The sequence below is a fragment of the Parasediminibacterium paludis genome (genome assembly GCF_042651445.1).
GTDB classification, from domain to species: Bacteria; Bacteroidota; Bacteroidia; order Chitinophagales; family Chitinophagaceae; genus Parasediminibacterium; species Parasediminibacterium paludis.
Map to the genome: position 1 here is coordinate 57,672 of NZ_JBHSDC010000001.1, position 57,671 is coordinate 115,342.

The window sequence follows — 57,671 nt, forward strand, 5'->3', positions numbered from 1 at the left end:
TTATACGTAGGTTCTTATGGCTTTTTAGTACAAGTACCCAATCCGCCGGGCGTGCCCTTGCAGCAAAGTATTCGCAACTTATTTTTTCACGTACCTATGTGGATAGGCATGATGGTACTACTTGGTACTTCGCTTGTTTATGCCATTTTATATTTAAGAACCCCATCTGTAAAATACGATATTTATTCTACTGCTTACGCCACTACAGGCATTACGTTTGGATTGCTTGGCATTACTACAGGGGCAGTTTGGGCCAATTATCAGTGGGGGCAACCTTGGAGTGGCGACCCAAAACAAAACGGTGCTGCCATCGCTTTACTTATTTACCTTGCTTATTTTGTATTACGTGGTAGCATGACAGACGATGAAAAACGTGCAAGAATAAGTGCCGTATACAATATTTTCGCCTTTTTTATGCTGTTTCCTACACTTTGGATTTTGCCTAGACTTACGCAATCTCTACATCCAGGTGGGCAAGGCAGCGAGGGCAACCCTGGCTTAAACCCTAAAGATTCTACCATGGCTATGCGCAGCGTAATGTATCCTGCCTTTATCGGTTGGACGCTATTAGGTGTTTGGATAACCACTCTAAAAATTAGAACCCAATTATTAATTGAGAAAAATGTATCCCATGAATAAATTACAACGTATATGTGCCACTTTAGTACTCGCTTTTATCACTGTTTTTGCAAATGCACAAACACCAAATAACAACGATGTGATGCGTAGCAATGGCAAAATTTATGTGGTAATGGCAGTGGTAATTATCATAATGGTTGGCCTTTTTATATACCTCATTAGTGTAGATAGAAAACTGCGTAAGCTGGAAAACAAGTCCTAGTTCTAAAATCTTTTTATCATGAGACCAGCTTAACTACTTCTATGTAGCTTCTGTTGCGTCGCACACTGCATCTGTTAGTTCTTTGTTTAGCTATTTACCATTTCATTGTGGTAAATATATATTATTGCGCCTTCGGCGGCTTTACAACAATGGCTTTCTAAGTAGCAACAGTGCCGTTAGAAATAACAAGAAAGCTGTTAGAAATGGTAACAAAGCTGTTAGAAATAGTAACAATGCTGTTAGAAATGGCGACAAAGCCGTTAGAAATAGCAACAAAGCCATTAGAAATAGCAACAAAGCTGTTAGAAATAGCAACAAAGCTGTTAGAAATAGCAACAAAGCCATTAGAAATAGCAACAAAGCTGTTAGAAATAGCAACAAAGCTGTTAGAAATAGCAACAAAGCCGTTAGAAATAGCGACAAAGCTGTTAGAAATAGTATTTATGATTGTATATGTAGAGTTGTTGCTACCCGTATTAGGCGAGCAAAGCTGAAAAGCGACGAGAACGTACATACCGATAGCTATCGGTAAAGTGAAACAACCACAGCTTGGCTATGGCTAACCGTTGGTAATATTATATCACTACTTTTTTTATAACGATTGCTATATTTAATTATTAAAATTTAAAAAGTCATGTTAGAAGCAAATTATAGCTTTTTCCACAGCGTGGAACAAAGTTTTGACAAGGCAGCAAAATTTACCAAGTGGGAAAAAGGCTTGCTAGAACAAATAAAAGCCTGTAACAGTATTTACAGCATGAAGTTTCCTGTAAAAATGGACGATGGCAGAATAGAGGTAATAGAGGCTTACCGTGTACAACACAGTCAGCATAAAACCCCGTGTAAAGGTGGTATTCGTTTTAGCATGGCCGTAAATCAAGATGAGGTAATGGCCTTAGCTAGTTTAATGACCTACAAATGTGCGATTGTAAATGTACCATTTGGTGGCGGTAAGGGGGGGATTAAAATAAATCCTAAAGCGCATAGTGCTTACGAACTTGAAAAAATTACCCGCCGTTATACGAGCGAATTGGTTAAGAAAAACTTTATTGGCCCAGGTATTGATGTGCCCGCACCAGATTACGGTACTGGCGAACGAGAAATGGCATGGATTGTAGATACTTACCAATCGTTAAAGCCAGGCGAAATTGACAGTGCAGGTTGTGTTACTGGTAAGCCTGTATCGCAGGGTGGTGTGCGTGGTAGAAAAGAAGCCACTGGTTTGGGGGTATTTTTTGGTATTCGTGAAGTATGCAATATGCCTGATGTAATGGCGAAACTTGGTTTAACGACAGGTATCGAAGGTAAAAAAGTAGTGGTACAAGGTTTGGGCAATGTGGGTTATCACAGTGCGAAGTTCTTCCGTGAACATGGTGCTATTGTGGTATCAATAGCAGAATTTGAAGGGGCGATATACAAGGAAGATGGTATTAACGAAGAAGCATTGTTTCAACATAGAAAAGCAACAGGTTCTATTTTAAATTTCCCTGGTGCTACTAACTTGGCAAAAAATACAGATGCGTTAGAACTAGCTTGCGATATTTTAATTCCTGCTGCGTTGGAAAACGTAATTAATGGCGACAATGCACCACGTGTTCAGGCAAAAATTATTGGCGAAGCCGCAAATGGCCCTTTAACACCAGAAGCCGATGAAGTATTTGCCCAAAAAGGCACTTTGGTAGTGCCAGATATGTACTTGAATGCGGGTGGTGTTACAGTAAGTTATTTTGAGTGGTTGAAAAACTTAAGCCATGTACGTTATGGTAGAATGGAGAAACGCTTTACTGAAAATATGAATCACCATATTTTATCGCAATTAGAAGGGTTAACTGGTAAAAAAGTAAGCGATGCTGAGCGTAGATTTATAGAACATGGCGCAGATGAAGTAGACTTGGTACATAGCGGCCTAGAAGAAACCATGATTACGGCTACAAGAGAAATTATGGACATTTGGAAAGCCAACCCTGCTATACCAGATATGCGCACTGCTGCTTATGTATGTGCAATAGACAAAGTAGGTACAAGTTATACAGAGCTTGGTATTTTTCCTTAATAGACTTATCGCAACATACACCCATAAAAAAGCCTCCAATTTGGAGGCTTTTTTATAATCTACCAAGCAGCTTATAAATGTGCTTGAATTTTTTTGTCTAACACGCTTTTAGGTACAGCGCCAATTTGTTTATCTACCACTTTACCACCTTTTACAAAAAGGATAGCAGGAATAGAAGTAATACCATAATTGGTACTAGTTTGTGGGTTTACGTCTACGTTTACTTTACCAATTTTTACTTTGCCATGATACTCTTTGCTAAGTTCTTCAATAACTGGTCCAATAGCACGACAAGGGCCACACCACTCTGCCCAAAAGTCAATAACACTTAATTGATCGCTTTCTAAAACTTCAGCTTGGAAGTTTGCGTCTGTAAATTCTAAAGCCATGATTGTAAATTTTTGTTTATGATTGAGATGATTCTCCGTTTTAACCTTGTAATAAATATCAAATATACCTCCAAATATGAAAGATGCTTATTTGACTTTTCCACGAGTGTTTATAGAGACGCAGACTGTCATAAAAACTGACAGAGGGGCGTAAATAATTTTGCCTAAGGATAACTAGCATTTGTTGCTTGTCTTAAAGGCATGTATATTCGTACCATATTTAAGCGCTGTATGTACCAAGAAATATATAAGTATTTTGTTTTAAATAGAAAAATTAGCATTCCTGGTATTGGTAATTTTTCAGTGAATACCGATTCTGCTAAACTCGATTTTGTAACAGGTGTATTACATGCACCGCAGCCCAAAGTAGCGTTTGAAAAAGGACAACCAGCTATTGATAGACAGTTTTTCCAGTATTTATCTAAAGCGCTAAATATTGATGAAAAACAAGCTGTACAATCCTTCCAGGCATTTAGCCAATCAATAAAAGAAAATATTGATAGCAATAAACCTGTAGAATTACCAGGAATTGGTAAGCTACAAAAAGGCTATAGCGATGATGACATTCTGTTTACAGAAGAACATGCTGTTACACCTGCTTACCTAAATGATATTAAATTAAGTTCGGCTACAGATAGTAAAGCTAATTTGGTAGAATTATATAAAACGGGTGATAATTTAATTATTACTGAAGAAACCGAAGATGACCGTTTGGAGATGATTGTTAAAGAAAAGGATGAAGATTATTGGTGGGTATATGCGTTAATATTGGCACTAATGGGTGTAGGCGCTTTGTTGTATTATTATATTTAATGTTTCATTTTTATTTTAATGGCTGAAAGAATCCAACACCAACATTGCCCAAGTTGCGGTAGTGTAGCTATACAAAATTGTTTATCTGCGAAAGATTACACCGTAAGCAATGAGGTATTTGATATTTGGCATTGTGAGAGTTGCTCGTTAAGATTTACACAAGCCATTCCTAGTGCAGAAGAAATAGGCCCTTATTACCAATCTACAAGCTATGTGTCGCATAGTGATACCAATGAAGGTTTGATCAACCGCTTGTACCACTTAGTAAGAAATTTTACATTAAAAAGTAAATTGGCTTTATTGAGAAAAGTGACAGGATTACAAACAGGCACTTTGCTTGATGTAGGCGCTGGCACTGGTGCATTTTCTAATATGATGGCTACCAATGGCTGGCAAGTAACATCGTTAGAACCTGATGATACGGCGAGAAAAGTAGCTAAGGAAAAGTATAATTTAACCTTACAAGGTCCTTCCGATTTATATTATTTAGACAATAACCAGTTTGATGCCATAGCGATGTGGCATGTGCTAGAACATGTGCATGACTTGCAAGGTTATTTGAATCAATTTCATGACATTTTAAAACCCAATGGTAAGCTAGTTATTGCTGTGCCAAACTATACTAGCTACGATGCTACTTATTATGGTAGTACTTGGGCAGCTTATGATGTGCCAAGACATTTGTACCATTTTTCACCACAAAGTATAGATACTTTGGCCAATCTAAAAGGCTTTGCAGTAAAGGCATACAAGCCTATGTGGTTTGATAGTTTTTATGTAAGTATGCTAAGCGAACAATATAAAAATGGGCAAGGCAATTTGGTGGCAGCTTTCTTTCGGGGGTTAATTTCAAACATAAAAACCATCGGTAATCCTAAAAAATGCAGTTCGGTTATCTATGTTTTAGGCAAGAAATAATTTTTCTCGCAGAACTTCGCGGAAAACGCAAAAAATATAAATACATCAAAAATTAACGTACTTCTTCGTCATCTGTGCATTTCTGCATTATCTGCGAGAAAATATCCTAGAATTTTACTTCAAAAAGTTTTGGCCAGTTTTTGCCAGTAATAAAAAAACGTTTTGCAGTGCTATCATAGGCAATACCATTAAGTACATCAGTGTTTGCAGCTAGTTCAGGGAAATATTTTTCCTTCATGCCACTGAAATCTGCAATTCCAATTACTTTACCTGTTTCAGGATTGATTTTTACAATAATATCTTTTTGCCAAATATTAGAATATATCTCACCATTTACCCACTCAAGTTCATTAATCATTGGTACGGGGCCACTATTGTCTGTAACACTTACTATATTTTTTACAGCAAATGTTTCTGGGTCTCTAAAGTAAAGTTTATCACCACCATTGTTCATGATTAGTTGCTTGCCATTATTTGTTAAGCCCCAACCTTCACCATCGTAGTCAAACTCTTTTTGCTTTGCGAACGTTTTTGCATCGTACACAAAGCATTTTTGTTCCTTGTAGGTTAGTTGGTAAATTTTACCATTTAACAAGGTTGTTCCTTCACCAAAATACTTCTTATCAAGATTAATTTTCTTGATGTCGTTGCCAGTTTTTAAATCTACATAAGCTAGTTTGCTACTACCGCTATAATCAGGGCTACCAGTGCTTTCTAGCAATTTTCCATCGTGCCATTCTAAGCCTTCTGTAAAAGCACTTGTTTGGTGCGGGTAAATATTAGTAACCGTGTAGCTAAGCGTTGGCGGCTCGTTGCTTACAGCAGGTGTGGTTATTTCGGTTGATTGTGATTGACTATTATCATTGCCACAAGCTGCAAGAACAACTGCTGATAAAAAGGGTAGAAGTATCTTTTTCATAATTATCTACAAATTAAAATTAAAAGCACGAATCACAATCATGAAACCAATTTCTAAGTTGATTTTTAAATGTTAATTCGTGCAATTAATGAAATTATATTCGAGTTCGTGTATTCAATTTACACGTTAAATCTAAAATGCATTACGTCACCATCTTTTACAATGTATTCTTTACCTTCAATGCGTAAGCGGCCGTTATCTCTACAAGCAGCTTCGCTACCATATTTTACAAAATCTTCGTAAGCAATTACCTCAGCTTTAATAAAGCCTCTTTCAAAGTCGGTATGAATAACACCTGCTGCTTGCGGCGCTTTCCAGCCGTGGTGAATGGTCCAAGCCCTCACTTCTTGCACCCCAGCCGTAAAATAAGTATCCAATTGCAACAATTTATAAGCCGATTGTATCAATCTATTCAAAGCAGGTTCAGTCATCTTGTATTCTTCCATAAACATCTGCTTGTCTTCTTCTGCTTCCATTTCAGCAATTTGCGCTTCAATGTTGTTGCACATTACAATCACTTGCGCACCTTCTTCTTTTGCAGCAGCAGCAAGGGCTTCAGAGTATTTATTACCAGTATGCATGCTTGCTTCATCTACATTCGCCACATATAAAACTGGCTTCTCAGTCAATAAAAACAAATCAGCAATGGCCACTCTTTCTTCCTTGCTTAAATCCAAACCTCTAATGCTTTTGCCTTGCTCTAAATGCGTTTTGCATTGTTGTAAAATCTCAACTTCAGCCTTCGCTTTTGGGTCAGTTTTAGCCATTTTCTCGCTACGTTGTAGCTTTCTTTCTACCGCTTCTAAGTCTTTTAATTGTAGCTCAGTATCAATAATTTCTTTATCGCTTACAGGGTTTATCGCGCCTTCTTCACGCAATACATTGTCATCTTCAAAGCATCTAATCACATGAATAATGGCATCAACTTCCTTAATATTACCCAAAAACTTATTACCCAAACCTTCACCTTTACTGGCACCACGTACAAGGCCAGCAATGTCTACAATTTCCAATTGTGTAGGCACAATGCGCTCTGGTTTTACCAGTTCGGCCAATTTAGTCATACGTTCATCTGGTACATTTACCAAGCCCACATTGGGTTCTATGGTACAAAAACGATAGTTGCTAGCTTGTGCTTTGGCACTATTACTCACGGCATTAAACAAAGTGGATTTTCCAACATTTGGCAATCCTACAATTCCTGCTTGTAAACTCATAATTTGTTACCCTCTTTCCCTTTACGGGCGGTTTTATTCTAAAAACTAATGTTGTGTTACCAGCGCTAGTGCTGCTATTAAGCGTCTGTTGCGTCGCACACTTGTACGTTCAGAATAGTATTGAACAATAAATTTCGAGCCGCAAAAGTAAGATTTGACAGCAAAAACAATTTGCTTATTTTCAGCGTTCAAAATCATAAATCCCAAATCATCAATCTCAAATTTTTTCAATGGCTTTAAGCAGAATATGGAGTGCTTTTATTCTTATTGCATTTATTGTAGCTTTTATAAAGTTTGTAACCATACCCGAAAAGAAAGACATTTTTACCGAAATGGTTACAGGTAAGCAAGGCGATACCTCGCTTACCAAAGTCGTTGATAGTGCTACTTTATCGCCTGTAATTATTGCTGCGCTTAATAAAAATAGTACTTATAAAAATGGCAAGAATAAATATATCAAGCAAGCCGATGGCAAAGTATTAACCTACAAAGAACAAGCTGCCGCAGGTGTTATTGCTACTTGCGACTCAGCAGTTACTATCTGTTTTAATCTCATTGGTGTAATGGCTTTGTTTATGGGCTTTTTAACCATTGCAGAAAAAGCTGGTGGTATGCGTTTATTAGCCAAAATCATTGGTCCGTTTTTCTCAAAACTATTTCCAGAAGTACCCCAGAATCATCCATCTATTGGTTATATGATGATGAATTTCTCGGCCAATTTGCTCAATTTAGATAATGCAGCTACACCATTTGGTATTAAAACCATGGAAAGCTTGCAAGAACTTAATCCAGAAAAAGAGAAAGCTACCAATGCACAATTGATGTTTTTATGTTTACATGCAGCTGGTCTTACGCTAGTGCCTATCACCATTATTGCTGCAAGGGCTTCTGTAAAGCCAGCAGCAGCAAGCCCTACCGATATTTTTGTACCTTGTATGATTGCCACATTTGTGGCTACTATGGCTGCTATGATCATGGTTGCCATTAAGCAAAAGATTAACCTTTTGCAACCAATAATTTTAGGCTGGGTATTGGGTGCAACAGGTTTAATTACGTTGTTGGTATGCTACCTAAAGTCTCTAAATACAGATGGTGTGCAACATTTTTCTAAACTATTGAGCAATGGTCTAATACTCATCATCTTTGTAGCCATCATTGTTGGTGCGTTGTATAAAAAAATAGATATTTTCAATGCTTTTGTGGATGGTGCAAAAGGTGGTTTTGAAACGGCTGTAAAAATTATTCCTTACCTAGTTGGTATGTTAGTGGCTATTAGTTTGTTACGTACAAGCGGCACATTTGAAGTGATTATTGCAGGTATGAAATCAGTTTTTGGTGCACTTGGCGCAGATACGCGTTTTGTGGATGGCTTACCTACCGCTTTAATTAAGCCACTAAGTGGCGGTGGTGCAAGAGGGATGATGATAGACACCATGAATATTCACGGTGCTGATTCTTTTGCGGGAAGATTGGCAAGTATATTACAAGGTTCATCTGATACCACGTTTTACGTTGTTGCTGTTTACTTTGGTGCAGTTGGTATTAAAAACACGCGTTATGCCATTAGCACCATGTTGATTGCAGATTTGGTAGGTATTATCACGTCAATTTTACTATGCTATTTGTTTTTTGGTAATGCCTAATTTACCACATAGACATAGTAGACACATAGTCTTAAGCTAAACACTTTCAGTAATAAATAACAAAGGCAAATAGAAAATCTATCTGCCTTTGTGCCTATGTGGTAAATGAAAATATTACACTGATTTTCTTACATACTTGGTTAAAATTACAATGGTATCGCCCTCAATTTTACCTTCTATTTGTTCTGCATTATCAGGTACGAGTCTAATTTTTCTTACGGTAGTACCTTTTGGCGCAATAAAATTGGCACCTTTTACATTTAGGTTTTGTGTCAATATTACGGTATCGCCTGTTTCTAATACCACGCCAAAGCTGTCTTTATGCACTATTACATTAGCAGCCATTTCTGCTTCTGCATTTGCCCACTCAATTACTGCTTCGTCTAGTGCTACAGATGCTTTGGTTTCAGCAGCCCAATCTTCCGTGATATTACCCAATATTTTATAACTTAATGCTTGTACCGCCGGCACTTCGCTCCAAATGCTACCCTCTAGGCAACGCCAATGGTTGGTATCACTAAAGTTATTGCTGCTTATTTGCCCAAAACAATTGGTGCAAAGCACTACTTGGTTATCCGCTGAATCATCTGTTTTTGGTGGCACTGCATAAGCCACTAAATTGTCGTCACTACTGCATAATTCGCAGATATTACCGCTACGGGTTGCTAGGGTTGTAGATATTGCCATGCGGCGAATGTAGTGTAAATGGCACGTTTTTGTTTCATCAAAACAAAGCGAAATAGTTTGTTGTATTAAACAAATGTGTATTCAATGCCATTTAATTTAGTAAGACTCTTCTTCAGTTGCTTCTTGAAGCATCTTTTTAAACTGACGAACGCCAATAAATAGCGCTGCAATACAAGCTAACGAGAGGGTAACACCTAAGTAGCTACCGCAAATAATGCCATCAATTAAACTGTAAATAGCGCCTACTAAAATAGCGGCTAAACAAAGTGCTGAGATAATGATAAGACGTCTCATAAGGCAAAGTTTTTGGTGAGGAATAAGTGTAAGATGCAGGTAGAAAAATATTCCATAAATGGTGCAGATTTTTTTATTTAAAATGAAGAACAATTTCCTAACTAGGGAACGAAAATTTCCTAGCTAGGAAATTTCTATCAGCACACTAGGAAATTTTTGAAGCCTAATTTGCGTATTCATTTTTTGAAAAAAGATAGGTGCTATTAAAACCAAAAGCTGCAAATTTTTTTTCTTTTGCAATCGGTTTCATTGTAACATTGTGTCTTGTATTTTATCAAAATTGTTGCAGACAATCATTACATCCTTTTAATCATTCACAATCATAATTATGTTATTGCTTGGTATAGATTTAGGTACTTCGTCTATTAAAGTGTCTGTGGTAGATGCTGCTTCGCAAAAGACGATTGTTTCGGTTCAATATCCTGAAACAGAAACCCCCATTATTGCATTACAACCTGGCTGGGCCGAGCAAGATCCGAATACTTGGTGGCAGCATGTGCAGCAAGCCATTTTAAAAGCCAATGCTACTAATACTTACAACCCAAAAAATGTGTCAGCAATTGGTATTGCTTACCAAATGCACGGTTTGGTATGTGTAGATAAGGCGCAAAATGTATTGCGCAACAGCATTATTTGGTGCGATAGCAGGGCAGTACCATATGGCAATAAAGCATTTGATAGTATTGGTCATGATACTTGTTTATCTAAATTATTAAACTCACCGGGTAATTTTACCGCAAGCAAACTGGCTTGGGTAAAAGAACATGAGCCTGCTATTTATGCGCAAATAGATAAAGTGATGTTACCTGGCGATTTTATAGCGATGAAATTAACGGGTGATATTACCACCTCTGCTTCTGCCTTATCTGAAGGTATTTTGTGGGATTTTTCTACCAATACGATTTCTAAAGATGTGTTGGATTATTATGGTTTTGACGCGTCATTATTTCCAACTATTGAAAATGTATTTACTAGCCATGGTAAATTAAGTAGTACAGTTTCGGAAAGCTTAGGTTTAAGCACTAACATACCTGTAACATATAAAGCTGGTGATCAACCCAATAATGCACTATCGCTAAATGTGTTGCAACCTGGTGAAGTAGCTGCCACTGCTGGTACATCAGGCGTAATTTATGGTGTAGGTGATAGTTTAAACTACGATCAACAATCGAGAGTCAATGGTTTTGCGCACGTTAATCATACCGCAGAAAATACTAGAATTGGTACTTTACTGTGTATTAATGGTACAGGTATAGCTAATAGTTTTACTAAAAGAATGCTAGCTGCTAATAAAAGCTATAATGCTATTAACGAAGAAGCTGCAAAGGTGGCTATTGGTAGCAATGGATTAAGTGTATTGCCATTTGGCAATGGTGCAGAGCGCATATTTAATAATACAATAGTAGGTGCCCATTACCAACACCTCGATTTTAATTTACATACCCAAGCCCATATTTTTAGAGCGGTGCAAGAAGGTATCGCTTGCTCGTTTAGGTACGGCTTAGATATTATGCGTAGTAATGGCATGCAACCATCTGTAATTCGTGCAGGTAAGGCTAATTTATTTTTAAGTTCAGTATTTGCCGAAGCTTTTGTAAATATCACTGGCGTGCCTGTAGAGCTCTACAATTGTGATGGAAGTGTAGGCGCTGCATTAGGGGCTGGTATTGGTGCCAATATTTTTGCTTCGGAAAAAGAAGCTTTTGCCAATATGCAACCATTACAGTTAATAGAACCTACTAATATAGATGCTTATAAGGGTGTATATAGCAACTGGAAAGATGCATTAAATAAACAGATAGCTTAGTGTAAAATAAATCAGCTAACGTTATAGAGTGTTGGCTGATTTATTTATTAATTGAAAACGGGTTCAACTTGATAGCCTTGTTTTCGAAGTAAATAGATCACACCATTAATACCGCCTAAATGTGCTGCGCCTACGGCAAAAAATGTAGGTTTTGCTTGTGCTTCGGCAATTATTACAGGTATCCAATTTTGATTACGGTTTTGTAACATCATCGCATCATATTTACCAAATTCAGGGTCTTTGGTAGTAAGTTCTTGCATGGCATTGACATCTTTAGATAGATATACTTTGCCTAATTCTGCAAATTGTAATTTAGCGCTATCCAAATTGTACAACATATTTTTAAGCATATCGGCTTGCACTTTAAATGGAATGGTATCAAACACACGCATTTGGTATTCAATGGTTTCAAGGCCTTTTAATTCCATATTTTTTGCTTTTGCCATTGCTTGAAAACGCTTCTCAAAACCATCAGGATTACACTTTAGTATAGCAGGAAATACTGCACTCATGAGCAACATTGGCTTGGCTTTACCCATAATACTTAATGTGATACCAGCAGTGTTTTTAAAAATAGTATTCATGCTGTCGTAATCCGCTTTGCCTACCAGTTTTTCTAGCGAGCAAGTATCTGGCATCATCATGCCTTTCATGGCTTTTGCTACCATGTTTGGGTCGTCTAAATCTATTTCTAAATAGAGTTGTTTGCTATTGTTAAATGCTTTTTTGATACTGGTATCTATCACAATTTGGTCTGGGCACATAACATGGATGGTGCCGTATAAATAAGAAGGGTGCTTGATGCCTTTACCAGAAATTTCCCAAAGTAGTGTTTTCTCTTTTGGTATTTGTGAGTGGGCATGAAGGGCAAAAAAGCAAGGGATAATCAAACCAAATAAGTATCTCATTACAATGAATTTATTGGTAAAATTCACGCTATTGGTTCAATATTCCATAAAATTAAAATGCCCCCAAAAAATTGGGGGCAAATGCGATGTAACTGGTCAAATGCTTAGGTACATCATAGGACTTGTTGGTCTTTCATCAGAGGATATAGCATAGAGATATTAATTGCATTTAATATTGCAGCCACCTGGTAATGCTTTTCCAGTTGGTTCTACCGTGTATCCCGTAGACACGTCAGCCCATAAAAATTTGATAGTGTAATAATGATTGATCACCAATTGGTCACCCTTACAACAAGAATAGTCCTTATCTTTTTTGTAATGTTTGCCGAACATGTTAGTGAAAGGTGCAGTGATAGATGCTGTTACGATGATTGCAGTAATTGCAATGAAAGCAGAATTTAGCTTTAATTTAGTAAACATAGGATTGTGTTTTTGTTATTGTGGATTTCGAAACAAATGTAAATACTTTTTAGATATCTACGTAGTATTTTGTTCAAAAGTCGGCGCCAAATTATTTTTTAATCATTTTTTAAGGCCGCTTGCGCAATAATTTACAGGTCTTCATTTTTGTGTTTGATATATGCCAACAAAATAGCTTTTAAGCGATACAATTCTTAATCTATCCTTATCTATAAAGGCTTTTCTATATTCTTTAAAATTACCTTTCTTATCAGCAAAGCCTATTATGCAACTTAAAGGCTCTTTACCACTTTGTAATATTACTTTAGGTATGGTACCAAAATTGGGTAATCTTAATGAATCGGTTACAATAAGTTCTTTGTATTTGATACGCATATTGTATTTAAAGGTTTCTTTGGTTTCGTACACATCTACAGCAAATACCCATTTATTAAGCTCGTCGGGTACCTTTTTAGTAAAACTAGCAACAGCTTTTGGGCTTACAACCTTCCTGAAATTTGGTATTGTATCATTGGTAATATAAGTAGTGGTATCATTGGTATCATATGATGGGGGTTCATTATTTTTGTTAGAATTGCAAGCCACAGCTATCATTATCACAGTGCAAAAAAGCCATATTTTTTCAGTAGTCATATCGATATTTTCGGCTAAAAATAAGATATATAGTTAAATGTGAAAGTATTTGACATAAAAAAATCTCATCTTTTTTGGATGAGATTTTTCTTAAACTGCATAAACAATTACTATTTTTTTGTTGATAACAACTGAATGTATTTTTTACTCTCTTCGGCAGATAGAATTTTACCATTTATAGTAATGATACCATTGTTGATATTTAATTTAATATCATTGCCAGTAGCAAGGCCGTCTTTTTTAAGCGCTTCAATCAAAGCGTTAGGCGATTTGGTTTCTGCATTTACAGTCACTGTTGTATTGCTATCTGCAACCGTTTCTTTATTAACGATGCTCACTTCTATTTTTTTAGTAGCAGGAACACTCGCTTCTGTTTTGTGCATTAAGGCGAGGCTTGGTGCAATTACCAAAGAAACAATTGACATTAGTTTAATTAAGATATTCATTGATGGACCAGATGTATCTTTAAATGGATCACCAACCGTATCACCCGTTACAGATGCTTTGTGTGGTTCAGATTTTTTGTAGTACATCTCACCATTTATTTCTACGCCTTTTTCAAAGCTTTTCTTAGCATTATCCCAAGCACCACCTGCATTATTTTGGAAAATACCCATTAATACACCACTTACAGTAGCGCCTGCTAAAAAACCACCCAAAGCTTCTGGACCAAGAATAAAACCAATTAATAATGGCGATATAATAGTGATAGCACCAGGTAACATCATTTTTTTCAAAGATGCCTCTGTAGAAATAGCCACACATTTGTCATATTCTGGCTTGCCTGTACCTTCCATAATGCCAGGTATGGTTCTAAATTGTCTGCGCACTTCTTCTACCATTGCCATGGCAGCTTCACCTACGGCACGAATGGCGAGTGAAGAGAAGATAAATGGAATCATGCCACCTACAAAAAGTGCCGCTAAAACATCTGCTTTATAAATATCAATGTGTTGATTACTAGGCATTGCCACACCCACAAAAGCAGCAAATAAAGCTAAAGAAGTTAACGCTGCCGAAGCAATGGCAAAACCTTTACCACTTGCAGCCGTAGTATTACCTACTGCGTCTAATACATCCGTTTTTTCACGAATATCTGGTGGTAATTCGCTCATTTCTGCTATACCGCCTGCATTATCAGCAATAGGACCAAAAGCATCTATCGCTAATTGCATACCTGTAGTTGCCATCATACCAGCGGCAGCAATTGCCACACCGTATAGGCCTGCGCAAGCAAATGAACCATAAATACCGCCTGCTAACACTAATATTGGTAAAAATGTACTTTCCATACCAATAGCCAAACCACCAATAATATTAGTTGCATGACCAGTAGCTGATTGGCGAATAATACTCAACACAGGACGTTTACCCATGGCAGTATAGTATTCAGTAATAATACTCATTAACGCACCTACTACCAACCCAACAGCAATAGCACCAATAACGCCGTTACGTGTAAATTCAGCACCACGTAACGTCATGCTTGCTGGTAATATATGGTGTACTAAAAAGAAGCAAGCAACGGCAGTTAAAATCATTGAGCCCCAGTTGCCCATGTTTAATGCTTTTTGTACCGCTTGTGTGCTGATACCAGCAGATTCGCTGATGCGTACAAAAAAAGTACCTACTATTGATAATAAAATGCCAACACCTGCAATTACCATTGGCAATAAAATTGGCGATAAACCACCAAATTGATCTACTAGGCGAGAACCATCAGCACCTGTTACTTCTTGACCAAGTACCATTGTGGCTAATACCGTAGCTACATAACTACCAAATAAATCAGCGCCCATGCCTGCAACGTCGCCTACATTGTCACCCACATTATCTGCAATGGTTGCAGGGTTACGTGGATCATCTTCTGGTATACCAGCTTCTACTTTACCTACTAAGTCTGCGCCTACATCGGCAGCTTTGGTATAAATACCGCCACCAACACGTGCAAACAGGGCAATAGATTCTGCGCCTAATGAAAAGCCTGTTAATACTTCAATGGTACGCAACATACCACTTGCATCACCATCTGGTGAAAAGAAATGTTTTAATATTAAGAATAAACCACCTAGACCAAGAACTGCTAATCCAGACACACCTAAGCCCATTACAGCGCCACCAGTGAACGATACATTTAGCGCTTTTGCTAGGCTTGTTTTAGCAGCTTCTGCGGTACGCACGTTGGCTTTGGTAGCTACTTTCATACCTATATAGCCAGCTGTGGCGCTAAATACTGCACCGATAATAAAAGAGATAGCAATACTCCAATGGCTACCTTCATTTTTTGTAGCCATAAAACCTAGTAGTAATGCCACAATAACCACAAAATACCCTAGAATTTTCCACTCAGCTTTCAAAAAAGCCATCGCACCTTCAGCTATATAAGTGCTTATTTCTTTCATCCTGTCGTTACCCGCTGGCTGCTTAGACACCCAACTAAATTTGAGTAAAGTGTACAAGAGTCCTACAACGCCCATTGCAGGCACGGCATAAAAAAACAAATTGTTCATACGCAAGTTTTCGTTTTAAGAGATTTAGTTTTAAATAGGATTTCAAAAGTAGGGGAAACAAGTATGCAACATGCAATCGTTTCCGAAAAATGTTAAAAAGTTGCAAATGCGGCAAGGTTTGCGGTTAATAATACCATTAAACAGATAGAAAATAAGCGTTAAAACGGATAGCAAGACTATTCAATGGTTTTGGTAGTATCTACCAAACCTGTGAATACAGATGACATTTTGCTTGCAGCATAAATATTTCTATTGAATTTATTACCAAGAATTATGATGGTAGCAGTGTCTTTGATTAAACGTTGAAAAACAGCATTGTTGCCATGCCACCAGCCATTGTGGTATACAATTGTTTGATCTGGTTTTTCAATTAAACGCCAGCCTAAACCATAATTATGTTCACCTCTTTTTTCATTGCTATAGCCTGTAAAAGCCATTTCTAACGATTTTGGACTTACAAATTTGCCCGCATACAAGGCTTTATCCCATTGTAATAAATCTCGTACCGTGCTGTATACGTTTTTATCGCCATATACGCAGTCTAATTTTTCAAATTTAAAGGGTGCCCAATTGGGTTGGTACGATGGGTGATAATTTGCAGTGTCTTTTATACTAAAAACATAGCTACTTTTTAATCCTAAAGGCACAAATACGCTATCCATCATATATCTAGGAAAATCAATGGTTGTTACTTTCTCAACAATGAGCGCCAATAATGCAAAATTAGTATTGCAATAGTGAAACACTCTATTTGGGCTAGCTTCAATGGCAGGTTTATGAGTAATCATAAACTTTAATACATCGTTATTGGTTGCAATGCCTTTAAAGCCATCTGTTCTACCTCTTACAATACGTTTTACACTAATGGTTTTACCTTTTTTATTTTTCTTTCTAATAATCTCTACCTCACTACCGCCTTCCATAAAATGAACGTAGTTGGGTAGGCCACTTCTATGCGTTAATAAATCTTTTATCGTAATATTTTGATAAGGAAATGTTGGCAAATATTTTTGAACATTATCATTTAAGTCTAATTTTCCTTGTTCCATTAAATGCAATACCACCATTGCGGTAAATGTCTTAGAGGTGCTTGCAATGTGAAAAGGTGTTAAAGCCGTAATACTGTCTTTACGCTTATAATCGTACCAGCCATGATAATCTTCAAATACAATTTCTCCATTTTTCGCAGCTATAATAGCGCCATTAAACCCTTTATCTAACAGCATGGTTTTGTACAAAGGCGCTACCAAACTAGCATAATATTCTTTTTCTTTTGGTGTAATTGGTGTGTAAACTACTGGTTTTGCAATCGTTGTTGTAATATGATTGGTAGGGGTATTGCTACAAGCTAAAACTAAAAATGAGAGAACTGGAATTATCTTAAATTTCTGCATCAGACACTATTTTTTCACTTGCGGCAAATATAGGGGTTGCTATTTGCGGATTTTGAATTTGAACTTTAGAATTTTGAACTTTACTGCGGATTATTATTTGCATATCACATACTGCTATAAACTTAGATTTTTGCAAAGCGTTTATAAAAAATTCAAGAAAAATGGTTGTCTTCTTTAAAAATTTGTAATTATTTTCAAATTGGCTAAATGATTTCTAATTTATTTATTTTCGCATCATGAATAAGCAAGAATTGACCAGCTATCCAAAAGAAAAGATTAAAATTTTATTCTTAGAAAACATCAGCGATAAAGCGGTTCAGAGATTTAAAGAAAATGGCTACACCAACGTGACTAAACTTGGTGGTGCATTAAGTGAAGACGAATTGATAAAAGCCGTAAAAGATGTTCACTTACTAGGTATTCGTTCCAAAACACAAATCACGAAAAAGGTTCTAGATAGTGCAGCAAAATTGCAAGCGATTGGTTGCTTTTGCATTGGTACCAATCAAGTAAATTTAAAAGAAGCTACCAAGCAAGGTATTACTGTATTTAACGCACCTTATAGCAATACCCGTAGTGTAGCAGAATTAGTTATCGGGTTAAGTATTATGCTTATTCGCAGAATACCAGATAAAAACGCGGCCGCTCACAACGGTATTTGGAACAAAGAAGCCAAAGGGAGCTTTGAAATGCGCGGCAAAACACTTGGTATTATTGGCTACGGTAGCATTGGTTCTCAGCTAAGTATTATGGCCGAAAGCCTAGGTATGAAAGTGCGTTTTTACGACACAGAAACGAAATTGCCGCTTGGCAATGCAATAGCTTGTAAAACCTTGAAAGATTTGGTAAGCACCTCTGATATTATTTCTTTACACGTGCCAGAAACAGCGCAAACCAAGAATTTAATTAACAAAACCAATCTTAAACACTTTAAACAAGGTTCTATTTTAATAAATTACGCCCGTGGCGAGGTGGTTGATTTAGAGGCTTTGGCCAAATGCTTAAAAGATGGTCAATTGAGTGGCGCAGCTATTGATGTTTTCCCTTGGGAGCCAGAAAAAAATGGCGATACATTCACTACGCCTTTGCAAGGTTTAAGCAATGTTATTTTAACACCACATATCGGCGGTAGTACCGAAGAAGCACAAGAAAATATAGGTGAGGATGTGAGCAATAAACTATTTCAATATCTAGAAAAAGGGATTACCAATGGCTCTGTAACCTTGCCTGCTATTGGCTTGCCACCAGTGGAAGGCGCCCATCGTATTTTACATATTCATAATAATGTGCCTGGCGTTTTAAGTGCTATCAATACCGAGCTAAGTAAACACCATATTAATATTGTGGGCCAATACTTAAAAACCAACGAAGATATTGGTTATGTGGTATTAGATGTAGATAAAAAGCTATCAAAACAAGCAGCAGAACTATTGCGCAACGTTAAGGAAACCATTAAAGTGCGTATGTTGTACTAGTATTTTCTTTGTGTTACCAGCAATTGTAATGCTATTTAACTCTTGTTGCGTCGCACACTTCTACGTTCTTATCGTTTTGCAGCTTTTATATAGTGTGCAATATTTTAAATATGTAATAAATAAGCTAGAAAACCAATAAATGTTAAATAACCCAAGCCGCAAGGCTTGGGTTATTTGCGCTATTATATTTGCAAAAAAGATAACGTTGGTTTTGTAAAACAATTTTGAGTAGATTATTATTTTTCCAATTTCCTCAAAATCTATTGTATCCTGCAAAATCTAGGTTCAGCCGATGGCTTACAAAAAGTATATTGCAGTAGGAATGTGATGGTAAGTTTGGTTAAAAAACCACCAATTATAAAAATTTAGGATTATGAATGAAGGTATTGAGCAATTAAAAGAAGCATTGTCGTTTTCGCCAGATAATATTCCGTTGCGCTTGCATTTGGCAGAGTTAATGGTAAAAGGCTATATGTTAGATGATGCCGCCGAACAATATCAAGAGGTATTGAACAAAAATTATGGTAACGCAAAAGCTAGAAAAGGCTTGGCCACTGTGTATTTTAAGCAAAAGAAATATAGTGCCGCAATTTTAGTATATGAGGCGTTAATGGCTGATAATTCTTTGAATTGGGAAGAAATGGTACCGTTTGTAAAATGTTTAATTAAAGAACATTCTAACCAAGAAGCGGTAGAGGTTTACAAGAAAATATTGCAACAAAATCCCGGCTTTAAAGATGAAGAAATAGACGCTGCTTTACGCATGCCAAATATGGGCAATTTGCTTAATAAAGATGAGGACGATCTAGACGATTTGTTTGGCGAAGAAGGTTTTGAAGGTAGTGCGGCGCCTCAGTTTTTTATGGAAAAGCCCGACTTGAAATTTGAGGATGTGGGTGGTATGAACAAGGTGAAGCAAGAGATTTCAATGAAAATTATTCAGCCGCTTAAAAATCCTGAATTGTACAAAGCATTTGGGAAAAAAACTGGTGGGGGTATTTTGTTATATGGTCCTCCTGGCTGTGGTAAAACATATTTGGCAAAAGCCACCGCAGGAGAAATTGATGCTAAGTTTATCAATATTGGCTTGCATGATATATTAGACATGTGGATGGGAAATAGTGAAAAAAACTTGCACGAAGTATTTATGCAGGCTAGAGAAAATGCGCCTTGTGTATTATTTTTTGATGAAGTTGATGCTATTGGTGCCAGCAGAAGCGATATGAAAGGGAGCAGTATGCGTCATGTGATTAACCAGTTTTTAGCCGAAATGGATGGTGTAGAAAATAGTAATGAAGGTGTATTAATTTTAGCAGCCACCAATGCACCTTGGAGCGTTGATTCGGCTTTTAGAAGACCGGGTAGATTTGACAGAGTGGTATTTGTAGCGCCACCAGATGTAGAAGGTAGAGCACAAATTTTAACACAACATTTAAAGCACAAACCAGCAGAAACCATTGACATTGCTGGTATCGCTAAAATAACAGAAGGCTATTCTGGTGCTGATTTAAAAGCGGTAGTAGACATTGCGACTGAGTACAAATTAGAGGAATCACTAGCAAAAGGCAGAATAGAAAAAATTACCACCAAAGATTTACAAAAGGCTGTAAAGCAACATAAAGCCACTACTAGCGAATGGTTTAGTTCGGCAAAAAACTATGCATTGTACGCTAATGAATCTGGCTTGTACGACGATATTTTGAATTACATGAAACTGAAGAAGTGATTACATTTATTGAGAAACAATTGCACGAATTTTTGTAAGTAATAAACGACCTTGGCTTATTGACGTTTCACTTTTCACAATCGACCATTCACTTTTTACAATGATGTTAAATAGGGATAATTTTTTACAGCGAGCAGAATTGTTGCGTATACAAAAACGCTATAAAGAAGCCGAACAACAAATAAGTGTGGTATTGCAAAACAATCCCGAAGACGTGGATGCATTGGTGATTTTAGGACACTGTAAATTAGATACCAAACAAACTGATGAAGCCATTACCATACTCAAGCAAACCTTGCAATATGAAGCACATAACGATTATGTGTTTTACTTAATTGCATTTGCATACTATCAAAATAATCATAATTCATTTGCGTTACAATTTTTGGATAAAGCACTTGCAATTTTTCCTTACAATGCTGGGTATTTTGCTTTAAAAGCACATATTCTTTTGGAAGAGAAGGACTATCAAATTGCTTTAGAAGCTGCCAATAATGGGCTTGCTGTGGATGCGGAAAATGTAGGTTGTTTAAATGCACGTTCAACTGCTTTGTTTAGATTGAATAGAAAAGAAGAAGCTTACGAAACGATTAACGAAGCATTAGAACTTGACCCAGAAGATTATAGAACACATGCCAATTATGGTTGGCACTATTTAGAAAAAGGAAAATATAAAACGGCCACGCATCATTTTAGAGAAGCATTGCGATTAAATCCAAATTATGCTTACGCTAAGCAAGGTTATAAAGCGGCATTAAAATCTAGAATGCCTTTTTACCGTTGGATGTTGCAATATTCACTTTGGATAAGCAGACAGCAACGTGGCGTGCGAATTGGCTTGCCACTAGGCTTATGGTTATTGGTTAATTTACTAAACAATGTAAAAACCAACGCATTTCTAACGCAGTTAGCTACAGTTTTATTGATTTTCTATGTATTGTTTTTTGTGATGACGTGGTTGAGCAGTGCATTTGCTAATTTGTATTTGCTATTTACAAAACATGGTAGGTATGTATTAGATAATAATGAACGGTACAGTGCTATTGGTGTAGGTATTACTACGGCAATTGCTATAGCACTAATTATTCCTGGGTTTATGGTAAATGAAGGATTTTTTATACTTGCAGCACTTGTCGCCTCTTTTGCCTTGCCTATAAATGAGTTAGTGTTTCCGATTAAATTATTTAAAGGTAATGGTAGATTGGTAACGGCTCATATCATGCTATTACTAGGTTTGGCTGCGTTAATTACCGTTTTTTTTAGCTCACAAGTAGGTACATTTTTCGGTATCGTTTATTTTATTTTCTTGGTTGGTTTTACTTGGTCAAGCAGTGCCAGAATTCTTAAATAGCCTTTACTGCTATGAAAATATGGTGCTATGAAATAATATCATTAGTTTCTTTTTTGCTTTATGGTTAATTCAAACCTTTATCATTTTCAGCTTTAAAATTTGTTTAGCGGCGCTTTTAAAAGCAGGCGTTTCATTATCTATTCTGTCTTCAATCAGTAGCTGTAATTCTGGCAAAATTTCTGGATAAAATTTGCTAAGCTTTCGCAGCATGTGCAGCGAAAAGGCTGTTACTGCAGTAGCCGTATTGGGGTCTTCAATAAATGCAAAACAAATATTCATCAAGTTGCCATGATGTTGTTCTGGTATATTAGTATCGTTTAAAATTCTAAGTGCATTGCGCTGTACAGAATCATTGGCATTAGGCCTTTGTAGTCTTTCTACCAATAAGTCAATATAGGGTTCAAGCATTTCTAGGTACTTTTTAGCCGCCCAATTAACACACCAAGAAGCCCGCTGAGAAAGCCTGTAGTGATCGCTTGCAAAACAATCCATTAGTTCTTTAAACTTTGCTCTAGAACTAGCCGCATAAGTTGTAATCGCGATAGCATGGTCGGTAGAATATTTCTCTAAAATGGCTTCAGCAATATTCATTGCAGTAAACGTTTGATGGTCTGTAATTCAGTAATATCTACACTAGTTTCGTTGTTATCATCTTGCATTGCTTCGTTTATATAATCCATCGCTGTAGGAATCATTTTTTTGCAGCTTGCGTGGTATTCTTTGGTGTTAATGGTATTGATTAAATCTTGCATATTGCTGCTTTTTACGCCACCACCTGGCATAATAATGATGCGGTCTTTTGCTAGGGTAACCAATTCTTGCAGCAAGTTTTTACCAGCTACAACATCTGCTTTTTGTCCGCTAGTAAGTATGCGATGGCAGCCACAACTAATAATATCTTCTAGGCCTTTGTAAGGGTTAATGCATCTATCAAAAGCACGGTGAAAGGTTACTTGCATAGGATAGGCGAGTTGCACCAAAGCTTTGGTTTTAGGTATATCAATATTGCCATCGGGCAGTAATACGCCTAATACCACACCATTAAAACCCAATTCTTTGCACAGCAAAATATCTTGTTGCATGGCTGCATATTCAACATCTGTGTACACAAAATCACCACCAGTGGGTATAATTAATACGTTCACAGGAATGCTGACTTTTTCCCTTACCATTTTTAGTACGCCATAGCTTGGTGTAGTGCCACCATTTGCATAATTTTCACAAAGTTCTAATCTATCTGCACCATTATTAGCGGCAATAATGGCTGAATTAATATTAAAAACAGGTACTTCGAGAAGCATTGGAATTTGAAATTTGGGGTTTATGATTTGGGATTTTTTGTAGTCAATACTAGTACATTCTAATTTCAAATATCAAATCAAATAACATACTTACCATCTACTAACAAATTCTCATTCCCTTCGTAGCATACCGCATAGTTAAAGCCTTTTTGTATGCAATAACCACCGTATTCGCCTTGTTTATTAATGGCTATAAAACCTACCTGAATGTCTTTTGCTTTAGCGCCTTTAATTTTTATGATGCGCTCTACGGCTTTTTTACAGGCTGCTTCTGGGTGCAAGCCTTGGCGCATAAACTCAACCACAGAGTGCGAACCGCAAATGCGTATCACATCTTCACCTTGGCCAGTGGCTGTAGCAGCACCTACCTCATTGTCTACAAATAAACCAGCACCAATGATTGGCGAATCACCCAATCTACCGCGCATTTTAAAGCCTTGTCCACTTGTGGTGCAACTACCGCTTAGGTTACCATTTGCATCCATGGCTACCATGCCTATAGTGTCGTGGTTCCATTCACCTGTATCTAATTTTTCAGGTGCAAAAGGGCCATGACCACTTTCTGTTCTTTCTATATTAATTATGGGTTTGTAGTCGCTCTTTTTAAGCCATGTATCATAACTTTTTTGCGCATCAGCACTCAGTTTGCCATCTTCTAGCGTGAAGCCTTCGGCTAGGGCAAATTGTTGCGCACCGCTACCCACTAGCATTACATGCGGTGTTTTTTCCATGACCCGCCTTGCTACAGATATGGGGTGTTTGATGCGTTCTAAAAATGCTACGCTACCACAGTTAAAGTTTTCATCCATAATGCAAGCATCTAGCGTTACAAAGCCATCTCTATCAGGATTTGCGCCTAAGCCTACGCAGCAGTTTTGGGATGCTTCCGTAACCATTACACCTTGTTCTACGGCATCTAACGCTCTGCCACCAGTGCGCAATACTTGCCAAGCGGCTTTATTGGCTGCTATACCTGCGTCCCAAGTTGAAATAACGATGGGTTTTATAACTGTTTGTTTTCCTCTAAAAGATACCAAACTTGCGGCTGATACACCTAAAGATCCTAACTGTAAAAATTTTCTTCTTTGCATTGTTGGCTTATTCGTTAATAGCTAATTTTTTAATTAAATCATCGCTGATAGTATCACCATACACACCATAGGCATTTACCAATACACCTTTCATGCTTCCATCTTTGGCCGTAATAGCGTATACAACAGAAGAATCGTCTGGATCGTTCTCGCCTTCAAAACGATAATGTGCCACAATTTCAAATGCATTTGGGTTTAAGCAAACGCCTGTAGTCTTACATTCTAGTTTATCAAAAGCAATCTTAAAATCGGTGGTAAAACCTTTCGCTTCTAAGTCGTTTAATGCTTCTACCAATGTATCGTAATGAGTCATAAAATATTTTAAGGAAGATAGGGATTATTTTATGTAAACAAATAAAGGATACTACCTACAGTTGAAAATTTTGAAAATAGCTCAGTCAACATGGTCTTGTCTAGGCGCATTGAGAGCTATAACCGCAAACGTTATCATAAATAAATTGAGCGTATTATTAACATTCCACAAAATCCTTCTGTTACCTTTAAACCCAAACTTAACGATTGAATGATGACAATTAACAGAAACATTTTAACCCTCGACGAATTTACAATTATGCAGTTGCGAGGTTTCCCTGCTGCTACTGGGGAATTGAGTAGTTTGTTCAGAGATTTAGGACTTGCTGCCAAACGTGTAAATGTAGAAGTAAACAAAGCAGGCTTGGTAGATATACTTGGCGATGCTGGAAGTGTTAATGTGCAAGGAGAAGATGTAAAAAAGCTTGATATTTATGCAAATAACCAATTTATGGGCGTACTAAAACACGGGATTAGCTGCGCTGGTATTGGTAGTGAAGAATTAGATGATTTTGTCGTGTTTGATGATGAAGTGAGCAATAATAGTAAGTATGTGGTTCAGTTTGACCCTTTAGATGGTAGTGGTAATATTGATGTGAACATTTCTATCGGTACTATTTTTAGTGTGTATCGCCGCGTAAGTGAGGTAGGTAAGCCTTGTACGAAAGCAGACTTTTTGCAAGCAGGCAACCGTCAGGTGGCTGCTGGTTATATGATTTATGGTTCTTCTACCATGTTTGTATATGCGACTAAATTGGGTGTTAATGGTTTTACGTTAGATCCTGCTATTGGCGAGTTTTGTTTAAGTCATCCAAATATAAAATGCCCGTCAAGTGGCAATGTATATTCAGTTAATCACGGGCATTTTTTTAGATATTCTGAAGGTGTACGTAACTACATTAATGCTTGTCAGAAAAAAGATAAAAGCAATGGCGGCCCTTATACACAGCGCTATATTGGCAGTATGGTGGCCGATGTACACCGTAACCTTATGAAGGGTGGCATCTTTATGTATCCTGGTACGGTAGATAAGCCTTTGGGCAAGTTGCGTTTATTGTACGAGTGCAATCCATTTGCCTACATTATTGAAATGGCAGGTGGTAGAGCCACCGATGGTAAGCAGCGTATTATGGATATTCAGCCTACATTTTTACACCAACGTACGCCTTTTTTTATAGGCAGTATGGATATGATGAATGAGCTAGACACTTATATTACTGGTGAAAAATAAATCCAACTTTTTTTTATAACAAAGCGCCATAATTCTTCATTACAAAATGATGTTTTATGGCGCTTTTTGTGTTACTTGCCTTGCTATAATATTGTATTATGAAACCAGTTTTTTTATTAGTCATTGGTATTTGCCTTGCAGCAACTGTATTTGCGCAGCAACCCTACAACCATCATAAAATGGTATTTGCGGCTACCAATAAGCCCAATACTATTATTTACAACGATACCATTTACAATGGCAGTACTCAGTTTAAAACGTTGTTTTTACGCACTGGCGATGCAGAACTCATTAAGCTATTTCAACAACACCAAAGCAATAAAGTAGTGGGTAATGTGCTAGGCATTGTAGGTTCGTTTGGTATTGGATTTGGCGTAGGTATCGCCACATCTAACAACAATAATAAGGGTGCTGGCTGGGCTATTGTTGGTGGCGGTTTAGCAACTTCTATTGTGGGTGGTTATTTGATGTTAGTAGGTCAGCACAAATTAACTGCTGCTATCGATTTGTTTAATAAAAAATATACGACCAAAACCACTGCAGGTTTAGGTATAACAAATAGTGGTGTGGGTGTGGTGGTAAAATTTTAATAAAGAAGATAAACACACGAATGAAGCAGATGTATTAGATTCACACAGATTTTTCTGGTGCTAAATACAGCCATTTTTCTCTGAGACAACAGTATTTTCCTTGTTGCTATTATAAAATAATCATTATGCAAAAAGTCATCATAAGTGTACAAGATTTACGCAAAACCTATGGCGAATTTGAAGCTGTTAAGGGTATTAGCTTTGAGGTGTATGAAGGCGAAATATTTGGGCTGCTTGGGCCAAATGGTGCTGGTAAATCTACCACACTAGAAATTATCGAAACTCTACGCCAAAAAACAAGTGGTAAAATTGTAGTAGATGGGCTTGACCTTGACAAAAACCCGAACGATATTAAAAAAATTATCGGGGTGCAATTGCAGGCTAGTGGCTTTTACCCTGGCTTAAATTTGGTAGAATTGATTAACCTTTTTGCAGGGCTGTACAACCAAACGGTAGATCCGCTTGAATTTTTAGATAAAGTAAACTTGCGTGATAAAGCCAAAGCCAAGTTTAAAGAACTAAGTGGTGGTCAGAAGCAACGCTTTTCTATTGCTACTACCTTAATCAATCAGCCGAAAATTATATTTTTAGATGAACCTACTACAGGGCTTGATCCACAAGCAAGGCGCAACCTTTGGGATTTAATTTTAGACATTCGTAAGCAAGGGACTACCGTAATTATTACGACGCACTATATGGATGAAGCCGAAGTGTTGTGCGATAGAGTAGCCATTATAGACAGTGGTAATATCATCGCTATCAACACACCTAACCAACTGATAGACGACCTTGTGGCCACTGGTTTTGAAAGACCAACACAAGTAAAAAAAGCAAATTTGGAAGATGTATTTATTAATTTGACAGGTGTGAATATGCGGGAAGAGTAATTGTCTAAGGCTAAGGTGTCATGAGGCAAAGAGTAAGAAAAAATCCAGTCTTTGATATGTTTGAAATAATTTTTAAGTAGGTTAACTATTGTATGTCGGAGATACTGATTGGATAATCATATTACCTCCTGGCTAAGATTTATTATGAAGTTCTTGGCATAAGACATGGTATTAAATATACAAGCAACATATGGTGAATCTGGCCTTACTAGTAGCTTGAATACAAAAGCTGAGAATGCTAGTGAAACCATATTTTTACCAATATTAAGTCAGTAAATATATATTATCAATTATGGATCAGCGCTACCCTATAGGTCATTTTGAACCACAACCATTTTCTGAAAATCAAAAGGCGGCTTGGCTTGCAGATATTCAATTTTTGCCAAGAGCAGTAGAAATGGCCATTGAAAATCTAAACGATACGCATTTTGAAACACCTTACCGTGATGGCGGTTGGACGGTGAAACAATTAGTACATCATATTGCAGATAGTCATGTAAACGCTTATTGTCGTTTTAAACTTGGGTTGACGGAAAATAACCCTACTATTAAGCCTTACGAAGAGAAAGGTTGGGCGTTATTGGCCGATATAGATTTGGTGCCAATTAATACGTCTATCACGATGCTTTATGCTATTCATCAACGACTACATGCTACGATCGCCAATCTTACAGAAGAACAATGGCAAAGAACGGTCTATCATCCTGCAAGTGAAAAAACCATGAGTTTGTGGTTTTTGCTAGGTATGTATGCATGGCATGGTAAACATCATGTTGCGCATATTACCACATTAAGAGAACGTAATAATTGGTAGGTAACTTCGATAAAAGAAAGTATAAATTTCTGCGTTGTTGAGGAGGAATTTATTTATAACCAAGCATTCAAAAATGAAAGATTTAAGTTGGAAAGTACTATCCTCGAGCTATTTAATTAAAGATACTTGGGCTACCATACGTGTTGAAAGTTGCCAAACACCCGATGGTAGAATTGTAGAACCTTATTATGTTTACGAATTTCCCAATTGGGTAACTGCAGTGGCGTTTACCAAAGATGGCAGGGTGATTTTAGAAAGGCAGTACCGCCATGCCTTAGGGAAAACTATGTACGAAATACCAGGCGGCTGTGTAGATGCTAGTGATGCCAACTTAGAAGCAGCAATCGGCAGGGAATTGTTGGAAGAAACTGGTTATAGATTTGAGAAGTTTGACTATCTAGGAACTACATCGGCCAACCCAAGTACCAATACGAATATCATGCATATGTTTATTGCATATGATGGTGAATGCGTAGCGGAGCAACAACTAGATGCAGGTGAAGATTTAGAAGTATTGATTGTAACGGTGGATGAATTTTTAGAATTATTTAGACAAGGCGCGTTTATACAAGCCATGCATACGGTAGCTATATATAGAGCACTAGAAAAGCTAGGAAAATTAACAATACAGTTATAGGAATATAGATGATAACTATTTGGTAGTTGCTTAGCTAGAATAATTCAAAAAAATCACAGTATACACTAACTCTTTTCCTTTACTTTGAAGCAAGAAAATACCCAAATGGCTGAGAAAAGATATATTTTAAATAAAGAAGTAGCTGCGCAAAAAATGCAGCGCATGGCACTTGAGATAGCCGAGCAATTAGATGGCGACACGGCTGAACTTATCATCATTGGGGTGAAAAATAGTGGTATGGTAATAGCCGAAAAAATTGGTGCTTTATTGCAACAACATGTTCACTTTTCCATTCGCATTATTGGGTTAAGTTTAGATAAACATGCACCACAGAACATAGAATTGACTGATCCAACTATAGATTTTAATGGTAAAAACGTGATAATTACAGATGATGTATCAAACAGCGGTAGGGTGTTGTTATATGCACTAAAGCCCTTGTTAGCGTTTTATCCAAAACGCATCCAAACGTTGGTATTGGTAGAAAGAATGCACAAAGCTTTTCCTGTAAAATCAGATTATATTGGGCTAACCATCGCCACCGCTTTAGAAGACCATATTCAAGTAGAAGTAGAAAATGGGGAAGTGATAGGAGCGTTTATTTAGCATGCTTTGTTAGTTAAAATGATTTTATTTGTACACAAATAATTTTAATAAAATACAGTGCTCACACAAATGCAAAACCTAAAATTTTAATCATATGAATGCGACTGCAGAACAAAACGTAAAACTTTGGTTAGAAGGTAATTACGATGATACTACAAAAGACGCCATAAAAAAACTACAATCTGAAAACCCAACAGAATTAGAAGATAGTTATTACCGCAGTCTAGAGTTTGGTACAGGTGGTTTGCGTGGTATTATGGGTGTAGGTACCAACCGTATGAATAAATATACCGTGGGCATGGCTACGCAAGGCTTTTCCAATTATTTAAAAAATGTATTTGAGGGCGAGGAAATTAAGGTGGCAATAGCACATGATAGCCGTAATAACAGTCGCTTTTTTGCTGAAACAGTGGCTAATGTGTTTGCAGCCAATGGTATTAAAGTGTTTTTGTTTGATGCTCTAAGACCAACACCTGAGTTGAGTTTTGCAATAAGACATTTGGGTTGTAAAGGTGGCGTGGTATGTACGGCAAGCCACAACCCTAAAGAATACAATGGCTACAAAGCCTATTGGGATGATGGTGGACAGTTAGTACCGCCACATGATAAAAACGTCATTAAAGAAGTAGAGGCGATACAAAGTGTAAATGACGTAAAATTTACTGGTGGTGAAGCAAATATTACCATCATCGGTAAGGATATGGATGATGCTTATATCAGTATGGTGAAGGGTTTAAGCGTATATCCAGATGTTATAGCAGCACAGCACGATCTTAAAATTGTATATACACCAATTCATGGAACTGGTATTATGTTAGTGCCAAAAACCTTGGCAGCTTTTGGCTTTACCAATGTAAATGTGGTAGAAGCGCAAGCAACACCGGATGGTAATTTTCCTACGGTTGTATATCCAAATCCAGAAGAAAAAGAAACCATGAGTATTGGTTTAGCACAAGCTAAAGCAACTGATGCCGACATTTTATGTGGTACAGACCCTGATGCGGATAGAGTAGGTGTGGGTGTAAAAAATCATAAGGGTGAGTGGGTGTTAATGAATGGTAATCAAACAGCTGTATTGGCTATTGCTTACATGCTAGAAGCTCGTAAAGCTAAAGGTATTGCGCAGCCAAATGATATGGTAGTTACAACCATAGTTACTTCAGAAATGGTGAATGTGTTAGCCGAGAAAAATAATGTGGCTTGCTACAATGTGTTAACGGGCTTTAAATGGATAGCTGAGAAAATTAAAGAATTACAAGGCGTTAAAAACTACGTAATTGGTGGCGAAGAAAGCTTTGGTTTAATGATTGGCGACCAAGTGCGTGATAAAGATGCAGTAAGTTCTGTTGCCTTAATGTGTGAAATGGCAGCATACGAAAAAGCCAAAGGCAGAACCTTGTTCGACAAATTAATAGATTTATATATTGAATACGGTTTCTACTTAGAAAACCTTATCAGCATTACTAAAAAAGGGATGAATGGCCAGAAAGAAATTGCTGATATGATGGAAGGCTATCGCAACAATCCACCTGCAACGATTAATGGTAGCAAAGTGATTACTTTACTTGACTACGGCTTATCTGTGGGTAAAAACTTATTAACTGGTGAAACTTATAATATAGAATTACCAAAAAGCAATGTGTTGCAATTTATCACAGAAGATGGCAGTAAAATTTCTGCAAGACCAAGTGGAACGGAGCCTAAAATTAAATTCTACTTTAGTGTAAACACCAAGCTAGTGAAACGTGAAGATTTCGATGCTAAAAATGCTGAACTAGAAGCTAAAATAGAAGCCATAATTGAAGATATGAAGCTGAGATAATTTTGTAATGTCAAATAAAATATAGCTGCTCTGACTATAGTTAGAGCAGTTTTTTTATTAATTCAATTGAACGTAACAAAAAAGAGGTCGTTTCAAGTTCTTGAAACGACCTCTTTTACTATTTTGAAGACGAGTACTAATTACTAGTAATGCTAGCAGTAAGATATTCTTGATTTAAACGTGCAATATTGGTTAAAGAAATTTCTTTAGGGCAAGTGGCTTCACAAGCACCAGTATTGGTACAAGCGCCGAAACCTTCTTTATCCATTTGTGCTACCATGTTAAGTACACGGCTTCTACGCTCAGGTTCACCTTGTGGTAATAATGCTAAGTGAGATACTTTAGCACTTAAGAATAACATCGCACTACTGTTTTTGCAAGCAGCTACACAAGCACCGCAACCAATACACATTGCCGCTGCGAAAGCTGCATCCGCTTTATCTTTGTTAATTGGTAAGGCGTTACCATCTACAGCATTACCTGTGTTTACACTAATATAACCACCAGCTTGTATAATTCTATCAAAAGCACTTCTATCAACCATTAAATCTTTTACCACAGGAAAAGCATTCGCTCTCCATGGCTCGATGGTGATGGTATCGCCATCTTTAAAAGCTCTCATATGCAACTGACAAGTGGTATTTGCTTGCCATGGACCATGAGGTTTACCGTCAATATACATGGAGCACATACCGCAAATACCTTCACGACAATCGTGGTCGAAAGCTACAGGCTCTGCACCTTCAACTATTAATTGCTCATTTAAAACGTCAATCATTTCAAGGAAAGACATTTCGTGTGAGATGTTTTTTACCTGATAAGTTTCAAACTTACCTTCTGCTTTTGTGTTTTGTTGACGCCAAACTTTTAAAGTTAGGTTCATGCCATTATTTTCCATAAGCCATCCCTAAGTGGGAATATTTATAGTTGTTAGAAAATTAAATTTAAGACCTCTCGAAGAAAACCTTTTATTGTTCCTCTATGGGAGCTAGGGGCATTCTTACTTATAATTCCTCTGACTAGGTTTAATTACATCGTAATTCAACGGTTCTTTATGTAAGTTCCAGTTGCTTTCACCAGCAAATTCCCATGCTGCAACATACATATAATTTGCATCATCACGTAATGCCTCACCTTCAGGTGTTTGGTACTCTTCTCTAAAGTGACCGCCACAGCTTTCATTACGGTTCAACGCGTCTTTACACATCAATTCACCAAGTTCAATAAAGTCAGCAACACGGTTTGCTTTGTCTAGTTCTGGGTTCATTTCATTAATGCCACCAGGAATTCTTACATCGCTCCAAAATTCTGCTTTCAAAGCTTGCACTTCAGCAATAGCTTGTTTTAAGCCTTCTTCGTTTCTAGCCATACCACATTTGTCCCAGATAATTTTACCCAAGCGTTTGTGGAAGCTTTCTACGCTTTGCTTGCCTTTGATATTCATTAAAGTATTAATTCGATCAGCAACGGCTTTCTCAGCTTCTGCAAAAGCAGGGTGATCTGTAGAAATCGCTTTCGCGTAAATTTCATCAGCTAGGTAGTTACCCAATGTGTACGGAATTACAAAATAACCGTCTGCCAAACCTTGCATCAAAGCACTTGCACCTAAGCGGTTTGCACCATGATCGCTAAAGTTCGCTTCACCTAAGGCAAATACACCTGGTAGAGTAGTTTGTAATTCATAATCTACCCACAAGCCACCCATTGTATAGTGAACAGCAGGGTAAATACGCATTGGGACTTCATATGGGTTTTCGCCAGTAATTTTTTGATACATGTCAAACAAGTTGCCATATTTCTCTTTTACTACTTGCTTGCCTAATGCTATAATTTCTTCTTGAGAAGCATGGTCGTTACCATGTTTGCTCACTTCTATTTTGCCATAACGCTCTATAGCCGCTGCATAATCTAAGTAAACCGCTTGCTTACTAGTGCCTACACCATAACCAGCATCGCAACGTTCTTTAGCAGCTCTACTAGCTACGTCACGTGGTACTAAGTTACCAAAGGCAGGGTATCTTCTTTCTAAGTAATAATCTCTTTCTTCTTCCGGTATATCGTTTGGCTTTCTAGTGTCTCCAAGTTTTGCAGGTACCCAAATTCTACCATCATTACGTAAACTTTCACTCATCAATGTAAGTTTACTTTGGTGGTCGCCGCTTACAGGAATACAAGTTGGGTGAATTTGTGTAAAACATGGATTTGCAAAAGCAGCACCTTTTCTGTGCGCTTTCCAAGCTGCGGTTACGTTACTACCCATCGCATTGGTTGATAAATAGAACACGTTACCATAACCACCAGTGCATAACAAAACTGCGTGACCAAAATGGCGTTCTAGTTCACCATTTACCAAGTTACGAGCGATGATACCACGTGCTTTACCATCTATCATGACCACATCTTGCATTTCGTGACGCGCCATCATTTTCACATTACCCAAAGCCACTTGACGCTCAAGGGCTTGGTAAGCACCTATTAATAACTGCTGACCAGTTTGGCCAGCCGCATAAAATGTACGTTGTACTTGTGTACCACCAAAGCTACGGTTGCTTAGTAACCCACCATATTCACGAGCAAAAGGAACACCTTGTGCTACGCATTGGTCTATAATATTGGTACTTACCTCAGCTAAGCGATGCACATTGGCTTCTCTCGAACGGTAATCGCCACCTTTAATTGTATCATAAAATAAACGAAAAACGCTATCACCATCATTTTGATAGTTTTTAGCAGCATTAATACCACCCTGTGCGGCAATTGAGTGAGCACGACGAGGACTATCTTGAAAACAAAAAGCTTTTACTTTATAACCCATTTCGCCCAAAGAAGCTGCAGCCGATGCACCAGCCAAACCAGTACCTACCACAATTACTTCTAGTTTACGTTTGTTAGCTGGATTTACCAGTTTGCAATGGCCTTTGTACTCGTTCCATTTTGTTTCTAATGGACCTGCAGGAATTTTTGCGTTTAACATACTATTCAATTAAGCATTGATAATTAAGAATTTCTAATTGCCGCTATTGGCTTTTACCATCAAAACTGTGCGATATTTTTTGTGTCACCAGCTTTTGTACAAGTATTTAGCGCCTGTTGCGTCGCACACTTGTACGTTTTTTTTCTCTACTGAGCTATACCCAACCCAAATAAAAACTAATAGGCATTAGAGCAAATATTAAAGAAATAACGATTGAAAAACCCAAGCCTAAGCTACTTAACATGATGTGGTAGCGCTTGTTATGTACACCCAATGTTTTAAAAGCACTTTGAAAGCCATGTGCTAGGTGATAACCCAAAGAAATACAGCCTGCCACATAAGCTATAACCACCCACAAATGACTGAAGGTTTCTTGCATGGTTGCATATAAGTTAATTTCTTCACCTAACAAAAAGCCTTGACTAGAACGGTTAGGATACCAAAAATGAGATAAGTGAATAATTAAGAATAAAAGGATGATAGTACCCAAAAGCGCCATACTACGGCTATACCATTTGCTACCTCTATTGCCATAAGGTACTTCGTAACCGATAGCTCTTGCTTTTTTATTTTTTAGTGTAAGCCCGTAAGCTTGAACAATGTGGAGAATAAATCCAGCAAATAAGCCAATTTCTAAAATTCTTGGCACCACATTACTACCCATAAAGTGAGCGCCTCTATTAAACATTTCGCCACCATCCATTGCCCAAATGCAGGCATTAAGGCTAGCGTGTACTAGTAAAAATAAAATCAGAAAAATACCGGTAAGCGCCATTGTAAGCTTTTTACCTACTGATGTTGAGAAGACTTGTTTCCAGGTCATAAAGCAAGATTATGGGTTTGTTAAAATCGTTGCAAATGTAGTGCTACAACAAATGCCAACTTCTATTGAAAAAAATATTTTACGATAACGATTGCTTAAATAACCAATAACGTGCTAAATGGTTGAATGATAATGGGAAAAATGCATTTTCAATTGGTTATTAAACAGGTATAAACCTCAAATAATACGAACCTTTAAACCAATAAAAACGTCACTAAATTGTATAAATCTCTTGCTTGGAATCAATTGGTCGCTTTTAAAAATTTTGCGATATAATCATTGGATGTGGTTACATCATTGTGCGACAAAAGTGTGTGCATCAATAAAATGCTTGTTTTCCTCATATCGTTTTCGGCAAACTGTGTGTCTTCTTTTTGTACAAATTGCAAACCATTTTTTTGAATTATTTGCTGCAGTTTTTTGGAACTAGCATTGGTATTCGGCTTATTGGTGTACAAATTAATCAAGCTACAATTTGTATGATGTTGAAGATAATTTGCAATTTTGTCTTCATTGCCACTTATCGCATCAAAAAGTAAGATGCTTTTGATTGGTAAATTGCTGAAATTGATAATTTGTACAAGTACCCTTGAAGCACCGCTATGGCCAGCAATCATTAAATCGCCATTGCTATTTGGATTAATGATGTTTTCACCTACAAGTTTATCGTTAATATCTTTCATAAATCGGTTAAAATAATTGGCTTGCTCCCATTTGCCACAATAACTATCCTGAGCATTTTTTGCCGCTTCGGGCATTACCAAAATAGCGTTGATGCCAGAAGCATTGAGTTGTTCCCTCAATTTGAACTGTTCAAGCGTGCTGTAAATATTGTTGTTCCAGCCATGAAACCATAAAAAATAATGCCAAGGCTTGTTTTTATTAAAATATTTTGGAACAAAAAGGATAGTGGTATTATCATTAAACCTACTATCATTACTGCTATAGTTTGGGTTAAATCGATTATCGGGAAACATAGCATTGTTCGATTGAAAGCTAAGCTGCTTGTCTTGTGCGTTTGCTTGGCGTAAACCAAAGCAATTGCATATTAACAACATCATCAAAACTGAAAAATAAGATTTCAAAATGGTCGTTTTTATCATACTTAATAGGTGTTGAATTGTAATAATACGTCTTATTTTGCTTTTATACTAATTTTTGTTAAATTATTAGTCATTAATTTAAAGTATTTTCCAATTATATTAACTACTCTGAAGCCATTTGATAAAGTACCAAGTGTTATTTTTATTCTTGAAAGCCTCCATAATGTTTACATGAGCGCAGTAAAACTGCTTTTACTGGCATTTTGTGTAACCAAAACTGCTGAATTTATCGTTTTACATAAACTGTAGCAACCGTTTTTTTTTGACTCACGTTTACACAACAAAATAAAAGTATTATGAAAAAGAATGTTTTCTCTCTAATCTTGTTGTGTACATGTTGCACTACTATTTTTTTATCTTGCAAAAAAAACGATGCTGTCACTGCGCCTACCATTGTTAAACAGTGGACAGTCTCATTATCTGCAAAAAATGAAAACCCAGCGCCAGCTGGTAGAAATGAAACAGGTACAGCTTCATTTATGCTGATGTCTGATAATTCCTTAGTTTATACAATTACTGTTAACAACTTGGCTTCAGGTGATATGTTTGTGGCTGCACACTTACATGCTGGCGATGCTATTACAAGTGGTCCAGTGATTTTACCACTTGCACCAGTTTTTTCTGGCGGAGTAGGTACAGGTACTACCACTAATCTTAGAAGCACACTTGTAGACAGTTTAAAAAATGATATGAATGAAATCTATTTTAATGCGCATACATCGCAAGTAGGTTCTGGTTTAATAAGGGGTCAGTTAAATACAAATATTGAAATGGCGGCTGATGTGGCTTTAAATGGCGCTAATGAGGCAAACCCTGTAACAACTTCTGCTATTGGACTTGCCACATTTAGATTAACGACTTCTCAAAAATTGTATACTAAATATGTGATTACTAATTTAGAATCAGGCGATACTCTAACTGCAGCACATATCCACAAGGGTGCTTGGGGTACCAACGGTCCAGTTATTTTGCCTATTTATGGTAGTAATGCAGAATTTGGAACAGTAAAAATTATTCCTATAACAGACCCAGCGCTTTTTGCATCGCTAAAAACTGATGCGATTTACGCCAATGCACATAGTATAATGCATCCTGGCGGCATCATAAGAGGACAAATTCGATAATGTTTCTCAGCGACTTTTTCTCGCTAATCTTATTTGAATATAAAAAAATTATCATGAAAATAAGTCTTTCCACAGCCGCAATTTTAGGCATTTTGTGCGTCACTGTTCTTGTTGGTTGTACTAAAAATAATTCAACACCGCCAGCTATTATTGTAAAACAATGGACAGTAATGCTTTCTGCAAAAAATGAAAATCCCGCACCTCTTGGAAGAAGTGAAACTGGTACGGCTTCGTTTATGTTAATGTCAGATAATTCTCTTAAATACACGATTAATATTAATAATTTGGCTTCTGGCGACATAATAGCTGCTGCACACTTACATGCTGGGGATGCTATAACCACTGGTCCGGAAATATTGGACATTGATGCTGTTTTTAATGGTGGCATTGGTGTAGGTACAACTACCAATTTAAGGCAGACATTAGTAGACAGTTTGAAAGATGATACAAATGAAATCTATTTTCATGCACACTCCATCCAAGTGCCTTCAGGTTTATTTAGGGGTCAGCTAAATACAAATATTGAAATGGCGGCTGATGTAGCTTTAAGTGGTGCTAATGAATCAACTCCTGTAACAACTTCTGCAATCGGACTCGCTACTTTTAGATTGACGACTTCTCAAAAATTATACACTAAATATGTTATTACCAATTTAGAAGCTGGTGATACTCTGGTTGCAGCGCATATTCACAAAGGTGCAGTAGGCGTGAGTGGACCAGTAATTGTACCAGTTTATGGTAGTAATGCAGAATTTGGTACTGTAAAAATTATTCCAATAACAGACCCAGCACTTTTTACATCATTAAAAGCGGATGCTATTTATGCTAATGCACATAGTAAAATGCATCCAGGTGGCATAGTAAGAGGACAAATAAGATAATTATCAAAACTGAAAAGCGGCTATCTCATATTTTTTAGGTAGCCGCTTTTTGTTGGTATGTCACTGTGGGAATCCTTTTTGCGTTTGGTAAAAAAGAAAAAGAAATAAAATAAACATTCATCCGCTCAGAAGTTTTACTTTCATTGTCTAAACGAAGAGCGCCATGCAACATTTGAAGATTTATACGAAGGAAGACGTTTTGAGCCATACCAAAATTCGTCGATTTGAAACTAAGTTGGGTGAGCGTTTACAGATTATTCGTAATCCTAAAGACCTAGAGGAAAGCCTTCAAAATACATTGGCGCGCTACGTAATAATTGGTGTACCTGAAGATATAGGTGTGCGAGCTAATCAAGGTATTGGCGGCGCCGATACTGCTTGGCAAAGTTTTTTAGATGCTTTTTTAAACTGCCAAAGCAACGATTTTTTAGGTGGTGAAGAAATCATATTACTCGGCCATTTCGATTTTAGTGCTGTGGCAGAATTAATCGAAGCATCAGCACAAAGTTTTGATGAAAAAGTAGATGCGTATCGCCACGCGGTCAATATGATTGATGATGAGGTAGAGCAATTGGTACATATTATTACCCAAAACAGAAAATTGCCTGTAGTCATAGGCGGTGGCCACAATAATGCTTATCCATGTATTAAAGGTGCAGCAAAGGGTTGGCACAAAAGCGGTGTGATTCCATTTGCACAAATTAATGCTATTAACTTAGATGCGCATGCCGATTACAGACCGATGGAAGGCCGCCACAGTGGTAATGCCTTTAGATATGCAGAAGAAGATGGCTATCTTGAAAAATACTTTGCTATTGGCCTACACGAAAACTATTTGCAACAAAACGTGTGGATGGATATGGTAAACAATCCATTTATTGATTGCATCACATTTGAAGATATTTTTATACATGAGAAAAGAGATTTTACACAAGCCTTAAAAGATGCCACAGAATTTACCGATGATACCTTATGTGGTATAGAATTAGACCTCGATTGCATTGCCAACACGTTAAGTTGCGATATGTCACCAGTGGGAGTTTCCGCTATTCAGGCAAGGCAATATGTAAACTATATCGTGCTAGATACGCAACCCGCTTACCTGCACATTTGCGAAGGCGCAACTAATTTAATGAATGGTAGAAACGATGCAAGTACTGGTAAATTAATTAGTTATCTAGTAAGTGACTTTATAAAAGGAATGCAACAAGTATACTAAAATTGGTATTTGAAATGAAAATGATTGTTGGTAATGTTTTATAATTGTTGGATGGTTGCTTCAAAAATAGCACTCAACTTTTCATCTGCTTTACCTGCAACGGCAATAATTTCTGCAATATTCACGGGCTGTAAATCATCGGGATTACACTCATCTGTAATTACACTTACGGCTGCACAAGTGAGCCCAACATGATTGGCCACAATTACCTCTGGTACTGTGCTCATGCCAACCATATCGGCGCCACAGTTTTTTAAATATCTGTATTCGCCGCGGGTTTCTAAATTCGGCCCCATTACGCTTACATATACACCCTTTTGCAGTGTTACGTTTAAGGATGCTGCTGTATTTATTAATAGATTATTCAAATAATTACTATAAGGTTGACACATATCAACAAAGCGATTTCCAAAAGCAGGGTCGTTTAAGCCACGTAAAGGATTTTCTGGGAGCATATTAATGTGGTCATCCAATAGTACCAAATCGCCTTTTTTATAAGCCAAATTCATACCGCCAGCGGCATTGCTTAATAATAAATAATCAATCCCTAACGCCTTCATTACACGAATAGGAAAGGTAATTTGTTGCATACTATAACCTTCATAATAATGAAACCGACCTTGCATGGCAATTACTTTAGTATTGCCTACTTTACCTATTATTAATTGCCCTTTATGGAACTCAACTGTAGCCACAGGAAAGTTAGGAATCTCGTGGTAAGGCATGGTTGTTTCTATAGCCATTTTATTAATAAATGAACCTAGACCTGAACCTAAAACTATACCTACTTTAGCATCCACAAATCCATTAGATTCTAAAAAGTGGGCGGTTTCTTTTATTTTTTCAAGCAGGTGTTCCATAAAATCTTTTTTTAGTTACCAATTCATTATATCGTTTGCTAAAATATTGGTTTGAACGGATTTAAAAACTATTCTTATTATTACATCGTAGATAAAACATCATCAAGACAAAACACTATTGAACAAGCTAGTTACCATATTATGTGCGATTGCCTTTGTTTTAAAGGTATCATCACAAACGCCATATAAAATTGGAGATTTAGTTAATGAATTTACTATTAATACAACGCTAAATACAAAACAATCATTTTCAACCCTCAAAAATATAAACGGAAATATTGTAGTTCTAGATTTTTTTGGTACTTGGTGTGTGCCTTGCATCAAGGCATTGCCAACTTTAACTGCGTTGCAGCAAAAATATACTGGCAAGTTAAGCATTCTTTTAATTTCAATTGAAGAAGAACAACGATTGAAAGACTTTATTGCACAAAGAAAAAACTTGAGCTTGCCGATAGTTGTAGATAAAGGCGAAGCCATTACGCAATTATTTCAACCGCCAGCTTATCCTTATACCATAGTATTAAATGAAGAAAGAAAAATTATAGCGATTACTAAAGCAGAAAATTTAACTGAAAACTATATTGATTCTTTGTTGGCAATAAAGCAGCCAGAAAATATTATGGTGCCACAAAAGCCTGTGGTTAAACAATTACAACAAGCAATTGTAAAAGAAAAAATGCCAATAAACCCAATTATTGCATTATCTGAGCAATTTATTTATGCAGCTAAAACTGGTACAAATACGGCCAGTTTAATCACTAATTTACAAACATTGCCTTTTGATAGCTTACATAATTTTTTGGTAACAGATAGTGAAAAAAAAGCATTTTGGATCAATATTTACAATGGTTTTACGCATGTATTCCTCGATAAAAATCCTGAACGTTATAAAAATAGAAGTAGTTTTTTTTCTGCTAAGCAAATTACAATTGCGGGTAAATTATTTAGTTTAGATGCTATTGAGCATGGCATATTAAGACGTTCAAAAATTAAATGGAGCGAAGGTTATTTAAACAAATGGTTTCCTTCAAAAATAGAAAAAGAATTACGTGTAGATACACTTGATTATCGCATTCATTTTGCTCTAAACTGCGGTGCTAAAAGTTGCCCACCAATTGCTTTTTATAATGCTTCAAAAATAAATGAACAATTAGATATAGCTACTAAAGCGTATTTAAATGGTGAAGCTGACTATAATGCCAGGAATAATACACTGCAACTACCAACATTGATGAGTTGGTTTAGACACGATTTTGGCGGCAAAAAGCAAATGCTTAGACTGGCAAAACAATTAGGTATTGTACCAGCAGATAAACAACCTACCATACATTTTAAGAAATACGATTGGAATCTTTATTTGAATAACTTTAAAAACTAAACACCATATGTCTAATCATTATTACAACGCAGAAGATCTTGGAAAATTTGGTAATATAGGCGCGTATCAAAAAGAAATGGCCGATAAATTTTTTGGTTGGTATGGCGAAGTATTTAAAGACAGCGCATTGTCTGCCAAAGAAAAGTCCTTAATAGCGCTAGCCGTGGCGCATGCCGTGCAATGCCCTTATTGCATAGATGCCTATAGTAGCGATGCTTACGAGAAAGGCTATAGCGAGGCACAAATGATGGAAGCGGTACACGTAGCAAGTGCCATAAAAGGTGGTGCAGTTTTAGTACATGGCGTTCAAATGATGAACAAAGTGAAAGAAATTGCTATGTAATTTTTTATGTTACCAGCAGTTGTTTTTCAATTGAGCAATGGTTGCGTATCACACTGCAACGGTTAGATTCTTTTATCAGCAATAACAATAATATGGCTACAAAAAGCTTAAAAGCGCAAGGTAATATCTTGGCTAATGCACAAGAGCAAATAGATATTTTGGAACATGGTATTAATCATGATGATGCATTTCGTTTAATTCCCTTTCAGCAGCAATTGGCGCAAATTGGTTTAAATCCATTAACTGCAACAAATCTTGAAATTTTTCAAGTGAATGTAGGCAAAATGTGCAACCAAGTTTGCAAGCACTGTCATGTAGATGCTGGACCAGATAGAAAGGAAATTATGACCAGAGCAACCATGCAACAATGCTTAGATATTTTAGCTCAAAATCCATCATTTACAACAGTAGATTTAACAGGTGGTGCTCCAGAAATGAACCCAGATTTTAGATGGTTTGTTGATGAAATTAAAAAGCTGGGCAAACATGTTATTGTACGTTGCAACCTCACCATTATTTTGGCCAATAAAAAATACAACGATTTACCAGAATATTTTAAAAATCATCAAATAGAGGTGGTATCATCTTTACCATCTTACACTCAAGATAGAACCGATAGACAACGTGGCGACGGCGTTTTTCAAGACAGCATTAAAGCCTTGCAAATGTTGAATGCTGTGGGCTATGGTGTAGAAGGATCGGGGTTAATTTTAAACTTGGTGTATAATCCGGCAGGGGCTTTTTTGCCACCATCGCAAGAGGCATTACAGAAAGAATACAAAACAGAATTAAAGAAGCTTTTTGGTATTGCGTTTAATCAATTATTTGCCATTACTAATATGCCCATAAGTCGCTACTTAGATTACTTGTTACAAACAGGTAATTACGAAAAGTATATGGAAAAATTAACGGCCGCTTTTAATCCAAGTGCTGCCAAAAATGTGATGTGCCGTAACACGCTATCTATAGGTTGGGATGGTTTTATATACGACTGCGATTTTAACCAAATGCTCGATTTAAAAGTAGATAGTAGCAGCAAGCATATTGCAAATTTTAATGCAGCTAACCTAAGTCAGCGTTCTATTGTTATAAACCAGCATTGCTATGGTTGTACCGCTGGTGCTGGTAGTAGTTGTGGTGGTTCTGTTGCATAAAGAGATGAACGTACAAGTGTGCGACGCAACACAAGCCAGATGAGGATTACAGCCGATGATAACCCAAAAAATAATATAAAAAATATGAGTACCGCTTACTTAGAAACCACCAAAAATGTTTACAAAGAAGCAGCCGAAAACCCGCAAGTGGGTTTGTGCTGCACTACCACCCCTATATGGCAATTGCCTGGTTTGGATATTCCTGTACGTATGCAACAAATGAATTATGGCTGCGGCAGTACGGTGCATCCTAGAGATTTGGTTAAAAATCCGCGTGTATTGTATGTAGGTGTTGGGGGAGGTATGGAACTATTGCAATTTGCGTATTTCAGTCGTCAAAAAAATGGCGTTATCGGTGTAGATGTGGTTGATGAAATGTTGCAAGCAAGCAGAGATAATTTTAAAGAAGCAGAAGCTCTAAATCCTTGGTTTAAAAGTGAATTTGTAGACCTAAAAAAAGGCGATGCTTTGAACCTGCCTGTTGAAGATAATAGCATTGATGTAGCCGCTCAAAACTGCTTGTTTAATATTTTTAAACATGATGAGTTGAAGTTGGCGTTACAAGAAATGTATCGTGTATTAAAGCCGCATGGCCGCTTGGTAATGAGTGACCCTATTTGCGAACAGCCCATTAACGAGACCTTGCGTGAAGATGAACGCTTGAGGGCTTTGTGTTTAAGCGGTTCTTTGCCTTTGTGGGATTATATCAAAATGATTACCGATTGTGGCTTTGGAACGGTAGAAATAAGAGCCAAAAGACCATATAGAATTCTGGACCCCAAACATTATGCTACCAATGAATTATTGTTTATTGAAAGTGTAGAAGTTTGCGCTATAAAAGATCCAATGCCTGCTGATGGACCTTGCGTATTTACTGGCAAAACGGCTATTTATTTTGGCGATGACGAATGCTTTGATGATAATAAAGGTCACGTTTTGATGCCTAATCAACCACTTGCAGTTTGTGATAAAACAGGTGGTGCTTTAGCCGCCTTGGGTAGAGAAGATATTTTTATTTCTGGTTCTAGTTTCTTTTACGATGGAGGTGGTTGTTGTTAAATTATGAGCAAACATGCACTCATCATATTTGTAAAAAACCCTATTGAAAGTCAGGTGAAAACTAGACTTGCCAAAACAATAGGTAACCGGGCTGCAGTAATTGTATACAAGCAATTATTGCAGCATACGCTGTCTATAACACAACAGCTAGCAGCAGATAAATTTGTATTTTATGGCGATTTTATAAATGAAGCTGACTTATGGCCAAATACAGTGTACAACAAGCAGTTGCAGCAAGGTGTAGACTTAGGTGAACGCATGAAAAATGCCTTTGAATTAGTATTGGGCTTTGGTTATGATAAAGTCGTAATTATTGGCAGCGACTGTTACGAATTATCCCAAGAGATGATGCTCGAGGCTTTTGATAAATTACTAATTTCTAATGTCGTAATTGGGCCTTGCTATGATGGGGGTTATTACCTTCTTGGGATGAAACAGTTAACAGTACAATTATTTGATAACATGCCATGGAGTTCTAGTAATGTATTACCTGCTACAGTGCAAGTTCTTAAAAATTTGAAACTTAAATTTGAATTATTACCAACTTTAAATGATGTGGATGATGAAGCAAGTTTACCTGTGGAATTGAAGCAATTTATTTAGCAGCTATTTTACTTTACTCAAAGCTAAAAGGTTAATCATCCAATTGGGCAAAGGTTTATCCTGCTTGCGTTTAGTAATATCTAAGTACAAACCAAGCTTTTTATAAATCGGTACTTTATGGGTTTCTACTAGCTCTATTAGCGTACCATCTGGATCTTCTACATAACAAAATCTGCCTGCTGAGTTACCCATTGAGAAAGAATTGGCACTATCAACTGTAAATGGGTAACCACATTGTTGTGATAAGGTTTTCAATTTATCCATATGTAGTACATCAAAGCATAAATGTATAAAACCGCAATCCCCCCAATATCTATTTGCATAAATTTTTTTCGGTTCGCTGTCTTTTATTTCAATTAATTCTATTTGTACCGAGCCCAATAATTTGCTGAAAGCGCCTTTATTGGCAAATGATTTTTTCAATAAAACACGTTTAAAAACTTGCCCTTTGTTTTGGTTGTGTGGCACATCTATCATTGGCGCTGTACCGCTGTAAATAATTTCTTTTATACCTAATACTTCTTGGTAAAAGTGTAACGCTTTATCCATATTACTCACACCAATAACTGCACCTACAACGCCACCACAAATGGTATTATTTTGTTTAAACCATTCGTCGCCTTCTACAATGTTAAAGCAATTGCCATAAGGATCTGTCAACCAAAAATGTTGTCTATCATCGGGGCTGTCAAACAATTCCGAAACATTTACTGAAACTAACTGACTAAAATAATCATATGCTTTTTTTATATTACTACTCTTAATTTTCACAGCAAAAATGCCTAGGTCGCCAAGAGTTGGGGTAGATGCTATTTTGGAAGGTGTTCTGCTTAAAAATTGCCAAATTTCAAAGCCACCACCACCGCTCATGTTAAGTGATAAAATAGCTCGTCTTTCATGAATTTCACTACCAGTATATTGCGTCATTAAACTGGCTGGTGCCTTGTCATCAAATATCAAGACGTCCATCCCAAATAACTGCTTGTAGAGCAATTTCGCTTCATGCGCATCAGAAACACCAATACCTACTTGTTGAATACCAGTTATTATATCATACATAGGTGCAATGTTGTGTTTAAAAAGTACGTAATAATGCTGCTATCGGTTTGTTATTTTATCTATAGGCCAATAATGCTTTATATTTTTCTGTCATTTGCTGTTGTGTGGCTCCATTTTTAAACATTTTTACAATAGTATAATTGGCAAATTGTACTTTGAACCATGAATTTGTAGCGTATTTTCTGGCAGAAATTAAGGCGTTTTTTTGAATGATTTTATACTTGGCTTTTTGTTTGGCTCGCATAACAATATCGTAATCTTCCATGATTCGCATGGTACTGTTAAACCCGCCAATTGAATGAAAGAGCGTTTTATTCATAAACAAAGTTTGATCGCCGCCATAGCACACAAATAAATCGAAACGTGTAAAAAATGCATTTAATTTTAAAATTATTTTATCGCTGTCAAATTGTGTTCTATATCTACCAAAACCAACGCCAGATGCAATTGCATCGTTAATATCGTCTATAAATGTTGGTGGCGGAAATGTATCTGCATGTACAAAATATAAAATATTGCCTTTGGCTAATGTAGCACCATAATTCATTTGAGCGGCTCTCCCTTTTTCTGGCGATATTACTGAAATAGCACCCTCCGATTGGGCAATAGCCACCGTAGTATCTTGGCTACCACCATCTACTACTATTATTTCTGTTGGTGCTTGCTTACGCTGCTCTTGTAGATATTGCAATAATACTGCTATTGTATCAGCTTCGTTATAAGTAGGAATAATTATACTAATCATAAATGCAAAAATAATATAATAGTAGAAAGATATTCTAATAGATAGATTGTGCCATCAAGATACACGATTAAAATAAATGCTTCGATTTGTTTTGTTAGTTTTATGCTGCATAAAAGTATTAGATATTATCACATGAAAAAATATGGGCTAATTTTATTTTTTTCTAGTTGGTTATGCCACGCTTTTGCCCAAGGTTTTACTATTGAAATTCCTAAGAAAACTAATGCGTTTACGAGTACTTTTTTAAAAGTACTGAACGACGCAGGGGATGATTTTAAGCACATAAAGGGTAAGCAAATCAATCAAAGAGATACGATTCATTTAGCCTCAAATACTTTTAAAACATCGATAGCTATTGCAGGTAGCACTTATGGTAGAATAGTGACTGATAGTACCATTTATGCTGAATATTATTTTGGCGATTATGAACAAATGCAAGAAGCTTTTGCTGCTTACGATTTGCTCGAAAAAAACCTAAGTACAGCTTTTGAAAATCGCTCTTTTTTAAAAGACTATCACTTAGATACCAATGGCACTGTTGTAAGACTTGAAAAAATAGCCTACTGCACCAATAGAGGTTTTTATCATTTCAATATTGCATTGCAAATTATTCGCTTATTGCACAATGGTAAGTTTAGAATTTTATTACAGATTTACAACGGTAAGCCACAGTTTTACTATCGCATTTTTAAGAACGAACCCGTCGGCAGCTTTAATATGGTAAATATTTTACGCAGTAATTTAACGGCTTTACAAACTCGGGATGTAACTACTTGTCCTTTAACAATTCCACCATTTAAATGCCTTGGGAAAAGGGTTATCAACGACACTATTTTTATTTCTTATCAAAAGCCAGATTTTGATGATTACTTCACCGTTCGTACAGAATTTGATGTGTATTTATCTAATATTCGCACAAGCCTTGGTAGCGATTATGTGTTTTACAGCGTACCTTGCCCAAGTGAAGGTCCTGTGTTTAAACGATGGGCTTTTGTACAAGTAAAAGACTTAGAAAACTACAAACGTAAAACGATATTACTCAGTTTAGTGGCATCACCCGAACCAATGTTAACAGATTATGGCTACAAAAAGCAATATGCTATAATGCTTGAGTTTGCTTATTGACTGTATGATTATTCTTCAATTAATAATTTAGGCTTGGCATTAATTAGATTTTTTAAATGCCAAGACATAATGCCATAATTGAAGTTTTCTTTTTGATTATACCCACAATAATTGATGGCTACGATTTGTCCCTTTTTGTTAAATACTGGGCTGCCACTGCTACCTGGTAGGGTTGGTATTGAATATAAGACTCTTATAGGATCGTTTTCTTGTATTACTTCTCCTTTTGTCAATTGAACTTTTATGCCGTCAGCCGTTTTAGCAATTTCATCACCATAATTGTAGCCAATTAAATAAAGCGGCGTAGTTACTTTTAAAGTATCTTTTATACCAATAGTATTGCCTAAACCTCCATTATTTTGTTTGGGTGATAAATTGATACCTTCTTTTACTCCTGTTGGCTTCGTTTGGGTATTTGTTTGAATAAGTGCAAGATCAATATTCTTATCTTGGCTTAAAGAATACAAATGGCAAGGTATGGTATTGAAATTATTGCTTGAAGCATCTATTTGTATCGACAATTCAGCCGTAACGACCTCAATCTTAAACTTTTGACTCGACAATGTTTCTAGCTTTTCTTTTTGTTTAACTAGAGAATCAATCTGGTGATGAAGATAATTTAAAGATGTATCATTAGGTTTCCTATAATCATCTTCATCTATATCTTCTTTGTTACTAGACATGGCGTATAGCACGGTAGCGGGAATGCTAGATTTTAAGTAAGCACTGTCTTCTGGGTGAGTTTTCTTTAGTAGTGTTACACAATAATCCAAATGATTAAAAGCGAAATCTCTTGTTTGTTGTAGTGATTCGATGATTGATTGATGAAAGTTTATTTTGGAAATCATACTTTCAGATGGAACAACAACATGCATATTGGTTGCTATAATACCATCGTTACCAATAAAAAATCCCGTTCCAGAATTTTCATGAGCATACTTTTTTGCTTCCGTCTCATCTAATGTGAAGTCGATATTTTCACCTTCATAAATTGAAGTAAAGTAACCAACTGTATTATCTTCGAATGTAATCTTGAAATAACTTTTGTTTTTAATTAATACAACATTTGTTCTAAATTTTTCAAACAATTGTTGAGGCGATAAGTCAGGTAATTTTATTGGCTCATCATCTTTGCAACTACTTAATACTAGTAATGCTATTACTACAAAGAAAAGCTGTTTCATTATTGTACTTTGCTTATTTGGTGTTATTTTTATCACTAAGCCATAGCACTTTCTATTTCCATAATCTTCTCAAACAATTGCTCGTATTCGGTTTCTGCTTGTGCTAGTTGCGTTTGTATGGCTTTATAATTCTTTTCTGTTTCAGCAAATTTGGTGGCATTTTTATAAATATCAGGGTTGCCAAGTTCTGCCTCTACAGCTGTTTTTTGTTTTTTTAAATCTTCTAAGCCAGCTTCCACTTTTTGAAATTTCTTTTGCAGATTTTTAAGTTCTGTGTTATCGAAACGCTGCTTTTCTTGGGGCTTGTTTTTGGTATCTTGAAGTTTTATAGCTGTTTCCTGAGCCTTCGCTTTAGGCTCTTGTTGCTTTCTACCTTCTTCTCTTGCTTGCTTTGCCATGCGTTCTTTCCACTCTAAATATTCAGTATATCCGCCCTTAAATTCTTTAATCTCATGGTCAATTATTTCCCAAATTTTATTGGCCGTTTGCGATACAAAAAAGCGGTCGTGACTTACCAATATTAAGCTGCCTTCATATTTGTTTAAAGCTTCAGCTAACAATTCTACGCTATGCATATCTAAGTGGTTAGTAGGCTCATCCAGCATCATAAAATTGCTTTTGCTTACAATCACTTTTGCTAGTGCCACACGAGCTTTTTCGCCACCACTTAGCAGTTTAATTTTTTTGTCAGCATCATCGCCACTAAATAAAAAACAACCCAATAAACTTCGCAGTTCTAGCTCCGTTTTGCCACTTCTACACTCACTCATCTCTTCTAAAATAGTGTTGTTTAAGTTCAAGGCTTCAAGTTGGTGCTGTGCATAAAAACTACTTTGTACATTGTGGCCCCAAACACGTTCACCTTCAAAAGTTTCAGCGTCTGCAATAATGCGTAACACGGTACTTTTACCTTTACCATTTGCGCCAATTAAAGCAATTTTATCGCCGCGTTCAATTTCGGCAACAGCATCTCTTACAATCACATTGTCACCAAATTGCTTGTTAACATCTTTTAAGGTTACAATTACTTTGCCCGGCTGTTTATCTACCTGAAAGTTAATCTTAATATTAGGTCTTTCTAAGGTTACGTTTTCAATACGTTCTATCTTGTCTAGGCGTTTTACAATACTTTGTGCAGCAGCAGCTTTACTCGCTTTTGCTTTAAAACGCTCTACAAATCGCTCTTGCTGGCGAATATAATCTTGCTGATTTTCGTAAGCCTTCTGCTGCATATCTATGCGAATAGCTTTTTCAGTTTCATAGTATTCGTAATTTCCTGAATATATATGTAGTTCTTGTTGATAAATTTCTACAATCTTATTCACCATGCGGTTAAGAAAATATTTATCGTGACTCACAATTACTACGCTACCTTGATAATGCAATAAGTATTTTTCAAGCCACTCAATTGATGGTAAATCTAAGTGGTTGGTAGGCTCATCGAGTAGTAAAACATCAGGCTGCTGCAATATCATTTTTGCAAGCAATACCCGCATGCGCCAGCCTCCACTAAATTCTTTGTAAGGCTTGTTTATTTGCTCGTTCGTGAAGCCTAAACCGTGCAAAACTTCTTCGGTTTTGTATTGAATGTTGTAGCCATCCAATACATCCATTTCGTGAAGCTTATCGGTATAATCCATCAATAATTTTTCGTCTTCTTTTTCTTCTAATAATTTGCCTAAAGCTTCAATTTCTTTTTCTAGCTCACGTACGCGTTCAAATGCGCCCATGGCTACTTCCAAAATAGAATCGTTGGTATCAAAACTCAATAAGTCTTGGTGTAAATAGCCGATGCTGGTGTTACGCCCTTTTTCTACCGTGCCTTTTGATGGCAAATATTGACCAACCAAAACCTTTAAAAGCGTAGATTTTCCTGTACCATTGTAGCCAATTAAGCCAATTCTATCCCCTGGTTGAATATGCCAAGTAGCGTCTTCAACAATCACTCTAGCACCAAACTCGAACGTTACATTCTGCAAACCTAATAACATGCACAAAAAATTTTGAACGGCGAAGGTAATTGACAGTGAGCGTTTTTTTACTTTACTTTTGAGCGATAAACCATAAAATATGAAAAAAATATTGGGATTAGCATTGATAGTAAGCTTAGCAGCATGTGGTGGTAACGATAAACCCGCTCAGGAAGTAAAGCAAGCACCACTGGTACAAAGCAAAAACAGTGCAGCATTTAACTCACAGTTTGATAAGTTGATGGATGATTATTTTCAACTGAAAGACAATTTTATTAGCGAAAAAGACAGTGCCATTACTACTTACGCAAAAGCCATAATAGCTGATGTAGACAGCTTAAACCTAAAAGAACTAAAAGCAGATACTAGCGTTATTGGTACAGCAAAATCTTTTGTAATAGATATATCCAAAGAAGCGAACGGAATTAATTCCGAAAAGCCAACGACATTGGACATTAAAAGGCAACATTTTCAAATATTAAGTGATAAACTTTTTGACCTTGCCAGAACCGTGCAATACGATAATCAAAAAGTATATCAAGACCATTGCCCAATGGCTTTTGGTGAAAAAGGCGCTAATTGGCTAAGCAAATCGTCAGAAATTGAAAATCCATATTTACCAAAAAAAATGTTGACTTGCGGTGAAGTAACGGATAGTATTGGTAAATAACTTTTAGATGTAAGATTTATTGTAAACCTGCGTCTTAATTGGGTATAAAACAAATAGTATGAACGATATAAGTAATGACAACAACCTAGAAATTGCAGATTTTGGTGCGGGTTGTTTTTGGTGTGTGGAAGCTGTGTTTCAGCGTGTAGCAGGTGTAGTAAGTGTGTTAAGTGGCTATGGTGGTGGTCATGTTGTAAACCCAACTTATGAGCAAGTATGCGATAAACAAACTGGTCATGCAGAGCTGATTAGAATTACGTTTGACAATACCAAAGTGCGCTACGAAGATTTGCTAGAAATATTTTGGAAAACACATGACCCAACGACGTTAAATAGACAAGGTAATGATGTAGGGCCACAGTACAGAAGTGTGATTTATTATCACAGCGAAACGCAAAAATTAAAGGCAGAGCAATACAAAACCGAGCTTGATAAAGCTGGTATATTTGACAAGCCAATTGTTACCACGATTGAGCCATTTATTAATTTTTACCCAGCGGAAGCTTATCATCAAGATTATTACAATAATCACCAAAATCAAAGCTATTGCTACTTTGTAGCTAGGCCAAAGGTTGAAAAGCTTGAAAAATATTTTAAAGATAAAATGAAGCCTGAATATTTATAATTAAAGCATCAAATAGGCACAATAGTTAAAAAGTTAATGCTGGTTTTGTGCTTTTTATGTTACGAGAATTTTCTACTGTGCCAATATGTCTATGTGGTTAAAAATACCTATGCTACTGCTAACATACCATGATATTATTCAATGGCTTAAGGGCTTTATGTTAACATGCCCTTCCAAAAAACTGCTGCATATAGAATGCCCCGGTTGTGGTTTTCAGCGTGGTTTTTTTGCTTTGCTCGAAGGAGATTTTGCCAAAAGTTGGCAATTATATCCAGCAATCACACCGATTGTTGTTTTAATGTTGTTTACAGCCTTGCATATTAAATTTCAGTTTCGTTTTGGGGCAGTTGTTATAAAATATTTGTTCATGTTAATAGCAGGTATTATCTTGACGTTCTATATTTATAAAATCATCAACCACAAAATTTACTGCTAATGGAAACGCATGAACAACAAACCCAATTTCAGAATTTTCAAGTGCAAAGACCTTTGCCTAATGCAACTGCTGTATTAGTGCTGGGTATTTTAGGCATTGTACTCGCTTGCTGCTACGGAGGCGGGCTTATTTTAAGTATTATCGCATTGGTATTGTACGGCAAGGACAATAATTTGTATGTAGCTAGTCCAGAACTCTATACAGAAGCGTCACTTAAAAACGCTAAAGCTGGTAGAGTATGTGCTATTATTGGCTTATCAGTATCTATATTATATATTATATTTATTGCTGTTTTGATTGCATTGGTAGGCGTTGCAGGTTTATCAAATCCTGAGGCAATTAGACATGCATTTGGCAAGTAAAATAGTTGCATTGTAAATAAAAAGCTACAACTTTTGTTGTGGCTTTTTTTTATACCGTATCTCTTTTCCAGCCTATTAAAATTACACCAGCAATAACAATGATGGTCCCTATAATTTGCTCGGTAAATATATATTCGTGTAAAATAAAATGGGCTTGTAATACGGTACTTACGGGACCAATACTTGTAACAATAGACACATTATTGCTGCCAATACGTTTCATGGCATTAGAAATCATAAATGAAGGGATGACGGTGGCAATAATAGCCAATGCTAAACCATAACCAATAAGTGTAGGCGTGAAGTGAAATGCTGAAAAAGTTTTAGTTGTAAGATAATGCGTAAATACGCCCAAAGTTGCAAATAACATGGCATAAGCGGTATAGCGTGTTGCACCTACTTTTTGTACCAATTTGCCAGTACCTACTAAATATACTGCATACGTAACAGCACATAAAAACACCATGAAACTACCGTAGAAAAAGTTAGGATTGGTTGTGTCTACACGTAGCTCGCCGTAGTAAGCAATCCCAATTCCAACGTAAGTAAGTAATAATGCAATGATTTGTATACGGTTGAGTTTGCTTCTAAAGAAATAAGTATTAATTAGTACCGAGAAGGTAGGGTAGAGGAATAGTATTAGACGCTCTAAACCTGCTGAAATAAATTGTAGACCAATAAAATCAAATAAACTACTTACATAATAACCTAAAAGTCCCATGGCGGCAATATAAAACCATTGCTTAGTGGTAATGGTTTGTGCACCTTCTTTTTTAGAGGCAAACCATGCAATACCAAGGTAAAAAGGCAAAGAAAATAGCATGCGTAAACTCAGTAAAGTAATAGCGTCTACTTTGGTACTAGCAAAAGCAAGCTTTACAAAAATAGCTTTGGTAGAAAATAAAATGGCACCAGTAAGGGCAATGATGAATCCTTTAATGGTGATATTGTATGAAATTGGTTGCGCCATAATATGTTTGTACTAGGGCCCGATAGCTATCGGGTTGGAAGTTTTTTTGGATTTTTATTATTACAAAAAATCCTTGAAGATTTGTTTTGCAAAACCTTCAAGGATTTGTATTACGCTTCAATAAAAGCCCGATAATGTTATGAACGTACAAGTGAGTGACACAACAGAAGCTAAATAGTAGTTCCAAAGCTGGTAACAAAATATTGAAACTAGCTTCAAGAATCATTACCTCAATTTAATCATTCACAATTATTTTTATACACTCACATTAAAATCTCTTAATGCGTCGTTTAAACTTGTTTTTAAATCGGTGCTTGGTTTACGTTGACCAATAATTAACGCACAACCTACCCCAAATTCGCCCGCAGGAAATTGTTTGTTATAAGTACCAGGAATAACCACACTGCGTGCAGGCACACGACCTTTCATTTCTACTGGTTCGCTACCGCTTACGTCAATAATTTTGGTTGATTGCGTTAATACCACATTAGCGCCAAGAACCGCTTCTTTCTCTACAATTACCCCTTCTACCACAATACAACGGCTACCGATAAAACAACCATCTTCTACAATAACAGGGCTTGCTTGTAAAGGTTCAAGCACGCCACCAATACCTACGCCACCACTTAAATGCACACCTTTGCCTATTTGTGCGCAACTACCTACAGTAGCCCAAGTATCCACCATCGAACCCTCATCTACATATGCGCCAATATTTACATAACTCGGCATTAAAACTACGTTTTTCGCTAGGTAAGCGCCATAACGCGCCACAGCATGCGGTACCGCACGAACACCAAGGCTAGCATAGTCTTTTTTCAACAACATTTTATCGTAAAATTCAAATGGTTCTAACGCATAGGTTTTCATCTGCTGAATACCAAAATACATTAGAATGGCTTGTTTTACCCATTCATTTACTTGCCAACCATTATCAGTAGGCGAAGCGGTACGTAATCTACCTTTATCTACTTCTTCAATTACTGCTCTCACAGCTTCGGTATAAATTGGGTCTTTCAAAAGCTCCCGGTTACTCCATGCTTCTAATATTAATTTTTGCAATTCCATTGTTGTAAAATTTTTGCAAAAGTAGGGAGATAGCAGTTTAGAGTTTGAAGTTTAGAGTTTTAGAAAATTTACCACATAGGCACGAAGGCACATAGTTTTATGTTCTTAGTTTTAGGTTTTGATAGTTTATTGATGTCTCGGCTTTAGTAACTTCTATTGTGTCTATATGCTTATGTGGTGAAACAAAAAGCGCAAACGATACCATGAATTATGATGGACTAATGTACCATTTACTCAAAACTATCTGCTTATCTTGTTGTCAAAATTGTGATGCTATGCGCAAGAAGAAAGTACTATCGTTTGGCGAATTATTGTTGCGAATTTCGCCAGCACCAAAAGAGCAAACTGATAAACAGTCGATGCTAGTATATGTAGGCGGTGCCGAAGCCAATGTGGCTACAGCCCTTGCTGGCTGGGATGTTCCTGTGAAATATTTTACCGTATTGCCAGATAATTTTATGAGTAAGCACATGTTGCATTACCTAGAATATAAAGGCATTTATACGTCATCTATTTTGCTGCAAGGCGATAGAGTAGGCTTGTATTATTTAGAACGTGGTGCCGATTTAAAAGGCCAAATGGTATACGATAGAGACCGTTCAGCTTTTTCTGAATTAACCACTGGTACGGTTGATTGGGACAGAGTGCTGCATGACGTATCTTGGTTTAATTTTTCTGCCATTACACCTGCATTAAACCAAAACTTAGTAGATGTATGTAAAGAAGCTTTGGATGCCGCTTCGCAGAAGGGCATTACTATTTCAGTAGATTTAAACTATCGCTCAAGATTGTGGAAATATGGTAAGCAGCCAATAGATGTTATGACAGAATTGGTGCCTTATTGCGATGTAATTATGGGTAATATTTGGAGTGCTAATACTTTATTGGGTATTCCTGTAGATGAGCATATTCACGATAAAAAAACAAAGCAGGCTTACCTTGACCATTCAAAATTCACCTCAGAAGAAATTATCAAACGTTATCCCAAATGTCATACTGTAGCTAATACCTTTCGATTTGACGGTGCTGCTAATCATCTGCTCTATTATACGAGCTTATTTACCGAAGGCAAACAATTCAACTCGGCTGAATTTACGACTAAAGGTGTGGTAGATAGGTCTGGCAGTGGTGATTGTTTTATGGCTGGCCTGATTTACGGCTTATACAACCAACACGCACCTCAAGATATTATCGAGTATGCTACAGCAGCGGCTTTTGGTAAGTTGCAAGAATTTGGCGATGCCACAGGGCAAGATGAATTAACCGTTTCAAAAGTGGTAGAAAGTGTGTAAAGTATAGGGCAACTGAATAACTATTACCTTGCGCATTGCAAATAACACAAGCTATGATAGATGTTTTAGGGCAAGCGATTGCAGATTTTTATTATCAAACAGAGCCTAAAAAGCTTTGGATTAATAATAAATATTGGGCTAGAGAAGAAATGCCGGTTGAAGTGTATTTTAGAGATGCAGCCAAAATGACTAAAATTGAATTAATGGCTTTACAGTTATGTAAAGGTAAAATTTTAGATATTGGTGCAGGTGCAGGTAGCCATGTATTGTGGTTGCAAGAAAAAAATAAAGATGTAGCAGCCCTAGAAATTTCACCATTGGCTTGTGAAGTGATGAAAAATAGAGGCGTTGCAACAGTTTATAATCAAGATGTTTTTACGTTTAATAAACAGCGCTTCGATACCTTGTTGCTGCTGATGAATGGTATTGGGCTTACGGCTAATTTGAGTGGATTACAAAGCTTTTTACAACATGTAAAACAACTGTTACAGCCTGGAGGACAAATATTATTCGATTCTTCTGATGTGTCTTATTTATACGATGGCACTGTTGGATTATCGGGTAATTATTTTGGCGAAATCGATTATCAATACCAGTATAAAAAATTAAAAACTGACTGGTTTACATGGCTATATGTAGACCAAGCCACTTTACAACATATTGCTTACGATGCAGGGTTTAAAACAGAGTTTTTAATGGAAGATGAAAATGCGCAGTATTTGGTGCGCTTAACGTTATTGTAAAATTATACAACCAAATATATTGAAAAAGCGAGCGGTTTCTACTGGTCGCTTTTTTGTTTTTGGCATATTAATGGTTATAAATAAGGATGACTGGTAAAAAACTTTTAGTCTTTAACAAATCGTTAGTAAACAAATACTTCCCTAACTGCATCTACTGTACAAACTGAATATTTAAAAATAAAAAACCTACATGATTGATACTGTTACTCTAAATTTTTAATCAACATGAAAACAAAGCACACCCTTCTTGGCTTAGCCATTGTAGCAATGGGCTTAGCAGTTGCCTTCACAGGCTGTTCTAAAAACACATCTGCAGAAGTTCCTGCAGGAACACAAAACGTTAATTTTTATTTAACAGATGGTCCTGGTTTGTACGACAAAGTATTTATAGATATTAAATCTGTAAAAATTTTGGTAGATACAAGTGCAGACACAAGAAAACACGACCATTACGATTGGGATGCCAATGGTAGAGGCGGTAGACTAGACTCATCTTTAGTATGGCAAGATGGCAATGTAGCGGCTGGTGTTTACAACCTTTTAGCTTTAAGTAATGGTGTAGATACCTTATTATCTTCTGCTAATATTAAGCTTGGTAGCATTCGCTTAATA

General features: G+C 36.7%; 59 protein-coding genes (2 of these 59 cut by a window edge). 33 read left to right on the forward strand and 26 right to left on the reverse strand.

Going from position 1 to position 57,671, the window contains the following annotated elements; translation table 11 throughout:
• Together ccsA and ACFOW1_RS00220 are read left to right on the forward strand one after the other, a co-directional pair.
• Positions 1–639, forward strand: the 3' portion of a protein-coding gene (ccsA, locus tag ACFOW1_RS00215; protein WP_379011461.1) for a cytochrome c biogenesis protein CcsA. 69 nt of this gene lie to the left of the window's left edge; the window shows 639 of its 708 coding nt (coding positions 70–708); its start codon lies beyond the left edge, outside the window; the stop codon is at positions 637–639.
• The gene (locus ACFOW1_RS00220) at positions 632–841 is read left to right on the forward strand and encodes a CcmD family protein (RefSeq protein ID WP_379011369.1); all 210 of its coding nucleotides are present in this window, start codon (positions 632–634) and stop codon (positions 839–841) included. Before ccsA ends, ACFOW1_RS00220 begins: the two co-directional genes overlap by 8 nt.
• A 157-nt stretch (positions 842–998) precedes the next feature.
• Here the strand turns inward: ACFOW1_RS00220 and ACFOW1_RS00225 are convergent, their stop codons facing one another.
• Entirely contained in the window at positions 999–1,355 is a 357-nt protein-coding gene (locus ACFOW1_RS00225) for a hypothetical protein (protein ID WP_379011371.1), read from the reverse strand.
• Between the two features lie 120 nt (positions 1,356–1,475).
• Between ACFOW1_RS00225 and ACFOW1_RS00230 the strand changes: the two genes are divergently transcribed.
• The gene (locus ACFOW1_RS00230) at positions 1,476–2,894 is read left to right on the forward strand and encodes a Glu/Leu/Phe/Val family dehydrogenase (RefSeq protein WP_379011372.1); all 1,419 of its coding nucleotides are present in this window, start codon (positions 1,476–1,478) and stop codon (positions 2,892–2,894) included.
• A 71-nt stretch (positions 2,895–2,965) separates the two neighbouring features.
• On the opposite strand, the gene trxA is transcribed toward ACFOW1_RS00230, so the two are convergent.
• Positions 2,966–3,283 carry a thioredoxin gene (gene trxA, locus ACFOW1_RS00235; protein WP_379011373.1) on the reverse strand — a complete coding sequence of 106 codons (318 nt, stop codon included), beginning with the start codon at positions 3,281–3,283 and terminating at the stop codon, positions 2,966–2,968.
• Between the two features lie 231 nt (positions 3,284–3,514).
• On the opposite strand from trxA, the gene ACFOW1_RS00240 reads away from it, so the two are divergent.
• Positions 3,515–4,096 carry an HU family DNA-binding protein gene (locus ACFOW1_RS00240; protein WP_379011375.1) on the forward strand — a complete coding sequence of 194 codons (582 nt, stop codon included), beginning with the start codon at positions 3,515–3,517 and terminating at the stop codon, positions 4,094–4,096.
• A gap of 18 nt (positions 4,097–4,114) precedes the next feature.
• A complete protein-coding gene (locus ACFOW1_RS00245; RefSeq protein WP_379011377.1) occupies positions 4,115–5,014 on the forward strand; it encodes a class I SAM-dependent methyltransferase in 900 nt (299 codons plus the stop codon).
• Positions 5,015–5,120: 106 nt separating this feature from the next.
• Here ACFOW1_RS00245 and ACFOW1_RS00250 read toward each other — a convergent pair whose 3' ends face one another.
• On the reverse strand, positions 5,121–5,933 hold the full coding sequence (locus ACFOW1_RS00250; RefSeq protein ID WP_379011378.1) for a glutaminyl-peptide cyclotransferase: 813 nt from the start codon (positions 5,931–5,933) through the stop codon (positions 5,121–5,123).
• A gap of 119 nt (positions 5,934–6,052) precedes the next feature.
• Complete coding sequence (gene ychF / locus ACFOW1_RS00255) at positions 6,053–7,150, reverse strand: redox-regulated ATPase YchF (RefSeq protein ID WP_379011379.1); 1,098 nt, start codon at positions 7,148–7,150, stop codon at positions 6,053–6,055.
• 230 nt (positions 7,151–7,380) lie between these two features.
• On the opposite strand from ychF, the gene ACFOW1_RS00260 reads away from it, so the two are divergent.
• Positions 7,381–8,793: a nucleoside recognition domain-containing protein gene (locus ACFOW1_RS00260; RefSeq protein WP_379011381.1), complete on the forward strand. Its 1,413-nt coding sequence runs from the start codon at positions 7,381–7,383 to the stop codon at positions 8,791–8,793.
• 114 nt (positions 8,794–8,907) lie between these two features.
• Here the strand turns inward: ACFOW1_RS00260 and ACFOW1_RS00265 are convergent, their stop codons facing one another.
• Together ACFOW1_RS00265 and ACFOW1_RS00270 are read right to left on the reverse strand one after the other, a co-directional pair.
• Positions 8,908–9,480, reverse strand: a complete 573-nt coding sequence (locus ACFOW1_RS00265) for a PhnA domain-containing protein (RefSeq protein WP_379011383.1) — start codon at positions 9,478–9,480, stop codon at positions 8,908–8,910.
• A 96-nt stretch (positions 9,481–9,576) separates the two neighbouring features.
• Positions 9,577–9,774 carry a hypothetical protein gene (locus ACFOW1_RS00270; RefSeq protein ID WP_379011384.1) on the reverse strand — a complete coding sequence of 66 codons (198 nt, stop codon included), beginning with the start codon at positions 9,772–9,774 and terminating at the stop codon, positions 9,577–9,579.
• A gap of 328 nt (positions 9,775–10,102) precedes the next feature.
• On the opposite strand from ACFOW1_RS00270, the gene ACFOW1_RS00275 reads away from it, so the two are divergent.
• Positions 10,103–11,581: a xylulokinase gene (locus ACFOW1_RS00275; protein ID WP_379011387.1), complete on the forward strand. Its 1,479-nt coding sequence runs from the start codon at positions 10,103–10,105 to the stop codon at positions 11,579–11,581.
• Positions 11,582–11,628: 47 nt separating this feature from the next.
• On the opposite strand, the gene ACFOW1_RS00280 is transcribed toward ACFOW1_RS00275, so the two are convergent.
• The 5 genes from ACFOW1_RS00280 to ACFOW1_RS00300 form a co-directional block, all read right to left on the reverse strand.
• A complete protein-coding gene (locus tag ACFOW1_RS00280) occupies positions 11,629–12,489 on the reverse strand; it encodes a TraB/GumN family protein (RefSeq protein ID WP_379011388.1) in 861 nt (286 codons plus the stop codon).
• 159 nt (positions 12,490–12,648) lie between these two features.
• On the reverse strand, positions 12,649–12,909 hold the full coding sequence (locus ACFOW1_RS00285) for a hypothetical protein (RefSeq protein WP_379011390.1): 261 nt from the start codon (positions 12,907–12,909) through the stop codon (positions 12,649–12,651).
• A gap of 141 nt (positions 12,910–13,050) precedes the next feature.
• A complete protein-coding gene (locus tag ACFOW1_RS00290) occupies positions 13,051–13,542 on the reverse strand; it encodes a hypothetical protein (RefSeq protein WP_379011391.1) in 492 nt (163 codons plus the stop codon).
• A gap of 110 nt (positions 13,543–13,652) precedes the next feature.
• Positions 13,653–16,052: a sodium-translocating pyrophosphatase gene (locus tag ACFOW1_RS00295; protein ID WP_379011393.1), complete on the reverse strand. Its 2,400-nt coding sequence runs from the start codon at positions 16,050–16,052 to the stop codon at positions 13,653–13,655.
• Between the two features lie 176 nt (positions 16,053–16,228).
• Positions 16,229–17,446, reverse strand: a complete 1,218-nt coding sequence (locus ACFOW1_RS00300) for a serine hydrolase domain-containing protein (RefSeq protein ID WP_379011394.1) — start codon at positions 17,444–17,446, stop codon at positions 16,229–16,231.
• Positions 17,447–17,682: 236 nt separating this feature from the next.
• Here ACFOW1_RS00300 and serA point away from each other — a divergent pair, with 236 nt between their 5' ends.
• The 3 genes from serA (at position 17,683) to ACFOW1_RS00315 (ending at position 21,998) form a co-directional block, all read left to right on the forward strand.
• Complete coding sequence (serA, locus tag ACFOW1_RS00305; RefSeq protein WP_379011395.1) at positions 17,683–18,921, forward strand: phosphoglycerate dehydrogenase; 1,239 nt, start codon at positions 17,683–17,685, stop codon at positions 18,919–18,921.
• A gap of 373 nt (positions 18,922–19,294) precedes the next feature.
• Positions 19,295–20,647 (forward strand): AAA family ATPase, encoded by a 1,353-nt coding sequence (locus ACFOW1_RS00310; protein WP_379011396.1) that lies wholly within the window; start codon positions 19,295–19,297, stop codon positions 20,645–20,647.
• Positions 20,648–20,747: 100 nt separating this feature from the next.
• Entirely contained in the window at positions 20,748–21,998 is a 1,251-nt protein-coding gene (locus ACFOW1_RS00315; protein ID WP_379011398.1) for a tetratricopeptide repeat protein, read from the forward strand.
• Between the two features lie 69 nt (positions 21,999–22,067).
• Here the strand turns inward: ACFOW1_RS00315 and ACFOW1_RS00320 are convergent, their stop codons facing one another.
• From ACFOW1_RS00320 to ACFOW1_RS00335, 4 genes are all read right to left on the reverse strand, one after another.
• Positions 22,068–22,589 (reverse strand): hypothetical protein, encoded by a 522-nt coding sequence (locus tag ACFOW1_RS00320; RefSeq protein ID WP_379011399.1) that lies wholly within the window; start codon positions 22,587–22,589, stop codon positions 22,068–22,070.
• Entirely contained in the window at positions 22,586–23,299 is a 714-nt protein-coding gene (locus ACFOW1_RS00325) for a copper homeostasis protein CutC (protein WP_379011401.1), read from the reverse strand. The genes ACFOW1_RS00320 and ACFOW1_RS00325 overlap by 4 nt, the downstream gene beginning before the upstream one ends.
• A 77-nt stretch (positions 23,300–23,376) precedes the next feature.
• Positions 23,377–24,390, reverse strand: a complete 1,014-nt coding sequence (locus tag ACFOW1_RS00330) for an isoaspartyl peptidase/L-asparaginase family protein (protein WP_379011403.1) — start codon at positions 24,388–24,390, stop codon at positions 23,377–23,379.
• Between the two features lie 7 nt (positions 24,391–24,397).
• On the reverse strand, positions 24,398–24,703 hold the full coding sequence (locus ACFOW1_RS00335) for a phosphoribosylpyrophosphate synthetase (RefSeq protein ID WP_379011404.1): 306 nt from the start codon (positions 24,701–24,703) through the stop codon (positions 24,398–24,400).
• Positions 24,704–24,913: 210 nt separating this feature from the next.
• On the opposite strand from ACFOW1_RS00335, the gene fbp reads away from it, so the two are divergent.
• The 7 genes from fbp (at position 24,914) to ACFOW1_RS00370 (ending at position 31,289) form a co-directional block, all read left to right on the forward strand.
• Positions 24,914–25,933: a class 1 fructose-bisphosphatase gene (gene fbp, locus ACFOW1_RS00340; RefSeq protein ID WP_379011406.1), complete on the forward strand. Its 1,020-nt coding sequence runs from the start codon at positions 24,914–24,916 to the stop codon at positions 25,931–25,933.
• 98 nt (positions 25,934–26,031) lie between these two features.
• Positions 26,032–26,523 (forward strand): hypothetical protein, encoded by a 492-nt coding sequence (locus ACFOW1_RS00345; protein WP_379011407.1) that lies wholly within the window; start codon positions 26,032–26,034, stop codon positions 26,521–26,523.
• Between the two features lie 125 nt (positions 26,524–26,648).
• Positions 26,649–27,410 carry an ABC transporter ATP-binding protein gene (locus ACFOW1_RS00350; RefSeq protein WP_379011408.1) on the forward strand — a complete coding sequence of 254 codons (762 nt, stop codon included), beginning with the start codon at positions 26,649–26,651 and terminating at the stop codon, positions 27,408–27,410.
• Positions 27,411–27,702: 292 nt separating this feature from the next.
• Complete coding sequence (locus ACFOW1_RS00355) at positions 27,703–28,224, forward strand: YfiT family bacillithiol transferase (protein WP_379011409.1); 522 nt, start codon at positions 27,703–27,705, stop codon at positions 28,222–28,224.
• A 73-nt stretch (positions 28,225–28,297) separates the two neighbouring features.
• The gene (locus ACFOW1_RS00360) at positions 28,298–28,861 is read left to right on the forward strand and encodes an NUDIX hydrolase (protein ID WP_379011410.1); all 564 of its coding nucleotides are present in this window, start codon (positions 28,298–28,300) and stop codon (positions 28,859–28,861) included.
• A 105-nt stretch (positions 28,862–28,966) separates the two neighbouring features.
• Positions 28,967–29,467, forward strand: a complete 501-nt coding sequence (locus ACFOW1_RS00365; protein ID WP_379011412.1) for a phosphoribosyltransferase family protein — start codon at positions 28,967–28,969, stop codon at positions 29,465–29,467.
• A gap of 94 nt (positions 29,468–29,561) precedes the next feature.
• Entirely contained in the window at positions 29,562–31,289 is a 1,728-nt protein-coding gene (locus ACFOW1_RS00370; protein ID WP_379011414.1) for a phospho-sugar mutase, read from the forward strand.
• A gap of 136 nt (positions 31,290–31,425) precedes the next feature.
• Here the strand turns inward: ACFOW1_RS00370 and ACFOW1_RS00375 are convergent, their stop codons facing one another.
• The 4 genes from ACFOW1_RS00375 to ACFOW1_RS00390 all read right to left on the reverse strand — a co-directional run bounded on the left by ACFOW1_RS00375 (position 31,426) and on the right by ACFOW1_RS00390 (position 36,171).
• Positions 31,426–32,172 (reverse strand): succinate dehydrogenase/fumarate reductase iron-sulfur subunit, encoded by a 747-nt coding sequence (locus ACFOW1_RS00375; RefSeq protein WP_379011415.1) that lies wholly within the window; start codon positions 32,170–32,172, stop codon positions 31,426–31,428.
• Between the two features lie 117 nt (positions 32,173–32,289).
• Positions 32,290–34,263, reverse strand: coding sequence for a fumarate reductase/succinate dehydrogenase flavoprotein subunit (locus ACFOW1_RS00380; RefSeq protein ID WP_379011416.1), 1,974 nt, complete (start codon positions 34,261–34,263; stop codon positions 32,290–32,292).
• Positions 34,264–34,417: 154 nt separating this feature from the next.
• On the reverse strand, positions 34,418–35,086 hold the full coding sequence (locus tag ACFOW1_RS00385; protein WP_379011417.1) for a succinate dehydrogenase cytochrome b subunit: 669 nt from the start codon (positions 35,084–35,086) through the stop codon (positions 34,418–34,420).
• 242 nt (positions 35,087–35,328) lie between these two features.
• The gene (locus tag ACFOW1_RS00390; protein ID WP_379011418.1) at positions 35,329–36,171 is read right to left on the reverse strand and encodes a hypothetical protein; all 843 of its coding nucleotides are present in this window, start codon (positions 36,169–36,171) and stop codon (positions 35,329–35,331) included.
• 314 nt (positions 36,172–36,485) lie between these two features.
• On the opposite strand from ACFOW1_RS00390, the gene ACFOW1_RS00395 reads away from it, so the two are divergent.
• The 3 genes from ACFOW1_RS00395 (at position 36,486) to ACFOW1_RS00405 (ending at position 39,413) form a co-directional block, all read left to right on the forward strand.
• Entirely contained in the window at positions 36,486–37,313 is an 828-nt protein-coding gene (locus ACFOW1_RS00395) for a CHRD domain-containing protein (RefSeq protein ID WP_379011419.1), read from the forward strand.
• A 53-nt stretch (positions 37,314–37,366) separates the two neighbouring features.
• The gene (locus tag ACFOW1_RS00400; protein ID WP_379011420.1) at positions 37,367–38,194 is read left to right on the forward strand and encodes a CHRD domain-containing protein; all 828 of its coding nucleotides are present in this window, start codon (positions 37,367–37,369) and stop codon (positions 38,192–38,194) included.
• 163 nt (positions 38,195–38,357) lie between these two features.
• On the forward strand, positions 38,358–39,413 hold the full coding sequence (locus ACFOW1_RS00405; RefSeq protein ID WP_379011423.1) for a formimidoylglutamase: 1,056 nt from the start codon (positions 38,358–38,360) through the stop codon (positions 39,411–39,413).
• A gap of 38 nt (positions 39,414–39,451) precedes the next feature.
• Here ACFOW1_RS00405 and ACFOW1_RS00410 read toward each other — a convergent pair whose 3' ends face one another.
• A complete protein-coding gene (locus ACFOW1_RS00410) occupies positions 39,452–40,273 on the reverse strand; it encodes a purine-nucleoside phosphorylase (RefSeq protein WP_379011424.1) in 822 nt (273 codons plus the stop codon).
• Between the two features lie 118 nt (positions 40,274–40,391).
• Between ACFOW1_RS00410 and ACFOW1_RS00415 the strand changes: the two genes are divergently transcribed.
• The 5 genes from ACFOW1_RS00415 (at position 40,392) to ACFOW1_RS00435 (ending at position 44,810) form a co-directional block, all read left to right on the forward strand.
• Positions 40,392–41,651 (forward strand): DUF547 domain-containing protein, encoded by a 1,260-nt coding sequence (locus ACFOW1_RS00415; protein WP_379011425.1) that lies wholly within the window; start codon positions 40,392–40,394, stop codon positions 41,649–41,651.
• Positions 41,652–41,658: 7 nt separating this feature from the next.
• Positions 41,659–41,994 (forward strand): arsenosugar biosynthesis-associated peroxidase-like protein, encoded by a 336-nt coding sequence (locus ACFOW1_RS00420; RefSeq protein WP_379011426.1) that lies wholly within the window; start codon positions 41,659–41,661, stop codon positions 41,992–41,994.
• Positions 41,995–42,086: 92 nt separating this feature from the next.
• Positions 42,087–43,148 (forward strand): arsenosugar biosynthesis radical SAM (seleno)protein ArsS, encoded by a 1,062-nt coding sequence (gene arsS / locus ACFOW1_RS00425; protein ID WP_379011427.1) that lies wholly within the window; start codon positions 42,087–42,089, stop codon positions 43,146–43,148.
• 39 nt (positions 43,149–43,187) lie between these two features.
• Complete coding sequence (gene arsM, locus ACFOW1_RS00430; protein WP_379011428.1) at positions 43,188–44,207, forward strand: arsenosugar biosynthesis arsenite methyltransferase ArsM; 1,020 nt, start codon at positions 43,188–43,190, stop codon at positions 44,205–44,207.
• A gap of 3 nt (positions 44,208–44,210) precedes the next feature.
• Positions 44,211–44,810, forward strand: a complete 600-nt coding sequence (locus ACFOW1_RS00435; protein ID WP_379011430.1) for a TIGR04282 family arsenosugar biosynthesis glycosyltransferase — start codon at positions 44,211–44,213, stop codon at positions 44,808–44,810.
• A gap of 3 nt (positions 44,811–44,813) precedes the next feature.
• Here ACFOW1_RS00435 and ACFOW1_RS00440 read toward each other — a convergent pair whose 3' ends face one another.
• Together ACFOW1_RS00440 and ACFOW1_RS00445 are read right to left on the reverse strand one after the other, a co-directional pair.
• The gene (locus tag ACFOW1_RS00440) at positions 44,814–45,869 is read right to left on the reverse strand and encodes a VOC family protein (protein WP_379011431.1); all 1,056 of its coding nucleotides are present in this window, start codon (positions 45,867–45,869) and stop codon (positions 44,814–44,816) included.
• Between the two features lie 55 nt (positions 45,870–45,924).
• A complete protein-coding gene (locus ACFOW1_RS00445; RefSeq protein ID WP_379011432.1) occupies positions 45,925–46,614 on the reverse strand; it encodes a TIGR04283 family arsenosugar biosynthesis glycosyltransferase in 690 nt (229 codons plus the stop codon).
• 132 nt (positions 46,615–46,746) lie between these two features.
• On the opposite strand from ACFOW1_RS00445, the gene ACFOW1_RS00450 reads away from it, so the two are divergent.
• A complete protein-coding gene (locus ACFOW1_RS00450; RefSeq protein ID WP_379011433.1) occupies positions 46,747–47,739 on the forward strand; it encodes a hypothetical protein in 993 nt (330 codons plus the stop codon).
• Between the two features lie 8 nt (positions 47,740–47,747).
• On the opposite strand, the gene ACFOW1_RS00455 is transcribed toward ACFOW1_RS00450, so the two are convergent.
• Positions 47,748–48,923: a S1 family peptidase gene (locus ACFOW1_RS00455; RefSeq protein WP_379011434.1), complete on the reverse strand. Its 1,176-nt coding sequence runs from the start codon at positions 48,921–48,923 to the stop codon at positions 47,748–47,750.
• Positions 48,924–48,958: 35 nt separating this feature from the next.
• Positions 48,959–50,914, reverse strand: a complete 1,956-nt coding sequence (gene abc-f, locus ACFOW1_RS00460) for a ribosomal protection-like ABC-F family protein (protein ID WP_379011436.1) — start codon at positions 50,912–50,914, stop codon at positions 48,959–48,961.
• A gap of 79 nt (positions 50,915–50,993) precedes the next feature.
• On the opposite strand from abc-f, the gene ACFOW1_RS00465 reads away from it, so the two are divergent.
• The 4 genes from ACFOW1_RS00465 (at position 50,994) to ACFOW1_RS00480 (ending at position 52,986) form a co-directional block, all read left to right on the forward strand.
• Positions 50,994–51,563, forward strand: coding sequence for a DUF3347 domain-containing protein (locus ACFOW1_RS00465; RefSeq protein ID WP_379011437.1), 570 nt, complete (start codon positions 50,994–50,996; stop codon positions 51,561–51,563).
• 58 nt (positions 51,564–51,621) lie between these two features.
• Entirely contained in the window at positions 51,622–52,188 is a 567-nt protein-coding gene (gene msrA / locus ACFOW1_RS00470; RefSeq protein ID WP_379011438.1) for a peptide-methionine (S)-S-oxide reductase MsrA, read from the forward strand.
• Positions 52,189–52,273: 85 nt separating this feature from the next.
• Positions 52,274–52,624: a DUF2752 domain-containing protein gene (locus ACFOW1_RS00475; protein WP_379011440.1), complete on the forward strand. Its 351-nt coding sequence runs from the start codon at positions 52,274–52,276 to the stop codon at positions 52,622–52,624.
• Positions 52,624–52,986 carry a CCC motif membrane protein gene (locus ACFOW1_RS00480; protein WP_379011441.1) on the forward strand — a complete coding sequence of 121 codons (363 nt, stop codon included), beginning with the start codon at positions 52,624–52,626 and terminating at the stop codon, positions 52,984–52,986. The genes ACFOW1_RS00475 and ACFOW1_RS00480 overlap by 1 nt, the downstream gene beginning before the upstream one ends.
• A 49-nt stretch (positions 52,987–53,035) precedes the next feature.
• On the opposite strand, the gene ACFOW1_RS00485 is transcribed toward ACFOW1_RS00480, so the two are convergent.
• Entirely contained in the window at positions 53,036–53,956 is a 921-nt protein-coding gene (locus ACFOW1_RS00485; RefSeq protein WP_379011443.1) for a DMT family transporter, read from the reverse strand.
• A gap of 255 nt (positions 53,957–54,211) precedes the next feature.
• Positions 54,212–55,024, reverse strand: coding sequence for a 2,3,4,5-tetrahydropyridine-2,6-dicarboxylate N-succinyltransferase (locus ACFOW1_RS00490; RefSeq protein ID WP_379011444.1), 813 nt, complete (start codon positions 55,022–55,024; stop codon positions 54,212–54,214).
• A gap of 275 nt (positions 55,025–55,299) precedes the next feature.
• Between ACFOW1_RS00490 and ACFOW1_RS00495 the strand changes: the two genes are divergently transcribed.
• The 3 genes from ACFOW1_RS00495 to ACFOW1_RS00505 form a co-directional block, all read left to right on the forward strand.
• A complete protein-coding gene (locus ACFOW1_RS00495) occupies positions 55,300–56,316 on the forward strand; it encodes a sugar kinase (RefSeq protein WP_379011446.1) in 1,017 nt (338 codons plus the stop codon).
• Between the two features lie 53 nt (positions 56,317–56,369).
• Complete coding sequence (locus ACFOW1_RS00500) at positions 56,370–57,059, forward strand: class I SAM-dependent methyltransferase (RefSeq protein ID WP_379011447.1); 690 nt, start codon at positions 56,370–56,372, stop codon at positions 57,057–57,059.
• Positions 57,060–57,284: 225 nt separating this feature from the next.
• Positions 57,285–57,671 carry the beginning of a DUF4382 domain-containing protein gene (locus tag ACFOW1_RS00505; protein ID WP_379011449.1) on the forward strand. It continues 480 nt past the right edge of the window, so the window shows 387 of its 867 coding nt (coding positions 1–387); the start codon lies at positions 57,285–57,287; its stop codon lies beyond the right edge, outside the window.

Bases quoted from the DNA above. Each gene is read 5' to 3' on its own strand.
- ACFOW1_RS00220 (WP_379011369.1), top strand. From the start codon at position 632: ATGAATAAATTACAACGTATATGTGCCACTTTAGTACTCGCTTTTATC.
- ACFOW1_RS00225 (WP_379011371.1), bottom strand. From the start codon at position 1,355: ATGTACGTTCTCGTCGCTTTTCAGCTTTGCTCGCCTAATACGGGTAGC.
- ACFOW1_RS00230 (WP_379011372.1), top strand. From the start codon at position 1,476: ATGTTAGAAGCAAATTATAGCTTTTTCCACAGCGTGGAACAAAGTTTT.
- trxA (WP_379011373.1), bottom strand. From the start codon at position 3,283: ATGGCTTTAGAATTTACAGACGCAAACTTCCAAGCTGAAGTTTTAGAA.
- ACFOW1_RS00240 (WP_379011375.1), top strand. From the start codon at position 3,515: ATGTACCAAGAAATATATAAGTATTTTGTTTTAAATAGAAAAATTAGC.
- ACFOW1_RS00245 (WP_379011377.1), top strand. From the start codon at position 4,115: ATGGCTGAAAGAATCCAACACCAACATTGCCCAAGTTGCGGTAGTGTA.
- ACFOW1_RS00250 (WP_379011378.1), bottom strand. From the start codon at position 5,933: ATGAAAAAGATACTTCTACCCTTTTTATCAGCAGTTGTTCTTGCAGCT.
- ychF (WP_379011379.1), bottom strand. From the start codon at position 7,150: ATGAGTTTACAAGCAGGAATTGTAGGATTGCCAAATGTTGGAAAATCC.
- ACFOW1_RS00260 (WP_379011381.1), top strand. From the start codon at position 7,381: ATGGCTTTAAGCAGAATATGGAGTGCTTTTATTCTTATTGCATTTATT.
- ACFOW1_RS00265 (WP_379011383.1), bottom strand. From the start codon at position 9,480: ATGGCAATATCTACAACCCTAGCAACCCGTAGCGGTAATATCTGCGAA.
- ACFOW1_RS00270 (WP_379011384.1), bottom strand. From the start codon at position 9,774: ATGAGACGTCTTATCATTATCTCAGCACTTTGTTTAGCCGCTATTTTA.
- ACFOW1_RS00275 (WP_379011387.1), top strand. From the start codon at position 10,103: ATGTTATTGCTTGGTATAGATTTAGGTACTTCGTCTATTAAAGTGTCT.
- ACFOW1_RS00280 (WP_379011388.1), bottom strand. From the start codon at position 12,489: ATGAGATACTTATTTGGTTTGATTATCCCTTGCTTTTTTGCCCTTCAT.
- ACFOW1_RS00285 (WP_379011390.1), bottom strand. From the start codon at position 12,909: ATGTTTACTAAATTAAAGCTAAATTCTGCTTTCATTGCAATTACTGCA.
- ACFOW1_RS00290 (WP_379011391.1), bottom strand. From the start codon at position 13,542: ATGACTACTGAAAAAATATGGCTTTTTTGCACTGTGATAATGATAGCT.
- ACFOW1_RS00295 (WP_379011393.1), bottom strand. From the start codon at position 16,052: ATGAACAATTTGTTTTTTTATGCCGTGCCTGCAATGGGCGTTGTAGGA.
- ACFOW1_RS00300 (WP_379011394.1), bottom strand. From the start codon at position 17,446: ATGCAGAAATTTAAGATAATTCCAGTTCTCTCATTTTTAGTTTTAGCT.
- serA (WP_379011395.1), top strand. From the start codon at position 17,683: ATGAATAAGCAAGAATTGACCAGCTATCCAAAAGAAAAGATTAAAATT.
- ACFOW1_RS00310 (WP_379011396.1), top strand. From the start codon at position 19,295: ATGAATGAAGGTATTGAGCAATTAAAAGAAGCATTGTCGTTTTCGCCA.
- ACFOW1_RS00315 (WP_379011398.1), top strand. From the start codon at position 20,748: ATGATGTTAAATAGGGATAATTTTTTACAGCGAGCAGAATTGTTGCGT.
- ACFOW1_RS00320 (WP_379011399.1), bottom strand. From the start codon at position 22,589: ATGAATATTGCTGAAGCCATTTTAGAGAAATATTCTACCGACCATGCT.
- ACFOW1_RS00325 (WP_379011401.1), bottom strand. From the start codon at position 23,299: ATGCTTCTCGAAGTACCTGTTTTTAATATTAATTCAGCCATTATTGCC.
- ACFOW1_RS00330 (WP_379011403.1), bottom strand. From the start codon at position 24,390: ATGCAAAGAAGAAAATTTTTACAGTTAGGATCTTTAGGTGTATCAGCC.
- ACFOW1_RS00335 (WP_379011404.1), bottom strand. From the start codon at position 24,703: ATGACTCATTACGATACATTGGTAGAAGCATTAAACGACTTAGAAGCG.
- fbp (WP_379011406.1), top strand. From the start codon at position 24,914: ATGATGACAATTAACAGAAACATTTTAACCCTCGACGAATTTACAATT.
- ACFOW1_RS00345 (WP_379011407.1), top strand. From the start codon at position 26,032: ATGAAACCAGTTTTTTTATTAGTCATTGGTATTTGCCTTGCAGCAACT.
- ACFOW1_RS00350 (WP_379011408.1), top strand. From the start codon at position 26,649: ATGCAAAAAGTCATCATAAGTGTACAAGATTTACGCAAAACCTATGGC.
- ACFOW1_RS00355 (WP_379011409.1), top strand. From the start codon at position 27,703: ATGGATCAGCGCTACCCTATAGGTCATTTTGAACCACAACCATTTTCT.
- ACFOW1_RS00360 (WP_379011410.1), top strand. From the start codon at position 28,298: ATGAAAGATTTAAGTTGGAAAGTACTATCCTCGAGCTATTTAATTAAA.
- ACFOW1_RS00365 (WP_379011412.1), top strand. From the start codon at position 28,967: ATGGCTGAGAAAAGATATATTTTAAATAAAGAAGTAGCTGCGCAAAAA.
- ACFOW1_RS00370 (WP_379011414.1), top strand. From the start codon at position 29,562: ATGAATGCGACTGCAGAACAAAACGTAAAACTTTGGTTAGAAGGTAAT.
- ACFOW1_RS00375 (WP_379011415.1), bottom strand. From the start codon at position 32,172: ATGAACCTAACTTTAAAAGTTTGGCGTCAACAAAACACAAAAGCAGAA.
- ACFOW1_RS00380 (WP_379011416.1), bottom strand. From the start codon at position 34,263: ATGTTAAACGCAAAAATTCCTGCAGGTCCATTAGAAACAAAATGGAAC.
- ACFOW1_RS00385 (WP_379011417.1), bottom strand. From the start codon at position 35,086: ATGACCTGGAAACAAGTCTTCTCAACATCAGTAGGTAAAAAGCTTACA.
- ACFOW1_RS00395 (WP_379011419.1), top strand. From the start codon at position 36,486: ATGAAAAAGAATGTTTTCTCTCTAATCTTGTTGTGTACATGTTGCACT.
- ACFOW1_RS00400 (WP_379011420.1), top strand. From the start codon at position 37,367: ATGAAAATAAGTCTTTCCACAGCCGCAATTTTAGGCATTTTGTGCGTC.
- ACFOW1_RS00405 (WP_379011423.1), top strand. From the start codon at position 38,358: ATGCAACATTTGAAGATTTATACGAAGGAAGACGTTTTGAGCCATACC.
- ACFOW1_RS00410 (WP_379011424.1), bottom strand. From the start codon at position 40,273: ATGGAACACCTGCTTGAAAAAATAAAAGAAACCGCCCACTTTTTAGAA.
- ACFOW1_RS00420 (WP_379011426.1), top strand. From the start codon at position 41,659: ATGTCTAATCATTATTACAACGCAGAAGATCTTGGAAAATTTGGTAAT.
- arsS (WP_379011427.1), top strand. From the start codon at position 42,087: ATGGCTACAAAAAGCTTAAAAGCGCAAGGTAATATCTTGGCTAATGCA.
- arsM (WP_379011428.1), top strand. From the start codon at position 43,188: ATGAGGATTACAGCCGATGATAACCCAAAAAATAATATAAAAAATATG.
- ACFOW1_RS00435 (WP_379011430.1), top strand. From the start codon at position 44,211: ATGAGCAAACATGCACTCATCATATTTGTAAAAAACCCTATTGAAAGT.
- ACFOW1_RS00440 (WP_379011431.1), bottom strand. From the start codon at position 45,869: ATGTATGATATAATAACTGGTATTCAACAAGTAGGTATTGGTGTTTCT.
- ACFOW1_RS00445 (WP_379011432.1), bottom strand. From the start codon at position 46,614: ATGATTAGTATAATTATTCCTACTTATAACGAAGCTGATACAATAGCA.
- ACFOW1_RS00450 (WP_379011433.1), top strand. From the start codon at position 46,747: ATGAAAAAATATGGGCTAATTTTATTTTTTTCTAGTTGGTTATGCCAC.
- ACFOW1_RS00455 (WP_379011434.1), bottom strand. From the start codon at position 48,923: ATGAAACAGCTTTTCTTTGTAGTAATAGCATTACTAGTATTAAGTAGT.
- abc-f (WP_379011436.1), bottom strand. From the start codon at position 50,914: ATGTTATTAGGTTTGCAGAATGTAACGTTCGAGTTTGGTGCTAGAGTG.
- ACFOW1_RS00465 (WP_379011437.1), top strand. From the start codon at position 50,994: ATGAAAAAAATATTGGGATTAGCATTGATAGTAAGCTTAGCAGCATGT.
- msrA (WP_379011438.1), top strand. From the start codon at position 51,622: ATGAACGATATAAGTAATGACAACAACCTAGAAATTGCAGATTTTGGT.
- ACFOW1_RS00475 (WP_379011440.1), top strand. From the start codon at position 52,274: ATGTCTATGTGGTTAAAAATACCTATGCTACTGCTAACATACCATGAT.
- ACFOW1_RS00480 (WP_379011441.1), top strand. From the start codon at position 52,624: ATGGAAACGCATGAACAACAAACCCAATTTCAGAATTTTCAAGTGCAA.
- ACFOW1_RS00485 (WP_379011443.1), bottom strand. From the start codon at position 53,956: ATGGCGCAACCAATTTCATACAATATCACCATTAAAGGATTCATCATT.
- ACFOW1_RS00490 (WP_379011444.1), bottom strand. From the start codon at position 55,024: ATGGAATTGCAAAAATTAATATTAGAAGCATGGAGTAACCGGGAGCTT.
- ACFOW1_RS00495 (WP_379011446.1), top strand. From the start codon at position 55,300: ATGCGCAAGAAGAAAGTACTATCGTTTGGCGAATTATTGTTGCGAATT.
- ACFOW1_RS00500 (WP_379011447.1), top strand. From the start codon at position 56,370: ATGATAGATGTTTTAGGGCAAGCGATTGCAGATTTTTATTATCAAACA.